Consider the following 57,671-nt stretch of genomic DNA (forward strand, 5'->3'; position numbering starts at 1 on the left):
GTCATGATGAGCTGGTCCTTTCTCCGGTGAGATTGGGGCTTCCGGCGGACGGCCGCACCGAAAGCAGGCCGTGCTGGGCGATGTCGAGGCCGTGCTGAGCGGCTTCCCACAGCTCTTCCTGTGACCGGTCCAGCTGGACGCTCGCCAGGCCTGCCTGCTGGATGGCGCCGATCACGGCGCCGGTCATCGCCGCCGCGGTGACCGGGTCGAGCTGGCCGGGGAACACCTTCAGCAGCTCACCGGCGATCCGCTGCTGCAGGTCCAGCAGCAGGTACAGCCCCTTGGCCTGGAGCGCCGGCGTGGTCAGCGCCAGCCGGGCCGCCGCCGAAAGCTCTACGGGCTCTCTGGCTGGAACCTTGGGCCGGCGGTGAGCGGCGTACGTCTGGATCGCCCTCACCAATACCTCGCCCGGGCTCTCCTCCGGCCGGCGTTCCGCGATCGCCCCGAACAGCACGTCGAAGTCGGGCTCGACGTCGTTGAACAGCACCTCGTCCTTGCTGCGGAAGTAGTTGAAGAACGTCTTGGGATCGACATCCGCCGCGGCCGCGATCTGCGCCACCGTGGTCTGCTCATACCCCTGCTCTTCGAACAACCTGACAGCCGCCATGACGATCCGCTGTCTGGTCAGCTGCTTCTTCCGTTCGCGCCGTGACTCTTGCACGGCCCCAACTTACATCTCATAGAAACTTCCAGCAACTGGAAAAATCTATGAACTGGAGTCAAAACAGGGAGCGCTAGGGGATCATCGAAGGAAGCGACATGTCGAAGTGAGCACGAGCCGCGCTCAGCGGCGTCCGCGACGACCGGGACCAGCTACGGCGGTGCTATGGCGGGGATGCAGTGGTACTCGTGCCTGTCACGCAAGCTGCGGCGGGTAGCCAAGGCATCGCGAACGCCCGTCCCCTGCGCCCCTTGCCCACGTCAGTCGCCGATCCGAAGCAACTCGAACCCCTCGACATACGTCGACACGACCGGCTCGGTGGCATCCTCCACGAATACCACCGCGCAGCATGACCTCTACGGATGGGATTTTCGGCAAGGGCAGGGGTTCAGAGCACCTATCGGTGATCACTGCGGATAGGGGCTCTGTGCATTCGAGGTCGTGCGACCGGTAATCGGGAAGTGAGAGGTTGTCTGACCGCCAACGTGCGCGACCATCTACCGTGAACTGGCGTAGTTGATCGACCGACCCGGGTTCCCGGACTGGTCTCTGGGGCCGCGTCGACGGTCGTGCTCGGTGGCGGCGTTGTGGCCTGTCGGGCCGGGTCAGGCCCGCTCGCTGGCTCTCTGCTGATCGGCGGCGTAGACCGTTGCGGCCGCCTGCGCCAGTTGCGCCCACACCGCGGCCTCGGTCAGATGAGCCTCTCGGATCTCCTCTGTGGAGTGTTCCTTCGCCTGCTGCAGGCTCTCTTCAGCTGACTTTGCGTACTCCTCGGGGTGCTTCATCGCGCACTCCTCATCCGATCCGCACTGACGTGGTCCCCAGTGCACGCTCCTGTCCTCTGCTGTTCCCGAGCGTAGTTCGGCACGCTGCTGGTTGCCCTTCGCCGAGCAACGGCGGCACTCGCGTGACGGCTGCGCGCATGGGTACTCGTGTGGGGACGGACTAGGTGCCCGCCAGTGCAGAGGCACGATGCGTCTGCGGCCACTCTGCGCTGAGTTTGGGCTCGCGAGTGCACCCAGGAAGGCGGGTGTCGATCGGTCGTAAGGGGGCGGGCGATCATGACTTCCGATGCGCCGCCCACTGGTGGTGGGAGGTGCTCACGGCGGTGGTCTTCGCGGGAATGTTCACCCAGCTCGCCTTCATCGGGCATGATGCCGGGCACCGCCAGACCTTCCGCACCCGCCGGGCGAACGACCTGGTGGGGCATGTTCACGGGTGTCTCATCGGGATCAGCTACGGCTGGTGGGTCGGCAACCGGCGCCACCATGCCAATCCGAACCACGAGGACGCTGATCCCGATATCGAGATCCGGGCTCTGGCGTTCACCGCCGAGCAGGCCCGCGCCAAGCGCGGCATCGTCCGGTGGATGGCGAAGTACCAGGCGTTCCTGTTCTTCCCGCTGGTAACCACGTTCTGCTCGTACGTCCGCGCGCATCCGACGACACGGGAGGGTTTCTGGTGAAGGCCGCCACCGTGGTTCCAGGCAGGCCGGAGTTGTCGGCGGTCACCGAACTGCCCGATCCCGTGCCGCAGCCGGGGGAGCTGCTGGTGCGTGGCCTGCTGGTGGGGTTCTGCGACATTGATCGTGATGTCACCGAGCGAGCGCACGGTCTCTTGCCGCCGGGGCAAGACCGGATGGTTCTCTTTCACGAATCTGTGGGTCGGGTGGTCCACGCGCCCTCGATCAGCGGCTTCCAGGAGGGCGACTACGTGGTGGGAGTCGTCCGGCGTCCAGACCCGCAGCCGTGCGAGGCGTGTACCGCCGGGCAATGGGACTTCTGCCTCAACGGCGAGTACACCGAGCGCGGCATCAAGGAACTGGACGGATTCGGTGCTCAGCAGTGGACGGTCGAGCCCCAGTTCGCGATCAAGGTCGCTCCGGCGCTCGGTGATCTGGGAGTGCTGACCGAGCCTGCATCGGTGGTGGCCAAGGCGTGGGAGCAGGCTGACATGATCGGCAGACGAGCCTATTTCGCTCCCCGTCACGCGTTGGTGACCAGCGCGGGAGCGATCGGCCTGCTCGGTGCTCTGCTCGGCGCGCAGCGCGGCCTGGACATGCACGTTCTCGACCACGCCACCGAGGGGCCGAAACCGGATCTGGTGCGCGCGCTGGGCGCTACCTACCACACCTCGCTGGACGATCTGGGCTGCGAACCGGATGTCGTGATCGAGGCGACCGGATCCGGACAGGTCGTATTCGAGCTGCTGCAACACACCGCGCGCAACTCCATCACCGTGCTGACCGGCAGCACTGGCCACCACCGCACCGTGCCCTTCCCAGCGGCGGCGATCGACAACGAGTTGATGTTGGACAACGACGTCGTCCTGGGCAGTGTGAACGCCAACCTGCGCCACTACAACCAGGCCGTGCAGGCGTTGACCGGTGCGGATCGGAACTGGCTGGGCTCCCTGATCAGCCGCCGGATCCCGCTGGGCGACTGGACCGAAGTCTTCGAGGCGGGCCCCGACGAGGTGAAGGTCGTCGTCGACCTCCAGGCCTGAGCTCGATGAGCCGACCCGGGGTGCTGCTCGACGGCAAGCTGTAGTCGTAGTCCGGCTGCGTCGGTGTGAAAATCAGAGCGAGGATCGAACATATCGGGGTCCGATGGTCGAGGAACGTGATACCGAGTTCGTGACCCGAGGTGGGCACGGCGGGATTGCGCGGCTGCAGTCGAAGGCCGAGGCGCGCCTCGGCCTGCTGGCCGCGGGCTTGCAGGAGTACGCGATCTTCGTGCTCGATGCGGCCGGTCGGGTGGATGGCTGGGATGACGGGTCAGAACGCATCATGGGCTATCGCAGCGAGGAGATCATCGGGAAGCACTTCTCGGTGTTCTCCCCGGCGGAACCGGGCGTCGCCGACCACGCGGAATGGCAGCTGGCTCAGGCCGCCGAGCTCGGCAGTCATGTGGACGAAGGCTGGCTCCTGCGCCGGGACGGCACCCGCTTCTGGGCCCACGTGGTGATCATCGCGCAGCGGTCGGCGGAGGGCGGCGTGCGGGGTTTCATCCAGGTCACCCGTGATGAGACCGAAGCCGGTGCCCGGCAGCAGCGGTCGAGCCGGCGGTTCACCGACCTGTTCGACCTGGCCCCGGCCGGTATCGCCTTGTTCGATGCATCCGAGCGCGTGCTGGATGCCAACGAGGCGCTGTGCGGCCTGTTGGGCTACCGGCTGCACGACCTGAACAACATGCCCGCCGCGGGCCTGCTGCACCCGGACGACCGGGGCGCAAGCCTCCTCGTGGACGCCGCGGCAATGGATGCACCGTTGAACCGGTCACGGGTGCACCAGCGGGTGCTGGTGCGTTCGGATGGCCAGGCTGTGCACTGCGATGTGCACAGCGCGGCGTCGGTGGCAGACGACGGAAGCCGGTTCTGGCTGGTGGTGTTCCAGGACATCACCGAGCGGCTGCGCCAGACTGAGGCGTTGCGCTACCAGGCCACCCACGACGATCTGACCGGATTGCTCAACCGCACGGGCCTCAACGAGCTGCTCGACAGCTTGCTGCACCGGGGCGCTGAACAGGTCGCGGTGCTGTTCTGCGACATCGACAACTTCAAGCGCGTCAACGACGCGCTGGGCCACGAGGCTGGCGACGAACTGCTCACGGCGTTGGCGCGGCGTCTCGTGGACGGGCTGCCGCCCGGATGCACGCCGGCCCGGCTTTCCAGCGACAAGTATCTGATCATCTGCTCGGACGTCGACGCCGTGGGGGGCCTGGAAGCCTTCACAATGTGGGTGGCGGAGCTGCTGCGCACGAGCGTGCCCGTGCGCGGGCACCCCGTCGCCGTGTCGGCCTCGATCGGGGCCGCGATGCTCGACCGGGACACCGTCGGCGCGGATCTGCTGCGCTATGCCAACGCGGCGATGTTCCACGCGAAGAGCCGGGGGCCAGGGCGGGTGTCGCTGGCCACTTCCACCATGATCGCCACGGTGGAGGAGCAACTGGGCCTCGAAGAACAACTGCGCGCAGCAATGGAGACCGACTCCCTCATCCTGCACTACCAGCCGATCATGGCCGGTGACCGTTCCGTCGTGATGGCCGAGGCGCTGGTGCGCTGGCCGCATCCCGACCGCGGCCTGCTCTCACCGGAGGTGATCCTGCGCGTGGCCGAGCAAGGCAACCTGCTGCGCGGACTGGACCGGTGGGTGCTGCGCACCGCCTTGCGCGAGGCGACCAGCTGGCCCGTCCGGAATGGACACCCGGTGGCCATCGCGGTCAACCTGGTCGATCTGCTGCCCCACGACCCGGAATTCGTCGACGAGATCACCGCGATCATCACCGAAAGCGGCATCGACCCGCACCGCGTGGTTCTGGAAATCGTGGAAACGTCCTTGATCGACCTGCCCGCGCGCCCCCGCGAAGCGATGGTCGAGCTCGCCGAACGCGGAGTGCGCTTCGCCCTGGACGACTTCGGCACCGGCTACTCCTCGCTGGCCCGCCTCAAAGACCTTCCCGCGCAGATCATCAAACTGGACCGCCAGTTCGTCTCCGGTGTGGAAACCGACGTGGCCGACGTCGCCATCGCCCAAGCGATGATCGGCATGGGGCACGCGATGGGACGCAGCTGCGTCGCCGAAGGCGTCGAAAAAATCGGCCAGTTCCGTGTCCTCAGCGACCTCGGAATCGACTTCTACCAAGGCTGGCTGTTCTCCCACCCGCTCCCGGCCGACCAGCTCCGCGCCTTCCTCGAAAATCCACCCACCCGGGAACCGGAGTAGGAATGCGCCAGCCCTCCGGGCTGCATGAACCGGCGGGCTGGAAGAGGCCGCCTGTCTAATCGGGGTCCGTGGTGGTCCCGGAGATCATGCGGGATTCGTCGCTTCGGGCGACGTTGATGCGGCGGGGTTTGGCCTGCTCGGCTGCTGGGGTGCGCAGGGGCAGGTGGCCGGCCAGTCGGCGATCGGGCACAGGTTCACCACCGGCGGGTAGCGGCCGGTGTCGAGCTGGGACACCCAGGCCGCGCACTGGCGCGTCCGTGACACTCGTTGCAGCACACGGTTTTCCCGCTGTCCGGCCTCGATCAGCTCGCTGATCGTCACGGGCGCAGCCTGCCGCAGATGTTCAGGAAACTCTGTCTGCACCAAGTTTCCGCAGTTCAGACGGATCGATTCACTTGACTTATGCTCTGAACGGGCGTGTACTAAAAGTGCGGTGAATCGATTGAGAGGGTCGGTGAACCGAAGGGGCGATGACGCGACAGCCCCGAAGGAATGCATGGTCCAACTCAAGGACGTTCGTAGTCCTGAGCCCCGCCGGAAGTTCTGGAGCAGGCGGAGTCCAGAAGTGCGAAAGACGCTCGTCAAACTCGAGCTGGCGTTCCGGTAAGGGCCTCCGCAGCTGCGGAGGCCCTTTCATACGCCACCCACGCCCCGTTGCGGCAGTGGAACACCGGCCCCGAGGATTCGTCAACGGACGCCAGGTACGCCTCGAATGCTTCCACGCACTCGATCAGCACACGGTCAGCCTGACGGACCCGAGCGGACACCGCATGGTCCTGTTGCTCGTCCCGCGGAGATGACCGAACTTCGCGGGAACGCGGTCCTGGCCAAAGCGTCCGAACAAGACAGCGTCGCCTCTCCCCACGACCTGCTGGCCGATGATCCGTAGCCAACCGAGGACTCACCGGAAGCCCGTTGGGAAAACGACGGCGGCCACCTGCTCACGGTCCAATAGACCCGCTCGGCGGAGGAACGGATCGGCGGTCTAGCACTGCTGCGGCACCGATGGTGGCGCGCCGACGGCGTGCAGGTGCCGCAGGACCAGTGCGTAGGAATGGAACAGGCCGCACTGGCTGTATGACACTCCGCGGCTGGCGCAGAATTGGCGCACAAGCGGCTGGGCGTGGCGCAGGTTCGGCCGCGGCATGCTGGGGAAAAGGTGATGTTCGATCTGGTAGTTCAGGCCACCGAGCAGGAAGTCCACGAACCGGCCCCCGCGAACGTTGCGGGAGGTGAGCACCTGCTTGCGCAGGAAGTCCAGCTTGTCGGCCGCGGACAGGGTCGGCATGCCCTTGTGGTTGGGCGCGAACGCACAGCCCATGTACACGCCCCACAGCCCCTGATGTACCGCGATGAACGCCACCGCCTTGAGCGGTGACAACACTAGGAACACCATCACCAGGTAGCCCACCACATGAGCGGCGAGCAGAGCGGTTTCCACTCGGTGCGCCTTCACCTCCCGCCGCAGCACGGCCCGGATGCTGCGGACGTGCAGAACGATCCCCTCCAGCATCAGGAGGGGGAAGAACAAGAACGCTTGGTACTTGACCATCCACCGGAGAGCGCCGCGCTTGGTGCGAGACTGCTCGGCGGTGAACGCCAGCGACTGAATGTCGATGTCGGGGTCGGCATCCTCGTGGTTCGGATTGGCGTGGTGACGCCGGTGCTTGCCGACCCACCAGCCGTAGCTGATCCCCGTCAGACAGCCGTGAACACGACCCACCAGATCATTGGCCCGGCGGGAGCGGAAGATCTGGCGGTGCCCGGCATCATGTCCGATGAAGGCCAGCTGAGTGAACACTCCCGCCAAGACCACCGCAGTGATCAGCTGCCACCACGAATCACCGAGCAAGACGAACGCCACCGCGCCGACCGCCAGCACCGCGCCGTTGAAGGCCATCTTCACCGCATAGTAAACGCGGCGAAGATCGAGCAAACCACGCTGCTTGACCATCTGAACCAACTCGGCGAAGTCACTGCCCCGCCCTGTGCCCGCGCCGCCGGGACGTGCGTCGTCCGGTTCGCCCGCGGTCTCCACGGCGTCACCCGAGCTACACCGCCGGGCCCGCCGTTGTCCGCCGGCATCGGGCGCTGCATCGGAAGTCATGATCGCCCCCACCAGTCCTATGGCCATCTCGCCTAGCGACTCCCACGCCCCCATGGGTGTGCTCAGCAGCCTAATCCCGGCCCAGAACCACCGCAGGCGACTGCTTGTTCCGCAAAGACCGAGGACACCCCGAAACCATCAGCACACCGGCACCTCTGCCACGTATCACCACAGGAGTGTCAGTGTTGGCCAACAGACCCAGTTCTTCAGCGTCCACGGGACCTGTTGAAACGGACCGAGACCGCAGCCATCGTGCCCAGCCGGCTCTCGAATGCGCATCTGCCACAAGCGTCGCCGTGCATGGAGGGATCTGTCCTTGCCGGACTAGAATTCTGCTCAGCAGTCGACTTGCACCGTGTGTCAGCAGGGACGTCACCCCGCCATCAAGAGCGCACCTGAGGCCACCATCCGGGAACGGCAAATCCCATCCCCAGGGCTTGTGTTCGGAAGGAGGTGTGCGATGCCGGTACTGCAGTTCGACCCGTTCCGCGACATCAACCGGTTGGCCAACGAGGTGCTCAGCGCGGCCCGTGCGCCGCAGCCCATGCCGATGGATGCCTACCGCCGCGGTGAGGAGTACGTCGTCGAGTTCGACCTACCAGGCATTGAGGGCGAGTCTCTGGAAATCATCGCCGAGCACAACACACTGACAGTGCGTGCTCAGCGCAGCCCGACCGAGTCCAGTGGTTCGGAAGTCAGCTGGGTGGTCGCCGAACGCCCCACCGGCACGTTCGCCCGGCAACTGCATCTCGGCGGAGCCCTGGATGTCGACCGCATCCAGGCCGAGTACCGCAACGGGGTGCTGACCCTGCGGATCCCGGTAGCCGAGCAGGCCAAACCCCGCCGCATCAGCGTCGGCCGAAGCGACGAACCCCGCACGATCGCCGGGCCCACCGAAGACTCCGACGGCTAAGCAGGTCGGCTCTCTTCCAGCGGACCACCGTGCCGGCCCGACTCTGGGACTGAGGATGAGACCCAGGCGTGTACTGGGAGGCGCGAGCCCGCGGAACGCTGCCGACCGCGGAGGTCCCAGAAATAAGCCGAGCAGAGAGGGAGGCCCCGGCGGGTGTGGCGCAAACGCGAATAGCCCACAGCGATCCCCCTCGACCGGCAGCCGCACTGAAGCTTGCGGCTACCGGTCGGCTCTGAAGGGCCCTGCTGGAGCTTTGTAGGGCCGTACGCCCCGTGTCATCCACAGCTCGCTGCGTGGAGACTCTGCGACGCACAGTCATGGGAAACGCCCGGGCGCTGCCCGCATCCGATCAGCCGGATGCGAGCCGTGCGTCACGTGCGGTAGCGCGCGCACCGGGCACAGGGAGAACGGGTGGCTGGGAAATCCATGCCTGGCCTTCATTCGACTGCAGCCAACGACATAGCTCCTGGTTGATGATGTCGTCGTACGTCGCGTGTCAGGGCGCGCGCCGTGACCTGATGCCGAGGCGTCGGCGTAGCGTGTCGGCCGAGATCGGACGTTGGTACAGGGCCCAATGCTCGGCGTCGAGCCGACGCGCTTCCTCCTGCAGCGGATCACGGTCATCGCCGTGAGACGCATCGGAGGCTGGTGCCTCGCTATCGGTGCTTTTGACCAGGCATCTCGTTCACAGCCGTGCATGGCGCCAGCACTTTATCCGCCGTGTTCTTCATGTCCGTCGACTCACCAAGCTCGTCGAAGAATACGGAGGCACGGCACCGGCGTCGGCTCTGGTGGGCCTAGGGCAGAAAGGCATTGGTCCGGTTCTGCCGTGTTGCCGCAGTCTGGCGTGGTGAGGACGCCGTGCGATGGCGTGGCCCCGGGGCGTGGCCGATGGGCGGGGCGTGGATCGCTCGCACGGTGACGAACGGCCGCCGGATCCGAGGTAGCAGTTCGGGGGGTTCGATGATCGGGTCGGATCTCGGCAACGGCTCGCGCGTCGTCGTGCCGCGCCGGGAGGGGTATGCGCCGCTGCGGGACTACGCGGCGCTGGGCGATGGCCGGACCGTGGCCCTCCTCGCCCGGGACGGCTCGGTGGACTGGCTGACGGTGCCGGACCTGGATTCGCCGACGGTCTTCGGCGCAGTGCTCGACGCGCGTCGGGGAGGCCGTTTCGCGCTAGAACCGGAGCTGCCCTACCAGGTGAGCCGCCGCTACCTCCCGAGCACGAACGTCGTGGAGACGACGTTCGCCACGGCCGAGGGCGTGGTCCGGGTGACCGATGCCTTGACGCTGCCCGGAACGGCGTTGACGCCCACCCGGGAACTGGTCCGCAAGGTCGAAGGGTTGTCGGGAGCGGTGCCCATGCGCTGGTGCGTGCAGCCCCGTTTCGGCTACGGCACCGCGGGCCTGCGCATCAACCAGCGAGCAGGCGTACCGGTGGCGTCGGCAGGCACGGACGCGGTGGCCGTGTGCACGTGGGGTGCGGGCGAGCCGGTGTGCTCCGGTGCGGAGATCGCAGGTGCCTTCGAGGTCCGGATGGGTTCGCAGGCCGATCTAGCGCTGAGCTTCGCGCATCAGGAGCCGCTGGTGGTGCCCGCACGTTCGGAGTGCGCGGCGCGGCTGGAGCAGACCGGCCACCAGTGGCGGGCCTGGCTGCGGGATCGCCCCGGCGCCGGGCGCTGGCAGGAAGCCGTGACGCGCAGCGCGTTGGCCCTGAAACTGCTGGTGTTCGCCCCGTCGGGGGCAGTGGCCGCCGCTGCGACCTCGTCGCTTCCCGAGGAGATCGGCGGCGGGCGCAACTGGGATTACCGGTTTTCCTGGCTGCGGGATTCCGCCTTCACCCTGGACGCCTTCCTCGCGCTCGGGTGCCCCGACGAGGCGCAGGCCTACTTCTGGTGGCTGATGCACGCCACCCAGTTCACCGAGCCGCGCCTGCGCCCGCTGTACCGGCTCGACGGCGGTGTCCGCGCACCCGAGCACGTGCTCGCATTGGCCGGGTACCGCGGGTCGGCGCCGGTGCGGGTGGGCAATGCCGCAGTCGAGCAGCTGCAGCTGGACACTTACGGCGAACTGCTGCAGACGGCCTGGCTGTACGCGACGGCCGCCGGCCGGCTCGATGCCGACATCGCGCGGCGGTTGGCGAGGGTGGCCGATTTCGTGTGCGCGAGCTGGCGGCAAGCGGACGCGGGGATCTGGGAAGTCCGCAGCGCGCCCCAACATTTCACCCAGTCGAAGATGATGTGCTGGATCGCCCTCGACCGCGCGCTGCGCTTGGCCGAACGAGGGCTGCTTTCCCGCCGGCACGCACGCGCGTGGCGGCGCGAGCAGGATGCGATCGAGGATTTCATCGAAACGCGGTGCCTGAGCGAGGACCGGAGCAGCTACGTGCGCAGCGCCGGCGCCGAGGAAGTGGACGTCAGCGTCTTGCTCGGCCTGCTGCGCGGTTATGCGGGTCCGCAGCATCCCCGGCTGCACGGCACGATCGAGGCCATCCGCCGCGACCTGGCACGCGGACCGTTCGTTTACCGCTACGGCGGCGACGACGGTCTGGAGGGGGCCGAGGGGGCGTTCGTGGCCTGCTCGTTCTGGCTGGCCGAGGCCGTCGCCCGCTGCGGCCACGTCGAAGAGGCCGCGGAGTTGATGGACCAACTGGTCGGGCTGGCCAACGACGTGGGCCTCTACAGCGAGGAGATCGACCCGGCCACGGAGGAGTTCCTGGGGAACATGCCGCAGGGCCTGACCCATCTGGCGTTGATCAGCGCGGCTTGTGCGATCACGGAACAGGCGGTGGCGCGGTGACGATCTGGGGAGCGCTCGCCGGCGGGTTCATCGGCACCCTGGTGCTGACCACGGCATTGCGCGCGGCGAACGAGTTCAAGCTGACCCGCATCGACATCCCCTTCCTGCTCGGCACCTGCCTCACGGTCAACCGCTCGCGCGCGAAAGCCCTCGGCTACCTGGCGCACTTCCTCTTCGGGGAGCTGTTCGCCCTGGGCTACTACGGGCTGTTCGTCGCGCTGGGAACGAGCAGCTGGTGGTTGGGAGCGTTGTTCGGTCTGGTCCACGGCCTGTTCGCAGGCACCGCGCTGGTGAACCTCCTGCTGCCGGCGGTGCACCCGCGGATGGGAACCAGCCTGACCAGCGCTCCCCGCACCGCGCTGCTCGAACCGCCGGGGTTCCTCCTGCTCAACTACGGGGTGGTGACACCGGTGGTCAGCCTCCTGGGGCATGTCCTCTACGGCGCCCTCGTCGGCGGATTCATCTCCTACTCCGGCTGATCTGCTCGCCGCCTCGACGAGACAGCGGTGAGGTCTGGTTCCCGGCGGCCCGGCGGGTTAGGGTTCGGCCACGGTACTTAGGACGGCTAACGGGAGTGGCATTGGCGGAGATCACCAGCACCCAGCACGCGGTCGCGGAACTGACCGCGGACGGCATCGCCACGGTCACCATCCGGAACGCGAAGGTGCTCAACATCGTCGGCACACCCGTCATCGAGGACGTGACGGCCGCGATCAACGGGCTCGCCGACCGCACCGAGGTCCGGGTGCTGGTGCTGCGGGGGACCGGCGAGCAGGCCTTCATCGGCGGCGCCGACATCAACGAGATGTCCACACTGGACCGGGCCGGCGCCGAGAAGTTCATCGACGGGCTGAGCGGCCTGTGCGAGTCGGTGCGCCGGTTCCCGGCCCCGGTGATCGCCCGGATGCCCGGCTGGTGCCTCGGCGGCGGCCTCGAGGTGGCGGCCGCCTGCGACCTGCGGATCAGCAGCAGCGACGCCCGCTTCGGGATGCCCGAGGTCGCGGTCGGCATCCCGTCGGTGATCCACGCCGCGCTGCTGCCGCGGCTGATCGGCACCGGTCGCACCGCCTGGCTGACCCTCACCGGCGATCACATCGACGCCGCCACCGCGCTGTCCTGGGGCCTGGTGCACGAGGTGTGCGAGCCGGACGCCCTCGACGCCGCGGTCGAACGCATGGCGCGGAAGTTCGTCGAGTTCGGTCCGGCCGCGGTGCGCCGGCAGAAGGAACTCCTGCGGTCCTGGGAAGACCTGCCGATCGACCAGGCCGTCGCGAACAGCGTCGCCGAGTTCGGCGCGGCCTTCGACACCGGCGAACCGCAGCGGTACATGTCGGAGTTCCTGAACCGCAAGCGGTCCTGACCCGGTCACGAGCCTTCGGCGAGCGTCCACGCGCGGTTGCGGGCGTGCTGGCCGGCGGACACGAGCTGCTGCCAGCTTTCCCTGTCGATGCCCCGGATCTCGCCGAGCAGCCGCAGCGCCTCCGGCACCCGGCCGTCCGGCCGGTGCGGGTGGACCGCGATCGCTGCCAGGTCGCCGCGCGCGGTGAACAACGCTTCCGGGTCGAGCCGGTCGATCGCCGGGCGCTCCGGTTCGGCCGAGCCGGAGCGCACCGCGCGCAATGCGGCCAGCAGCGGTTCCCGGTCGCGGCCGCGCAGCCTGGTGAGCAGGAACGGGTCGGCGTCCAGTACCGAGGCCAGCACGTAGTGCACCGCCGCGGCGTGCGCGCACGGCTCGATCTTGCTGGTGCAGCTGCACGTCGAGCCGAGTTCGCCGGTTCGCGGGAACAGCGACAGATCGACTTCGCGCAGCGTGTCGTCGACGTCCTCCGGCAGCTCGCCCTGCAGCAGGGCGGCGGCGTGCCGGAGCTGACCGGCGAGCGCCTCGACGGCCGTTTCCCAATCTGCGTCGGAGAAAACCGGCAGCATCAGGACGATGTCGTGCGCCTTGCCGCGCCCGTGCACCTGGGCCCGGATCCGGCCCGGCTCGACGACCAGGTCCTGCACCGCGCCTTTGCGCGCCAGCGATCTTCCGTGCGGCAGGCGCGGATTGGGGTAGGTGGCGCCGAGCGACTCCAGCGCGCGTCGCCAGCGCCGACCCCACCACGTCGCACCGAAGGATTCCGTCCGCTGCTTGCCGCTCATGACTGGTCCGCCTCTCCGCGATTCACAGTGGTGGTTGCGTTCAGCCCGATCTCCCGTTGCGTGGTTTCTCGTGGCTGGTTTGCGTCACGGTCCCCTGGGGTGCGGTTGAGGAGGACTGAGGTTGACACAGGGCTACTCATGAGTCCTCCGTGGACAGTTCGACGATTTCGCGCAGCGCGTCGTCGGTCAGTTCGGCCAGCCACGTCTCGCCGCTGCCGATCACCGCGTCGGCCAGGGCGCGCTTCTGCTCCAGCAGGTCGGCGATCCGCTCTTCGAGCGTCCCGTGCGCGACCAGCTTGTGGACGTGCACGCGGCGGGACTGGCCGATCCGGTGTGCGCGGTCGGTCGCCTGGTCCTCCACCGCCGGGTTCCACCACCGGTCGTAGTGCACGACGTGCGTCGCGCGGGTCAGGTTCAGGCCGGTACCGCCCGCCTTCAGGCTGATGATCAGCAGCGGTGGGGCGGTGTCGTCGTGCTGGAAGGCGTCCACCATCGCCTGCCGCCGCGCCGTCGGGACGCCGCCGTGCAGGAACGGCACCGCGGGCAGGCCCAGCTCGGCGGCCAGGTGCTCGGCGAGCAGCTCGCCCATCGCCCGGTACTGGGTGAACACCAGCGCCCGGTCGTCGGCCGCCACCACCTCGGCCAGCATCTCGGTGGCGCGGGTGAGCTTCCCGGAGCGGCCCGGGAGCGGCCCGGTCTCGCCGAGGAAGTGCGCGGGGTGGTTGCAGATCTGCTTGAGCGCCGTCAGCAGCTTGAGGATGCGCCCGCGCCGCCCGATGCCGGCGCCCAGGCCGTCGTCGAAGGTCTCCCGCACCGTCTTCCGGTACAGCGCGGCCTGCTCCTCGGTCAGCGTGCAGGTGACCACCGACTCGACCTTCGGCGGCAGGTCGGTCGCGACCTCGGTCTTGAGGCGGCGCAGCAGGAACGGCGCGACGACCGAACGCAGCCGTCGCGCGGCGTCGGCGTCCTGCCAGCGCTCGACCGGCACCGCGAACCGCTCCTTGAAGCGGGAAGAACCGCCCAGCAGGCCGGGATTCGCGAAGTGCATGATCGACCACAACTCGGTGAGCCGGTTCTCGACCGGCGTGCCGGTCAGCGCCACCCGGGCGCCCGCGCGCAGCCGGCGGGCCGCTTGCGCGGTCTGCCCGGCGTGGTTCTTGATCTGCTGCGCCTCGTCCAGCACCACGACCTCCCAGTCCACTTCGGACAGCAGCGCGGCGTCGGTGCGCAGCAGGGGATAGGTGGTGATCACGACGGAGCCGGGGGCGAAGTCCTCGGGCGTGGTGGGTCGCCGCGGGCCGTGGTGGCGCACGACCGGCAGCTTCGGGGCGAAGCGGTTGAGTTCGCGCTGCCAGTTGTCCACCACCGACGTCGGGCACACCACCAGCTGCGGCCGCGCACCGGCGCGGGCGGCCAGCAGCGTGATGGTCTGCAGCGTCTTGCCGAGCCCCATGTCGTCGGCGAGCACCGCGCCGAATCCCAGCTCGGCCATGCTCTGCAGCCAGGCCGCGCCGCGCTGCTGGTAGCCGCGCAGCGTCGCGTCGATGCCGACCAGCCGTGGTTCTCGAGACGGTTCGCCGAGCCGCTCGACCAGCGCCCGCAGCCGCCCACCGGCGGACACCTCGACCTCGCCGAGCTCGGTCGCCCGGCGCCCCTCGAGAACCGCCGCCAGCGCTTCGGACTCCGACAGCGTGTGCGTTTTTCCAAGCACGGCACGGACGTTCTTCGCCTCGTGCACGTCGACGCGCACCCAGCGGCCGCGCCAGCGCACCAGCGGGCGGCCCGCCGCGATCAGCTCGTCGAGCTCGTCGGCGGTCAACGCCTGGTCGCCGATGGCGGCCTCCCAGCGGAACCGGGCCGAATCCGGGGAGTGGAGGCGGGCCCGCAGGCGGCGCACCCCGGTGAGATCGGTCGGCACGTCGACGGCGATGCCCGCGGCGGTCAGCTCGGCCTCGCCGGTGGCCAGGAACGCCGCCGCCTGCGCGACGTCCAGCAGGGCTTCGGTCGGGCGCTGCTCGGACAGCGCCGCGTCCAGTGGCGGGAAGATGCGGGCGGCCTCGGCCAGCCCGCGCACCAGCGAATCCTGTGGTGCGCCGATGGAACCGCCCGGCAACCGGAGTGTCGCGGAGCCCGCCGACCAGGCCCGCGCGGCCGGCACCGACACCGTCCGGTCGCCGGTGGCCTGGAGGTGGAAGCTCAGCGCCCAGGGCGTGCCGTCGTCGGCGGGCACCTCCAGGCGCAGGCGGAGCCGGCCACCGAGCGGACCGGCCGGACCCGCCGGAAGCGGCCGGGCCCAGGCCAGGACCTCGGACCTGGCCGGCTCGTCGAGCCGCACTGCAGGATCCGGGCCGGTCAGCGCGGTGACCCAGCTGCCTCCCCAGGAGCCGTTCCCGGCGATCGCGGTGCTCCGCGCGCACGCGTCCGCGACGGCGTCGCCGAAGGCGGCGAGGAGTTCCGCAGCGGTCCAGAGCGCGTCGCCGCGGCGCAGCGCGTGCGCGGCCGGGGGCAGGGACTCGGCGAGCGTGGCGAGCCGGTCGTCGTGCGGGTTCGCCAGGCGCCAGCAGGCGACGTCGTCGCGAACCTCGGGCACGAGGTGTCCGGCGGCGACGTGCTCCAGGGCCAGTTTCGCGGCGACGCTCCAGGCGATCAGCGAGTCGCCGGGGCGGCGCCAGCCCGGCCACCGGTCCGGGCTCGGCAGCGCCGCCAGCGGCGCGAGCGCGTCGCCGACCGGGATCAGCACGGCGGGTACGTCGGCTGCCCCGACTCCGCGTCCGGACGGCAGGACGGTCGGCAGTTCCCCTTGTGCACCAAGGGAAAAGCCGAGTTCGGCCGCCGCCTCGGACGGGTCGTCGGTGCCCCACAGGGCGAGCTGCCCGGCGGATGGTAGCGGTCCGTGCGGCCGGAAGGTCGCCTGCAGTCGCGCCGGGATGCCGGTTCTTCTGGTGCTTGCCGGAGCGGTAATGGGTGTCCTCCATTCAGGCCGGTCGGCGGGCACAGTTCTCCCCCGACCGCGATGCCACGATTTCCCCGCTGCCGAACAACGGTACCCAAGAATCGTTGCGCTGCCCAGAAATCCAGCTCAGCGGGCTATTTGACAATTGCCGCGGATTCTGGCCACGAAGCGATTTGACAAATCGCCGCGAATGCCTTCCACGGCGTAGCTGACCTGCTGTTCCGTCGCCGATGTGGTGTTGGAGAAAGCGAGATACCGGTCGTTTTCTCCAACGCGGTCGCGGGTCTTTCGGGGTGCTGTGCCGATGCGGAAGCCGAAACCGGGCTATCCGAAGAAGTCGAGCAGTGCCGCCGCGGTTTTCCGCGGCTCGTCCTCCGCGATGAAGTGCCCGGCATCGGGCGCCGCCGTTCATCGCGAAGAACAAGCTCGGCATGGCCCTGGCGAACCTCCACCACCGCCGGAAGCAACGAGCCTGGCCCGCGCTGGGTTCAGGCGGCGATGCGTTGTGGCGTCGGCGTCGTGGGCTCGGGAGTGCGGCGGGGCAGGGCGCGGTCCACCGCCACCATCGCCAGGCCGAGGAGCCAGAAGGCTCCGCCGTAGATCACCACGTTGAGCGCCATCCCTCCGTAGCCGAGCGCGTTGACGTCCAGGAACGGGTACGGGTACCGGTCCAGCAGCGCGCCCCGGATCAGGGCGAACGCCAGGTAGCCGAACGGGTAGGCGAGCCAGTGCAGCGCGCTGGCCCAGCGGAACCGGCGGTGCTCGTCGAACAGCAGCCAGTCGACCGCCGCCGCGATCGGGGTGACCAGGTGCACCAGCTGGTTGCCCAGTTCCCAGGTGTCGGACAGCGCCGCGGTCATCTGGAACGGCTGCCCGGCCAGCACCAGGTTGTAGACCAGCCCGGTGATCGCGATGTAGAGCGTCGTGCCGCCCTTGAGCCACGTCGGCGGGTGTCCCGCGCCGCACGCCGTCGCCACTGCGGCCCAGGCGAACACGACGGCGACGACGACGTTGCTCTGGATCGTGAAGTACACCAGGGAGCCGGTGAAGCTGCCGTCCTTCGTGCTCAGGTAGATCCCGACGGCGGCCGCGAGCGCCACGGCGATCCGGAAGAGCGTTGCGGCCGGCCTGCGCATGTCGTCCCCACCCAGAAACGCGAAGAATCTTTCAAGATTCAGATTAACCACGTGATCCGGGTGCGCGGACGTGATCTGCGGCGCATGGGAAACGGCCCGGCCCGCAGAAAAGCGGGCCGGGCCGTTCGGGGGGCGCCGGATCAGTTCTGGGAGATCAGCGAACGCAGGAAGAAGACCAGGTTTGCCGGGCGCTCGGCCAGGCGGCGCATGAAGTAGCCGTACCACTCGTCGCCGTAGGCCACGTACACCCGCAGCTTGTTGCCCTCCGCGGCGATCCGCTTCTGCTCCTCGGCCCGGATGCCGTACAGCATCTGGAACTCGTAGCTGTCCGCGCTGCGCCCGGACCGCGCGGCCAGGTCGGCGGCGATCGCGACCATCCGCGGGTCGTGGCTGGCCACCATCGGGTAGCCCTCGCCCGCCATCAGGATCTTCAGGCAGCGGACGTACGAGCGGTCCACCTCGGACTTGTCCTGGTACGCCACCGAGGCGGGCTCGGAGTAGGCGCCCTTGCACAGCCGGACCCGGGAGCCCTCGCCGGCCAGGTCGCGGCAGTCCTGCTCGGTGCGGTGCAGGTACGCCTGCAGCACCGCGCCGACCCACGGGAAGTCCACCCGCAGGTCGCGGAGGATGCCCAGCGTCGAGTCGGTGGTGGTGTGGTCCTCCATGTCGAGGGTCACCGTGGTGCCGGCGGAGGCCGCGGCCTCGCAGATCAGCCGCGCGTTGTCCAGGGCGATCTTCTCGCCGTCGCTGGGCAGGAACTGCCCGACCGCGGAGAGCTTCACCGAGACCTCGGCGCGGTCGGCCAGGTCCTCGGCCGCGAGCACCTTCAGCATCTGCTGGTAGGCGCGGACGGTGTCGGTGGCCTGCTGCGCATCGAGGGTGTCTTCGCCGAGGTGGTCGAGCGTGACGTACATGCCCTGGTCGCGCAGGGCCCGGGTCGCCCGGACCGCGTCCTCCGGCGTGGTGCCGGCCACGAACCGCTCGACGACCGGCTTGGTCAGCGGGTTGGCCTCCACGAGTCGGCGCACGCCCTGGGAACGGGCGGCGGCCAGCAGGGTGCTGCGCAGCATCGTGGTCTCCTTCTTTGAAGCTGTGCGCGGGGTTTCGGGGATCTCCTGCCTTCCGCGTTGCCTGCAGTCGAAAGTGCGTGCCGCGGTTCGCCGAACGGGGCGAAGGGTTCGGAGTGGGAACTGCTCGGGGCGGGTTCGGGGCGCCCTCGGCCGAGGGCGCCCCGAACGCTCAGCCCATGTGCGGGTAGGCGATACCGGTGGGGGCGTCCCAGGTTTCCTTGATCGCCCGCGGGCTGGTCCAGCGCTGGATGTTCAGCAGCGAACCGGCCTTGTCGTTGGTGCCGGACGCGCGGCTGCCACCGAAGGGCTGGCGGGAGACGATCGACCCGGTGGGCTTGTCGTTGACGTAGAAGTTGCCGGCCGCGCCGCGCAGCTTCTGGTGCGCCAGCTCGATGGCGCTGCGGTCGGTGGCGAACACCGCGCCGGTCAGCGCGTACGGGCTGGAGGAGTCGACGACGTCGAGGATCTCGGAGAACTTGGCATCGTCGTAGACGTGCACCGCGATGATCGGCCCGAAGTACTCGGTGGTGAACACCTCGTCGGTCGGGTCGTCGCAGACCAGCACGGTGGGCTCGACGAAGTAGCCGACCGAGTCGTCGTAGCCGCCGCCGGCGAGGACCTCGATGGAGTCGGTCTTGGCCGCGCGGTCCAGGGCCGCCTTGTGCTTGGCGAAGGCGCGGGCGTCGATGACGGCGCCGCCGAAGTAGGAGAAGTCGGTGACGTCGCCGTAGCGGACGGTGCGGGTCAGGTCGGCCAGCTCGTCGCGCAGGCCGCCTTCCCAGATCGAGCGCGGCACGTAGGCGCGGGACGCCGCCGAGCACTTCTGGCCCTGGTACTCGAACGCGCCGCGGGTGAACGCGGTCGCCAGGGGAGTCGGGTTGGCCGAGGGGTGCACGACGATGAAGTCCTTGCCGCCGGTCTCGCCGACGATGCGCGGGTAGCTGCCGTAGCCGTCGAGGTTGTCGCCGATGGTGCGCCACAGCTTCTTGAAGGTGGCGGTGGAGCCGGTGAAGTGCAGGCCGGCGAAGCCCGGGTCGGTCAGCGCGACCTCGCTGACGGCCTGGCCGTCACCGGTGACGAGGTTGATCACGCCCGCCGGGAGCCCGGCGGCCTCGAACAGCCGCATGGTGAAGTGCGCGGCGAACTGCTGCGAGGGGGTCGGCTTCCACACCACGGTGTTGCCCATCAGCGCGGGGGCGGTGGGCAGGTTGCCGGCGATGGCGGTGAAGTTGAACGGCGTGATCGCGGTGACGAAGCCGTCCAGCGGGCGGTAGTCCATGCGGTTCCACTCGCCGGGAACCGACCGCGGCTGCTCGGCGATGATCTGCCGCGCGTAGTGCACGTTGAACCGCAGGAAGTCGATGAACTCGCAGGCGGCGTCGATCTCGGCCTGCTGCACCGACTTGGACTGGCCCAGGATGGTGGCGGCGTTGATGGTGTCGCGCCACGGGCCGGCGAGCAGGTCGGCGGCGCGCAGCAGCACGGCGGCGCGCTCGTCGAACGACGTCGCGGCCCACGCGGGGGCGGCGTCCTTGGCGGCCTGCACGGCGTCGGCGACGTCCTGGGCGGTCGCCTGCGCGGCGGTGCCCAGCACGTGCTGGTGGTCGTGCGGCTGGACCACGTCGAACTTGTCACCGCCGCCGAGGCGCTGCACGCCGCCGATGGTCTGGGTGAGTTCGATGCGCTCGGACTCCAGCTCTGCGACCCGCTTCTGCAACGACTCCCGCTCCGGCGAGCCGGGCGCGTAGCCCTTGACCGGCTCGTTGTAGGGCACCGGGACCGAAGTGATGGCGTCCATGGCCAATTTCGCCTCCTTGCGAGAGTCGCTGTCTGGGACAAGGGTCCTGTTACTTGGGAGATTAAGGTTTCGTTAGCGCCCCGGGCTTGTCCATTCGGCTATCGTTGGCAATATCGGATTGTCCGGTTGAACAAGTGGGGTTCCTGCGTTGCACGAGGTCGAAAACTCCCCGGCGGTGGACGCGGTGGGCGTCGCCGTGGTGGGGGTGCCATTGCGCCAGCTCCTGATCGCGGTGGGCGAGCCGCTGGTCGACGTGCTCGCGGCGCCGAGCGGCTTCGAGGTGGAGGTGCGCGACGTCGTCATTGTCGACCCGGAGGAGGAGTCCGGCAGCGGGCGAAACGGCGACTTCGTGCTGGTCATCGGCGCGCGGGGCCGGGCCGCCGCCCGGCTGGTGCGCGCGGCGGCGCGCGACGGCGCGGCGGCCGTGGCGGTGAAGGTCGACTCGGAATCCGACGCGCGAGCCTTGCGGGACACCGCGATCGACTGCCGGATCGCGCTGCTCGGCGTGCGGCCCGAGGTCCGCTGGGAGCGGCTGGAGTCCTTCGCGCGCTCGGCCGTCGACAACGCCCGCCTGACCACCGACGCGGACCTGGGCGAGGCGCTGGGCGACCTGTTCTCGCTGGCCCAGACGGTGGCGGCGATGACCGACGGCATCGTCGCGATCGAGGACACCGCGAGCCGGGTGCTCGCCTACTCGCGCTCGGACGACGAGGTCGACGAGCTGCGCAGGCTGTCGATCCTGGGCAGGCAGGGGCCGGAGTCGTACCTGGCGATGCTCCGGGAGTGGGGCGTCTACCAGCGGCTGCGCGCCGGCGAGGACGTCGTGCGGATCGACGAGCGGCCCGACCTGGGCATCCGCCGCCGGATGGCGGTCGGCATCCACGCGGGCACCCAGCCGCTGGGCACGATCTGGGTGCAGGAGGGCAAGCGGCCGCTGTCGGAGCACTCCGAGCGGGCGCTGCTGGGCGCGGCGCGGGTGGCGGCGCTGCAGCTGATCAGGCAGCGCACCGAGGCCACCGCCGGGCCGCGGTTCCGGGAGAATCTGCTGACCGGGCTGCTCGACGGCCTCATCGACGCCCAGTCGGTGGCCGACAACATCGGCGCGGACCCGGCGAAGCCCGCGGTGGTCGTGGTGTTCACGCTGCGCCCGTCGGACACCAGCGCGGACCGCTCCGAGCTGGAGCTGCAGCGCGCCGAGATGACCAGCCTGATCTCGGTGCACGCCTCGGCGTACCGGCGCAGCGCGCTGGTCACCACCATCGGCTCGCGGGTGTACGTGCTGCTGCCGGACCTGCCGGAACGCTCGGCGGTGGCGTCGGCGCTGAGCCTGACGCGGGAGATCGTGGCGGCGGCCAAGCAGCACCTGCGGGCGCGGGTGCAGGTGGGCGTGGGCTCGGCGGCGCGGACGCTGGACGAGGTGGCGGAGTCGCGCACCGAGGCGGACCGCATCCTCGACGCGATGACCCACGACCTGCGCGCGGAGATCGCGACGATCTCGGACGTCCGGGCGCAGGTGGTGATCAGCGAGATCTTGACGGTGCTGCAGGGCAACGAGCGCTTCCGCGACTCCCGCCTGGCGGCGCTGCACGAGCACGACGCGGAGCACGGCACCGATCTGGCCCGCTCGCTGCTGGCGTACCTGGAGGCGTTCGGCGACGTCCGGGGGGCCAGCGACGGCCTGCACGTGCACCCGAACACCCTGCGCTACCGGGTCCGCCGGGCGGGCGAGATCACGGGCATCGACCTGACCAACCCGACGGAACGCCTGAGCGCCCACCTGCAGCTGCTGCTGTCCCGCCGGCCCGCCCGCCGCTGAGCGCTATTTGACGGCGTCCTCACGAACGTCAGAGCCAGCCGCGACCCGCCCGCGTTCAGAGCTTGCGGAGGCGGACCCGGTTGATCGAGTGGTCGATGTCCTTGCGCAGCACCAAGGTTGCGCGGGGGCGGGTCGGGAGGATGTTCTCCACGAGGTTCGGCTCGTTGATCGTGCGCCACAGGTGCTCGGCCTCGGTGCGGGCCTCCTCGTCGGAGAGCTCCGAGAAGTGGTGGAAGTGCGAGTCCGGGTTCGCGAACGCCGTGCTGCGCAGTGCCAGGAAGCGGTCGGTGTACCAGCGGGCGATGTGGTCGGTGTGCGCGTCGACGTAGATCGAGAAGTCGAACAGGTCCGACACCGCCAGGCTCGGGCCCGGCTGCAGCACGTTCAGGCCCTCGATGATCAGGATGTCCGGCTTGCGGACCACGTTCCGCTCGCCGGGCAGGATGTCGTAGGCGACGTGCGAGTAGACCGGCGCGGTGACCTCCGGCGCGCCGGACTTCACCTCGGTGACGAAGCGCAGCAGCGCCCGCCGGTCGTAGCTCTCCGGGAAGCCCTTGCGGTGCATCAGGCCGCGGCGCACCAGCTCGGCCTTCGGGTGCAGGAAGCCGTCGGTGGTGACCAGGTCGACCCGCGGGTGGTCGGGCCAGCGCGCCAGCAGCGTGCGCAGGATCCGCGCGGTGGTCGACTTGCCGACCGCGACGCTGCCCGCGATGCCGATCACGAAGGGCACCTTCGTGCCGTTCGTCTCCTCGCCCAGGAAGGTCGTGGTGGTCTCGTGCAGCCGCTGGCGGGCCGCCACCTGGAGGCTGATCAGCCGCGACAGCGGCAGGTAGACGTCGGCGACCTCGGCGAGGTCGACCGGCTCGCCGAGCCCGCGCAAGGCGACGAGCTCGTCCTCGGACAGCGGTAGGGGCAGGGAATCGCGCAGCTCCCGCCACTGCGCGCGGTGCAGCTCGACATACGGGCTCAGTTCGCGAACGCGCGTCACAAGCACCCCTCGGCATTGAGGCCCGGCAGGAACTCCAACGCCCCCGGGAACTTCCGGCGACGCCCGGGAAAACCCTAGGGCGCCGAAGCCCCGCCGCGCTGTGATCCAGTGCACGCTGAGATGCAGAGAACACCCTTGATCGATCGCGACTCATTCCGCTTCGCGGACATCAACTTCCATTCCCGCCTTTTCAGGAAATCGGACCTTCGATTTCCGTTGAAACTGTGGCAGAACGCCGGAACGCCGGACGACGCAGGGGGAAGGCGTCATCCGGCGTTCCGGGTTCCGGTCGTGGACCGGGGTCAGCAGGTCACTTCGGCGGCTCGGTCGTGGTGACCTCGTTCAGCTTCGACTTGCGGTAGCCGTAGGCGAAGTAGATCGCCAGGCCGATGGCGAACCAGACGGCGAAGCGCAGCCAGGTCACCGGGTCGAGGAACGTGACCAGCCAGATCGAGAACACGATGCCGATGATCGGCACGATCGGCATACCCGGGCACTTGAAGCCGCGCTGCAGGTCCGGACGCTTGTAGCGGAGCACGATCACGGCGGCGCACACGATCACGAACGCCAGCAGGATGCCGATGTTGGTCAGCTCCGCGGCCTCGCCGATCGGCAGCAGGCCGGCGATCGCGGCCGAGGCGATGCCGATGAGCCAGGTGAAGCGGCTCGGCACCTGCTTCACCGGGTGGGTCTTGGAGAACCACTTCGGCAGCAGGCCGTCCCGGCTCATCGCGTAGCCCACGCGGGTCACGCCGAGCATGAAGGTGAACAGCACGGTGAGGATGCCCAGGATGGCGCCGACCGCGATGATCGCGCCGAGCACCGGCAGGCCGACGTCGGCGAAGGCGGTGGCGAACGCGCTCTCGCTGCTGATCTGCTGGTACGGGACCATGCCGGTGAGCACCAGGCAGGCCAGCACGTAGAGCACCATCGAGATGGCCAGCGAGTACATGATCGCCTTCGGCATGTGCCGCTGCGCGTCCTTGGACTCCTCGGCCGCCGTGCTCATCGCGTCATAGCCGAACACCGCGAAGAACACTGTTGCCGCACCGGCGAACGCGCCGCTGATGCCGAACGGGAAGAACGGGTTGTAGTTGCCGGCGTTGATGTGGAAGGCGCCGACGACGATCACGACCAGCACCACGGCGACCTTCAGGTACACCAGCATCGTCTCGAAGCGCGCCGCGCTCTTCATGCCCTGGTTGAGGATGAAGGCGATCAGCAGGCACAGCAGCGCCGCGAACAGGTTGATCTTGTAGCTGCCCGCCGGTGCCTCACCGGCCTCGGTGCCCGGCGCGCCCATCATCCACAGCGGTAGATCGATGTGCAGGAATCCGAGCAGCTCGTTGAAGTACCCGGAGATGCCGATGGCGACCACCGCGACGATCGCGGTGTACTCCAGCAGCAGGTCCCAGCCGATCAGCCACCCGACGACCTCGCCGAGCACCGCGTAGCCGTAGGTGTAGGCCGAACCGGCCTTGGGGATCATGCCCGCGAACTCGGCGTAGGAGAACGCCGCGGCCGCGCTGGCGATGCCCGCGATCAGGAACGAGATCAGCACCGCCGGTCCGGCCTTCTCGTTGGCCACGGCACCGGCCAGGGAGAAGATGCCGGCGCCGATGATGCCGCCGACACCGATCGCGGTGAGCTGCCACAGGCCCAGCGTTCGCTTGAGCCCGGTGTCGCCGCCGTCCTCGACGATCGAGTCGATCGGCTTGCGGCGGAATATCCCCCGCCCGGGTTGGAGACTTGGTGTGGTCACGGATTCTCCCGATGCATTTGTTCTCGCGAAACGGTACGTACATGGCGTGATCCGGCTCGGTGGACGTCCCGCGCAACGTCGTCCGTGTCCTGCATCACCAAAGGGTTTGCACGTTGCGGCGAAACCTACGCGTCGATGATGCGCAATCTGATTGTGGGGTCGGATGAGAGTTTCCGGGCCGGCTTGGCCGACCGGACAAATCGGCCGGTGAGGGGCCGAAGCCTGCCTCACAACCGGGCTCGATCGGTAGCGACCCGTGACCTGCGGGCATCGCGATCGTTAGTGTTCACGCCGGATCCACCCGAGGCCAGCCCCGCGGCGGAAGTGAGAGTTGTGATGTCCAGTTACCGAACCGTCGTCGTCGGTACCGACGGCTCGGCGCCCTCGTTGCGCGCGGTGGCCCGCGCCGCCGGGGTCGCCGGCGAATCGACGGCCCGGCTGGTGATCGTCTGCGCCTACTACCCGAGCAGCGCGCGGGAGGTGGAGGAGGCGAAGGACGCGCTCGGCGACGAGGCGTTCCAGGTGATCGGTTCGGCGCCGGCCGAGGACACCTTGCGCGAGGCCGCGGACGTCGCCCGCTCGGCGGGTGCCGCGGCGGTCGAGACGTTCGCCTCGGTCGGGGCGCCGGTGTCGGTGCTGCTGGCCGCCGCCGAGAAGGAGGCCGCCGACCTGCTGGTGGTGGGCAGCCGCGGGCTGAACACGTTGAAGGGGCGCATCCTCGGCTCGGTGCCGTCCGAGGTGTGCCGCCGGGCCGATTGCGATGTGCTCGTTGTCCGAACCGCGCGGTAAGCCGTCGATGCGCGGCCACGAGGTCGAGGAGACCATCCTCGGCGGGCCGACGCGCTACACCAAGGACGAGGTCGCCGCGGCGGCCGGGGTGCCCGTCGCCCGCGCCGAGCAGCTGTGGCAGGCGATGGGCTTCGCGCACGTCGAAGACGACGCCGTGGTGTTCACCGACGCCGACATCGCCGCGCTGCGCTCGCTGGTCGAGCTCGTCTCGGCGGAGGTGATCCCGCCGGAGCTGGAGTCGGCGGTGGCGCGGACGCTGGCCCAGACCATGTCCCGGCTGGCGGAGTGGCAGGTCGGGATCTTCAAGTCGCTGCTGGGCGAGCAGTTCGCGGTGGACGTGGCGACCACCGCGCAGGTCGCCGACGTGATCCTGCCGGTGATGGAGCGGATGCAGGACTACGTGTGGCGGCGGCACCTGGCGGCCACCGCGGCGCGGGAGCTCGCCGAACGCGATCCCGGCGCCGACGAGCGGGTGCAGGTGATCGGCTTCGCCGACATCGTCGGCTACACCCGGCTGATCCGGGACTTCACCGAGCTGGAGCTGGCCCGGCTGATCGACGGCTTCGAGTCGCTGGCCGGCGGCGTCGTCGCCGAGAACTACGGCCGGGTGGTCAAGACGGTCGGCGACGAGGTGCTGTTCGTGACCGACAACGCGGCGGAGGCCGCCGAGATCGCGCTGACGCTGAACGAGGAGATCGCCAAGACCGACCTGCTGCCGCCGCTGCGGATCGGGCTCGCGATGGGCCCGGTGCTCGCGCGCTTCGGCGACGTCTACGGGTCGACGGTGAACATCGCGAGCAGGCTCACCTCGGTCGCCCGCCCCGCTTCGGTGCTGGTGGACCGAGAGGTGGCGGCCGCCCTGCGCGGGCGTGCCGAATACCGGCTGATCTCGGTGGGGCCGACGAAGGTGCAGAGCTTCCGCGGCCTGCGGGCCTGGGCGCTGCGCCGATCGGAGTGACGGCCACTCGAACGGGCGCATTCGATGTGATCTAAATCCCGTTTTGCTTGCATGTGACAAGCAAGTATGCCCTGTATAAGGCCGCTCGGCGTTGATCACCTGGTCTTTTGCGATCCCCGCTGGTCGACGGCCTCGTTCCGGCTGGGTCGATTTGCCTTCTTTGTCCGCGTTGTGGTCGTGTTCGCGCGACGTAAAGCGGGATGCCTGCGGGCTTGACCGGCAATAGAGTCGGGACATGGCCGATCGGGGAACAGTCGCGGCAGGAAGCCATTCCGACGAAGTATCCGCTCTGGTGGCGAAGTACGGCCGGTTGCCGGCCGGCGCGCCGGTGCGCCTGGCCAAACCGACCTCGAACCTGTTCCGCTTCCGCGCGCCGTCGCAGGGGCCGGGACTGGACGTCGGGCGGTTCAACCGGGTGCTGGAAGTGGATTCCGCCGCGCGCACCGCGCAGGTGCAGGGCATGGCGACCTACGAGAGCATCGTCGACGCGCTGCTGCCGTCCGGGTACAGCCCGTTCGTCGTGCCCCAGCTCAAGACGATCACGCTGGGCGGCGCGGTCGCCGGGCTGGGCATCGAGTCCACCTCCTTCCGCAACGGCCTGCCGCACGAATCCGTGCGGGAGATGGAGATCCTCACGGGTTCCGGTGAGGTCGTCCGGGCCCGCCCGGACAACGAGCACGCCGAGCTGTTCCGCGGATTCCCCAATTCCTACGGCACGCTCGGCTACGCGCTGCGGCTGGAGATCGAGCTGGAGCAGGTCAAGCCGTACGTGCGGCTGCGGCACGTGCGCTTCGGCTCCGCGCAGGAGTGCGCCACCGCGATCGCCGAGATCTGCCGCGACCGCAGCTACGACGGGGAGCCCGTCGACTTCCTCGACGGAACCGTGTTCGGCGCCCGCGAGCAGTACCTGACGCTCGGGTCCTATGTGGACAAGGCGCCGTTCGCCAGCGACTACACCGGCCAGCAGATCTACTACCGGTCCATCCAGCAGCGGCAGGTCGACTACCTGGGCATCCGCGACTACCTGTGGCGCTGGGACACCGACTGGTTCTGGTGCTCCCGCGCGCTCGGCGCGCAGCATCCGCTCGTCCGCCGGTTCTGGCCGCAGCAGTACCGCCGCTCCGACGTGTACCGCCGGATCGTGGCCTGGGACCGCCGCCACGCGGTCACCGACCGGATCGCGACGCTGCGCGGCAAGGGGCTCAACGAGCCGGTGATCCAGGACGTGGAGATCCCGGTCGACCGGCTGCCGGAGTTCCTGGAGTTCTTCCACCGCGACATCGGGATCGCCCCCGTCTGGCTGTGCCCGGTGCAGCTGCGCGATGCCGAGGGCTGGCCGCTGTACCCGATGGATCCCGACGCGTTGTACGTCAACGTCGGGTTCTGGGCCACGGTGCCGCTGCGGCGCGGCGAGGCCCCGGGCCGGTTCAACCGGGCCATCGAGCGCGCGGTGACCGAGCTCGGCGGGCACAAGTCGCTGTACTCCGACTCCTACTTCGAGGAAGCGGAGTTCTGGCAGCTCTACAACCGCTCCGCTTACCAGCAGCTGAAGGAGCACTACGACCCGAAGGGCCGGCTTCCCGGCCTATACGAGAAATGCGTGGGGGAAAGATGATTTCTACGCAGCTTGAGTCGTGGTCACCTACCGCCGTCCCAGCCCGCCGCTCGCTGTGTTGGGGCCCCGGCCAAGTACGCCCGGTACGTGGCCAGGGCCCCGCCTTCCGAGCGGCGACCTGGAACGCCGGAGGTGGTCGTTTTGGGCAGGCTGGGCACGTCGCTCGGATGCCCTTCGGGCATAAAAGCAAATCCCACGCGGCCCTCGAACTGAGCGGCAGGAAGGAGATCCGCTGATGGGCTGGGCAGAGGTGTTCATGCGCATCCTCGGAAGCGACCTCTCGGTGGAGATCCGCGCGTTCGACGGCAGCCGCGCCGGACGACCCGGAGCGGCGGTGTGCGTGGAAATCCGTTCGCCGCTCGCGCTTTCGCATCTCGCCGCCGCGCCGGGCGAGCTCGGCCTGGCGCGCGCCTACGTCAGCGGGGCGATCGAGGTGCACGGCGACATGTACACCGCGCTGGCCGCGTTCCCGTCGGTCGCGCTCAACGACATCCCGCCGAGCCTGCGCCGCGAGCTGGCGGTGAAGCTCGTCGGACACCGGCTGTGGTGGCCGGTGCGTCCGCCGGCGGTCGAGCACCGCCCGCGCGGCTGGCGGCACTCGAAGCGCCGCGACAGCAGTTCGATCTCGTACCACTACGACGTGTCCAACCGGTTCTACGAATGGGTGCTGGGCCCGTCGATGGCCTACACCTGCGCCGTCTACCCCGAGCAGACGTCCACTTTGGAGGAGGCGCAGTTCACCAAGCACGACCTGGTGGCGCGCAAGCTCGGCCTGCAGGAAGGCATGCGGCTGCTGGACGTCGGCTGCGGCTGGGGCGGCATGGTGATGCACGCGGCCGAGCACTACGGCGTGCGCGCGCTCGGCGTGACGCTGTCGCGGCAGCAGGCGCAGTGGGCGCAGAAGGCCATCGCCGAACGCGGCCTGGCGGACCTCGCCGAGGTGCGCTACCTGGACTACCGCGACGTCGCCGAGACCGGCTTCGACGCGGTCAGCTCGATCGGGCTCACCGAGCACATCGGCCTGGCGCAGCTGCCGGGCTACTTCTCGCTGCTGGCGAGCAAGCTGCGCCCCGGCGGTCGGCTGCTCAACCACTGCATCACCCGGCCGGACGGCAGCCACGGCTCGCGGCCGGGCAAGTTCATCGGCCGCTACGTGTTCCCCGATGGCGAACTGGAGCCGGTGGGCACGCTGGTGTCGGCGATGAACGACAACGGCTTCGAGGTGCGCCACGAGGAGAACCTCCGGGAGCACTACGCGCTGACGCTGGCCGGTTGGTGCGAGAACCTGGAGGAGCACTGGGACGAGGCGGTCGCGGAGGCCGGTCTCGACCGGGCGCGCGTGTGGCGGCTCTACATGGCAGCCTGCCGGCTGGGCTTCGAGCGCAACATCGTCCAGCTGCACCAGGTCCTCGGCGTCCGCCTGGACGACACCGACGCGCACTACCCGCTCCGCCCGGCCTGGTAAGCATCGTTTCCGCTGGTCAGGGCCCGTGCGTGTTTTGTGTCGCCATAGCAGCACAAAGTACGCACGGGCCCTGACCGGCGTCCCGGGCGATGAGTTCTGCCGCGGTCGCCGGTCTACCCGTCTGCAGCCAGCATGGTGGCGACGGGACGGGAGACGGGCATGTACGAGATCAAGCAGAAGATCATCACCAACCTCTGGTTCGACACCCAGGCGGAGGAAGCCGCGCAGCACTACGCCGGCATCTTCGACGGCTCGCGCATCGTGCACGTGCAGCGCTACGGGGACGCGGGGCCGGGCGAGCCGGGAACGGTCATGACCGTGCTGTTCGAGCTGGCCGGGCAGCAGTTCGTGGGCATCAACGGCGGCCCAGAGTTCAAGTTCACCGAGGCGATCTCGCTGGAGGTCCTGTGCGACTCGCAGGACGAGGTGGACCGGCTGTGGCAGCGGCTCGGCGAGGGCGGCGAGCCCGGCCCCTGCGGCTGGCTGACGGACAAGTACGGCCTGTCCTGGCAGATCGTCCCGCGCCGCCTGTACGAACTGATCACCGACCGGGACGAGACCAAGGCCCAGCGCGCGATGAAGGCGATGCTGAGCATGGGAAAGCTCGACATCGCGGCCCTGGAAGCCGCCGCCGAGGGCTGACGCCGCCGATCCGCGCATTCCTCCCCCGAAATGGTGTTCGCTGCTGGCAAACTGCCGGTGGCCGACACGAGGTGAGGGATGAGCGAGATTTCCGGGGAAGTGCGCGACTTCGGCGACATCGACCTGCTCCGGCGCCGCTGCGAGTTCGACGCGGCGCAGCAGGCCGCCGACGCGGCTCTCGTCTTGGCGGACAGCGCCGAGCTGCGCATCCTGCGGGGCCGGGTGGCGCTGGACCGGATCGCCGTCGGAACCGCGTTGATCGAGTTCGAGCGGGCGGTCGAACTCGAGCCGGATTCCGAACGCGCGCACGCCTGGCGCGTCGCCGCGCTGGCACGCGACTACCGCTACGACGAGGCGCTGGAATTCGCCGAATCCGGGATCGAGCGCTTCCCGGACGGCGTGGTCGTCCGCGTGGCGCTCGGGCGCCTGCTCGTGGCGATGGAGCGCCCGGACGACGCGATGCGGCACCTGGAGAAGGCACTCGCGATAGCCCCGGATGACGTCAACGCCATCGAATGGCGATGCCTGGCATTGCACGCGGCCGGCGAGCTCGACGCCGCCGTGGCGGCTATGCGCGAAGCGCTGCGACGGCTCCCCGACGAGGCGGATCTCCTGGATTCGCTGGCTTACCTGCAGATCGAGCAGCTCAGCTACGAGTCGGGGTTGCGCACCCTGGAACGCGCGCTCGAAGCGGACCCGTGGCACGCGCTCGCGCACGAGCGCAAGATCTCGATCCTGAGGCGGCTGACCAGGTTCGATGCGGCCGAACAAGCGGCCGCCGAAGCGCTGGCCCGGCTTCCGCGCTCGCCGGACCTGCTGATCGAGCACGCCCTGATCGCAAGCCAGCGAGGCCAGGACGAGCTGGCCGTCGAGCGCATCGAGCGGGCCGCCGCGCTCGCCGTGGGCAACCCGCTCGTCGCGGACTGGCATGCGACGTTCCTCCGGGACGCGAAGCGGACCGAAGACGCCGAAGCCGTGCTCGACGCGGCCCTGGCCGTGAGCCCGGAATCGCCCCGGCTGCTCCTGGAACTCGCGTGGCTGCGCACCTCCCAGGACCGGCACGATGAGGCGGTCGAGTTGGCGCGGACCGCGGTGCGGATCGATCCGTACCGGACGTACGCCCGCACCGTGGAGATCGGCGTGCTGCGCGGCGCGGGCCGGTTGGAGGATGCGGAGGAGGCGGCCCGGTCCGCACTGCGGCAGTTCCGTTCCGGCGAAGGCATCCGGCTCGATCTGGTCAACGTGCTCAGTTCGCAGGGCCGAAACGAGGAGGCGTTGCAGGAGTGCCTCCGCTTCCTGGACGACTGCCCGTACGACCTCGATCTGATCTTCGCCAGGTGCAACCTGCTCGACCGGCTGCGCCGCCACGACGAAGAGCTGGCCGCGGCGCAGGACGCGCAGCGCCGGTTCCCGGATGTACCGGCACTGAGCTACCTGGTCGGCCGGATCCACCGGTCCCGGGCGGACTACGACACCGCGCTCCAGTGGGTGGAGCGCACTCTCGACGTGGCGCCGGCCCATGTCGACGCACTGGAATCAAGGGCGTTGATCCTCCGCGTGACCAGGCGGTTCGACCAAGCCGAAGAGGCCGCCCGGGCGGGCTTGCGCAAGGTACCGACCGCCCCCGAACTGCACGAGGAACTGTCCCTGGCCTTGTCTTGCCAGGGCCGGTACGACGACGCGGTCGTTGCGCTGGAAGACGGCCTCAAGGCATGTGGTGAGACGTGGTACCTGTGCGAGGCGCTGATCGCGGAGCACACCCGGCAGGGTCGTCACGAGGAGGCCCTCCAGACAGCCGATCGCGCCTTGCGACTGGATCCCGGGAACGTGTCGGCCCTGTTGGAGCGCTTCGACGCACTGGTGGAGCTGCGCCGGTTCGACGAGGTCAACGCCCTCGCAGCCCGGTTGGCCGCGGAGTTCGGCGAGGACGAGGACGTCATCCGGAAGCTCGGTTGGCGGGAGTTGCTCCTCGGCCGTGTCGATGCGGCGATCGAGTACTTTCGCCGCAATCAGCGCGATGGTGGCGATCCGATGGTCGCCGTGCAGGACCAGGTCAAGGCGCTGCGCATCGCCGATCGTTACGACGAGGCCGCTGCGTTGCTGCGCGAGGAGTTGGCGCTGGATCCGGATTCCCGGTTCCTCCTGCTGGAACTGAGCCGGACGTTCCGCCAGGCCGGTCGCTTCGAGGACGCCCTTCAGCTGGCACGCCGGGCGCAGCGGGTGGAGCCGCACTCCCGGGTCGCGGTGTGGGACGAGATCATCGCCCTGCAGCGGATGCGGCTGGCCGCGGAGGCCGAAGCGGCCACGCTGGCCGCGATCGAGCGATTCCCCCACGACCTGGACTTCCCGCGGCTGCTGAGCGAGATCTACGCCGACACCAACCGTCCGGAGCAGGCACTGTCCTGTTTGGACAAGATCCTGGCGGTCAGCCCGTACAGCTCGGACGTCGTCGTGCTGAAGGCCGGTGTGCTGCGCAAGCAGCGCAGGTATCACGAAGCGGAGCGCGTCGTCCTCGGCTACCTGCGGCGATATCCCCGTGACCGGTCGTTGCTGGTCGAGCTGGGCTGGATCCAGCTCGCGCAACGACGGTTCACCGAGGCGGAGAAGCATTTCTCCGGGCTGTTCGACGACGTGTTCAGGCCAGGCGAGCGGATCAACCCACTCCTGGGCTTGGGCTGGGTGTCGTTGCACGGCAACGACACCCAGAAGGCGCAACGGCATTTCCGGGCGGCGCTGGAGATCGACCCGCGCGACGACGAAATCAGGCTTTCGCTGGCCGCCGCCCTGCTGCGCGATGTGGGAACAGCACAGCACGACGAGGTGGAGCGGTTGTGCCTCGGTGTTCTGGACGACGACCCGTGCGACGACGAGGCGCATGCGCTGCTGGGCGTGCTGAACTTCCGGCGCGGCAACCACGCCGCCGCCGAACACCACCTGCGCACCGCCATCGAGCTCGTCCCCGGTGGCGGCCCGATCGTCGACCTGGCCGCGCTGTACAGCCAGCTCGGGCGTTTCGACGAGGCGGAGAAGCTGCTGGACCAGGCCGTCGAGCGGGACTGGTACGACGTGCAGGCGCACGTCGAGCTGGGCAACGTCTACCTCCAGCGAGACGTCGACGGCGGAGAGCCGGGCGAGTGGGCAGGGCGGGCGGCGCAGCAGTTCCGCCAGGCGACGGTCCTGGCTCCGGGCAACGGGACGGCCGCGATCGGGCTGACCCGCTCGGTGGTGCGGTCCTCCGGCGACCTGGTGAGCGCGGAGGAGCCGCTGCGCTACGCGCTCGACCGGTCGGACTGCGACCTGCCGAAGTGGCGGCTGCAGGTCGAGCTTGCCAGGTTGCTGGTGCAGCGCGGCGACGCCACCGGCAGCGAGGACCTCTACCTGGAGGCGCTGGCGGTCGCCCGAGAGGCGATCGGTTCGGCCTCGGACCAGGCCGAACCGTACTTCGTGGCTGGCGTCGCGGCGTACAAGATCGGGGAGAGCGGCGACGTGCAGCTCTCGTCGCTGCACTTCCGCCGGGCGATGCGCTACCTGCGCCGGGTGGAGAAGTTCGACAGCCGGAACTCCGAGGCACACCGGGTCCGGGTGCTCGCGCAGCAGCGCATCCGGCGGGCCCGCTCCAGCGTGGTCGGCAGCACCGCGCTGATCACGGTGTCGCTGGTCATGCTGGCCATGCTCTGGAGCGCGTTCTTCCTGCGGTACAACGTGCCGACCGTGCTGCTCGGCACGCTGACGCCGGTGCTCGTCGCGATGGTGGCGATCGGTTTCCTGTTGCCGCTGCTGGTCCGGCTGAAGCTGCCCGGCGGCCTGGAGGCCGATCTTTCCGCGAGCCTGCACCAGGTCTCCTCCGGCCCGACCGGCGAGGTCACGCTCGGTTCCGGGCGCTACGGGAGCCGGCCCAACGAGCAGGCGCGGTCCCGTCCGGCATCGCTGAGCGAAGGCCCGCGCGGCGAGCTCTCCGGCCGCAGCTGACTACTCCAGGTCCTCCAGGGTCAGGGGCGGGACGAAGTCGCCGATGCGGCTGCGGATCCAGTACGCGCCCGTTTCGCGGTGCTCGGCGCGGGTCGCGAAGCGGTAGCGGTAGAACTGCGCCCGGACCAGCCGCGGCGGCGACTCCGGGAACGGGTTGTGCCGCAGCAGCCGAAGCACGTGCTCTTCGTTGCGCAGCAACGCTTCCACCAGGTTCGGCAGCCAGGACCGGCCGTAGCTGGGGGAGATCGCCAGGAACCACATCAGCCAGTCCAGGCGGAGGTGGTACGGCGCCACCTGCGGCGGCCGCCGGTGCGGGTCGCCGGGCTTGCCCTTGAACTCGTACGCCAGCCATTCGCCGTTCGGGGCGGCCGCGCCCTCGATGATCACTTCGTAGCGGGTGCGCGTGACGCTGCCGAAGGCGCCGTAGGTGTTGCCCAGGTGCAGCCTGTTGAAGCTGCGGTTCATCACCTGCCGTCGCCCGAGCATGTTCCGCACCGGCCAGTAGCTGAGCACCACGAACACCACCGCCACGACGAGCACCGCGGCGACGAACCACGGCGGCGGCGCGGCCGGCGGCGGCGGTTCCGGCGTCACCCAGCGCAGCAGCCACGAGCCCATCGCCGAGAAGGCCAGCGTGATGGTCAGCCAGTTCAGCCACGCGAAGTTGCCGCTGAGCATCAGCCAGCCCTGCGTGGCCACGACGACCAGCGCGGCAACCGTGGCGGCCGGCTGCGGAGCGAACAGCACGAACGGCACCACCAGCTGCGTGCCGTGGTTGGCCGCGACCTCGACCTTGTGCAGCGGCCGCGGCAGCAGGTGGAACGAGCGGCTGAGCGGGCCGGGCATCGGCTGCGTCTCGTGGTGGTAGTACAGCGCGGTGAAGTCGCGCCAGCAGGAGTCGCCGCGCAGCTTGATCAGCCCGGCGCCGAACTCCACGCGGAACAGCAGCCAGGTGAGCAGCCACAGCACCGGCGCGGGCGGCGCGAGGGAACCGGGCCCGAGGAAGATCGCCAGGAATCCGGCCTCCAGCAGCAGCGACTCCCAGCCGAAGGAGTACCAGACCTGCCCGACGTTGACGATCGACAGGTACAGCAGCCACAACAGCAGCCACAGCACGATCCACGCCCACAGCGGCGCGAAGTCGACGACCAGCGCCAGCACGCTCCCGGCGATGCCGACCCAGCAGACGCCCGCGAAGAGCCGGTCGGAGTAGTGCAGGTGGAACAGGCTCGGCGCGCCGCGGAACGGGACGCGCGCCAGGTACCGGGGGATCGGCGTGAGGCCGCGTTCGCCCAGCAGGCCGCGGAACTGGCGCAGCGCGCTGGCGAAGGCCACCAGGTATGCGACCGCGAGGAGGTGCTGCACCGCGAACCGCGCGGCCCAGTAGCCGGGAGCCGAGAACCAGTCCCACATCCTCCCCACCATCCCTGCCGGTGGACGGCTCCTAGAATCTCGTACCGAAGGTGTGGAGGCGAGCTTGCTGGACGATGTGGTGGCGGTGCTGGCCTGTCCGCACTGCGGTGCGGACCTGGACCGAGCCGGGAACAGCCTGCGTTGCGCGGCGAACCACGTGTTCGACATCGCGCGCCAGGGCTACGTGAGCCTGCTGCCGGGCGGCACGAAGGTCGTCGGTGACACGGCGGCGATGGTCGCGGCGCGAGCGGAGTTCCTCGATTCGGGCCACTACGCCCCGATCGCCGACGCGGTGGCATCGGCGGTGGCCCCGCTCGAAGGCTGCGTCGTGGACATCGGCGCGGGTACGGGCTACTACCTCGCCCGGGCCCTGGCGGATTCAGACCGCGTCGGGGTCGCGCTGGACGTCTCCAAGTACGCCTGCCGCCGCGCGGCGAAGGCCCACCCGCGCATGGGCGCTGCGGTGGCCGATGCGTGGCAGATGCTGCCGCTGCGCACCGGCGCGGCGTCGGCGGTGCTGAACGTCTTCGCGCCGCGCAACGCGGCGGAGATGCACCGCGTGCTGCGCCCCGGCGGCCAGCTGGTCGTGGTCGTACCGAACCCGGGCCACCTCGGCGACCTGGTGTCGGAGCTCGGCCTGCTCAACGTGGACGAGCGCAAGCAAGAACGGCTCACTGAACAACTGGCCGACCACTTCGACCTGGTCTCGCAGGAGACCCGCGAGTTCCGCCTGTCCCTGAGCCCGGAAGAAGCGGAGTCGGTGGTGGCGATGGGCCCGAGCGCCTGGCACGCCGACCCCGAAGACCTCCGCGCTCGCATCGCCGACTTGCCGACGCCGCTCGCCCCGGCCGCATCCGTCACGGTCGCCCGCTACGCGCGCCGAGGCTGAGCCCCGGCGCCGTTCAGCGGTCGAATCGGTTTGACTTGACGCCGCTGAGAAACCCGTCCCCGACTTTCAACGGACGGCGGGAATCGTCCGATCGGGGTAACTGATCGGAAGCAGCCGTGGAGGGTTGATCAATACGACATTCTCGGATCATGGTTGATGTTCCGAGTGCTCCTGATCCGTTGCCGGTAGCCGATGCGGCGATTGTGAATCCGGATGATGCTGCCGCGACCGAGCGAAGTTCGAGGCGTCGCTGGATGCTGGGCATAGTCCTGACGACCGTCCTGAACCTCGCGGCTACGGCGACCACCATCGGTGGGTTGTGGCTGCAAGGGCGCAGCGTCGATCTGGAATACTCCAAAGCAGTCCAAGAACAGATGGCCGCTGCGCAAGAGAAAATAAGCAGTCCGGAGGTCGGCGATCAGGTAGCCGGTTTCGGGTTGTTGAGCGATGTCATGCGAAGCTCGCCGGAAAGACAAGGTTATGTCCTCGCGAGCGCTGAAACATACCTCCTGGGCCAGAAGGCCGTTGCCGAGAAGATTCCGGGCCTCACGGGCAGGCTCGACTTGTACGTGGCGAACCCGGGCGCACAGGCCGCGGTGGACTTGATCAGGTCCCGCAACATCGCACAGGACCCGGGTGGGCCTGGTCAACGCGCCTTCAACCTCACCGGCATGAAAGTTGGCGCGGTGCGGTTCAACGACGTGGTAATGCGAAGGACCAGGGGCTCGGGTTGTCATGGTAGCTGGACCCTTTGGGACAAGGCTGACCTTAAGGACAGCGAATTCCGGGAGTGCGATTTCGAAGCGGCGCGGTTTGTCGGCGCCAAGCTGCAAGACGTCAATTTTACGGGGGCATTTCTAAACGACGCAGATTTCACCGATGCTGACCTGACCAAAGCCGATTTCAGCCGCGCGGTGTTCAATTCCAGGACGAAATTTCAGAGGGCGGATCTCAGTGGAGCCATGTTCACAGGTAAACTGGGGACGACGAATTTCGCCGGAGTGAAGTCCATTGCTGGTGCGGACTTCTCGCAGGCGAAAGAGGTTGAGCGGGCCCAAAACCTGCGAAATGCACCAGGGCATGAATACGCGCGCTGGCCCGAGTCGCCGTGATCAAGCCTGCCCGCATGCACTCTGGTCGGAGCTGCCCTTCGCCCACCGTCGAACGCGCAGTGGGCGAAGGGCACGAATCCGTCCGGTGTGGACTCCGAGTCTTACTTGGGTTCGTGGGTGGTTTGGGGGATGCCCCACGGGTTTTCGTCGCGCAGGGCTTCCGGGAGGAGGTCCTGCGGGACGTTCTGGTACGTCACCGGGCGCAGGAAGCGGTCGATCGACGCCGTTCCCACCGAGGTGAAGCGGGCGTCCGTCGTCGCCGGGTACGGGCCGCCGTGCTGCATCGCCGGCGACACCGCCACACCCGTCGGCCAGCCGTTGAACAGCACCCGGCCCGCGCGCTCGCGCAGGCGGCTCACCAGGGTCGCCGCGAACTCCGTGTCGCCGGACTCGGCGTGCAGCGTCGCCGTGAGGTTGCCCTCGAACGCCTCGGCCGCGCGCCGCGCGTCGTCTTCCGAGGCGTAGGTGACCACAATGGACAGCGGTCCGAAAACTTCTTCGAGCAGAGCCTCGCGATTCGTCAGCAGCGTCTCGACGTCGGTGGCCAGCAGCGTCGGCACCGCGCCGTCGTCCACGCCGCCTTCCGCCAGCACCTGCACGCCCGGAACCTCGGTGACGGCGGCCCGCCGCCCGCAGTAGCCCTCGTGCAGCCGCTCGTTGAGCAGCTTGTGCGCCGCGACGGCCTTCGACTCCGCCGCCAGCACCTCGTCCAGGCCGTGGTCGGCGGGCAGGAACAGCAGTCCCGGCTTGGTGCACAGCTGCCCGGCGTTGCCCGAGTACGACGTCACGTAGCCCTTGGCGATCTCCTCGCCGCGGGCGCGCACCGCGCCGGGCGTGACGAATACCGGGTTCAGGCTGCCGAGCTCGCCGAAGAACGGGATCGGCGTGGGCCGCGAGTTGGCGATGTCGAACAGCGCCCGCCCCGCCGGGACCGAGCCGGTGAACGCGGCGGCCTTGATCCGCGGGTCCTGCAGCGCCGCGGTGCCGACCTCGAAGCCCAGCACGACGGCGAACGCACCATCCGGCGCCCCGGCGGACTGCAAGGCCTCGACGATGATCTCGCCGGTGCGCACGGACAACTGCGGATGCCCGGGGTGGCCCTTGAGCACCACCGGGCAGCCCGCCGCGAGCGCCGACGCCGTGTCGCCGCCTGCGACGGAGAACGCGAACGGGAAGTTGCTCGCCGCGAACACCAGGACCGGGCCGACGGGCTGCAGGATCCGGCGCAGATCCGGCTTGGCGCCCAACGGGAATCCGGCGTCCGCGCGGTCCAGGGTGGCCTGCAGGTAGCGGCCTTCGTCCAGGACCTCGGCGAACAGCCGCAGCTGGAACGTGGTGCGCTTGAGCTCTCCCGTCAACCGTCCCTCGGACAGGTTGGACTCGGTCATCGCCAGCGGCACCAGCTCGCCGGCTGCGGCGTCGAGCGCGTCCGCGACGGCGCGGAGCTGCCGGGCGCGGGTAGCGGGCGGCAGCGCGCCGAAGGCCTCAGCGGCGTCAGCGGCTCGCTGCAGGACGGTGTCGAGTTCGGCTCGGGTGGTGTCCGGGATCTCGGTCGCGGTCAACGTGCCCATCCTTTGCGCGTTGCGGGTGCGGTCCCCCACACCGTAATACGCCTGGCTAACGACCCGCCGCACGCTGTTCGAAATCACGCACCGGGTGGAATGCGTGGGGGCACCTTGGCTGGTACGCAGGTGGATACGAAGCGGGTTTCGTGGCTCCGATTCAGGGCCCGATCGGCAACGGGGACACCCCGTTGGTTCGCGTGACCACGCCGTAGCGTAGGGAGGCTGCGATCATGGAGGTCGGCCCCGTCGATGAGCGGGACGTGACGATCGAGGATGACCGCCCTGTTTTCCGGGTGTACATGTGGTCGCAGCCCTTTCCCAACGTCCACGTTCCCGCGGAACGGGTTGGGTGGTGGAACTACGCCTACGAGCTTAAAGAGTGCGACGTGCACCAAGCGATTGCGTGGGCACAGGACAACCTTGTCGAAGGCGGCCGGTACACGTTGTACGTGTGTTACCGGCGGGAGGACGGCCGCCTGGCGGCAGTCCGGATCGCAGGCACGGAGCCGACACGGATCGACTCGTAGCGTCCTGTCAGCCGGGAATCCGTTGCAGATCTGCGGAGCACGCTGGTGTTGGCCGAGGAGACCGTACGCCGATACGAGTTGTCATGAGCACAGCGCACGGGCGAACCTGGCCCAGGAACAGGCCCGGTGATGATCTTGTGTAGCGCTACGGGCAGCAGACGCCCGATCAAGATCGCCTACACCGGGCCTGAACTGGGAGAACACTTGCTGTCCGACTTATCGGCCAGCAAGTGCCCTTCACCGGCAAAGATCACTCGGCGCGGGAGATCTGCACCATCTCCTCGCGCGGCACGACCTTGACGCGCTCGCGGCCCTGGGCCTCGCCCAGCGCCTTCTCGTGCGCGTCCAGGCGGCCCCAGCCCTCCCACGTCGTGTACTCCACGCCGCGCTCTTCGAGCAGCCGCAGGATGCTGTCGTTCGCCGGCTCCTCCGCCTGCGGCATCGTCGGCAGGTCGGCGAGCAGGTTGTTGATCGTCTCCAGCGCGTCGCCCTTGGTGTGGCCGATCAGGCCCACCGGTCCGCGCTTGATCCAGCCGGTCGCGTAGACGCCCGGGATGTGCTCGCCGTCCAGGTCCAGCACCCGGCCGCCGTCGTTGGGCACCGTGCCGGTGCCGTGGTCGAACGGGATGTCCGGCAGCGGCGAGCTCAGGTAGCCGACCGCGCGGTAGACCTGCTGCACCGGGTAGGTCTCGTACTCGCCGGTGCCGCGCACGTTGCCGTCGCCGGTGAGCTCCATGACCTCGACCTTGAAGCCCTCGACCCGGTCGGTGCCCTGCACCTCGACCGGCGACCGCAGGAAGTGCAGGTGCAGCCGCCGCGCGGTGTCGTGCTTCGGGTCCCGCAGCGCCCAGTCCTGCAGCGTCTTGACGATCGTCTTCACCTGGTTGTTGGTGCGGATCGCCGCCTCGCTGGCCTCGTCGAGCTCGAAGCCCTCCGGGTGCACGATGACCTCCACGTCGGCCTGGTGGTCGAGCTCGCGCAGTTCCAGCGGGGTGAACTTGGCCTGCGCCGGGCCGCGCCGGGCGAACAGGTGCACGTCGGTGACCCGGGAGTCCTTCAGGCCCGCGTGCACGTTGGCCGGGATCTCGGTGCTCAGCAGGTCGTCGGCCTGCTTCGCCAGCACCCGGGCCACGTCCAGCGCGACGTTGCCGGCGCCGATCACGGCGACCTTCTCGCCGTCCAGCGTCCAGTCGCGCGGGGCCTCCGGGTAGCCGTCGTACCAGTAGACGAAGTCGGCCGCGCCGTAGCTGTGCGGCAGGTCGATGCCCGGGATGCCCAGCGCCCGGTCCTTGTCCGCGCCGGTGGCGAAGATGATCGCGTCGTAGTGGTGACGCAGGTCGTCCAGCTTGACGTCCACGCCGTAGTCGACGTGCCCGACGAACCGGATCTCCGGCTTCTCCAGCACCCGGTGCAGGGCGCTGACGATGCCCTTGATGCGCGGGTGGTCGGGGGCCACGCCGTAGCGGATCAGCCCGTAGGGCGCGGGCATCCGGTCCAGCAGGTCGATCTCGACCGGCGTCTCGGACTTGGTCAGGATGTCGGCGGCGTACACGCCGGCCGGCCCGGCCCCGACGATCGCTACCCGCAGTGGGCGAGTCATTCAATCTCCTCCTACGCCCGATCCGGGCCGAACGGGGATCGGCCCGGATGGCGGCGCTTGCTTGCTGGCCCACGACGGGGCCCGGTGGCCGTCCACCAAGACCCCACTAGCTTAGGTATCCCTTACCCCAGATCCCGCGATGCGGACGGTGACAATGGTCATACCGCTTCCACGGGCCCGGCGGTGGCGACTCTGAGTGCGTGACTAGACGCCCTGGGTGACAGTAAGATCGCCGCGTTGATCAACGCTCCGGTCGCGGCGACGTCGAACTCGAACGTTCCAGATGGTCCCGATCACGGCCGTGCCTCGGGGCGCCGGAAGGCCGAGCTCTGGAGGTCCCGCGGATGCGGCCGGACTGGATACCCGAAGGCGTCGACCTGGAGAGGCCCAGCGCAGCCAGGTGCTACGACTTCTACTTAGGCGGGGCGCACAACTTCGCCGTCGACCGCGAGCTCGGCCGCAAGGTGATGGAGGTCGTGCCGAACGTGCAGGAGGTCGCGGTGAACAACCGCGCGTTCCTGCGCCGCGCGGTCCGGTACTGCCTGGACCAGGGCGTGCGGCAGTTCCTGGACATCGGCTCCGGCATCCCCACCGCGGGCAACGTGCACGAGATCGCCCAGGCCGTCGACCCCGGCACCCGCGTGGTCTACGTCGACAACGAGCCGGTCGCCGTCGCGCACAGCCGGTCGATCCTCGGCGACAACGAGCACGCCACGATCGTGCAAGCCGACCTGGTCGACGTCGAGGACGTCCTGGACGCGCCGGAAACCCGGCGGCTGCTCGACTTCTCGCAGCCCATCGCGGTGATGATGGTCGCGCTAGTGCACTTCGTCCCGGACGACAGCAAGCCCCGGGAGGTCATCCGCCACTACTACGACCGGTTGCCGGCCGGCAGCTACCTCGGCTTCTCCCACGTCACCGGCGATCACTACCCGGAAGGCGTCCAGGGTCTGGTCGAGCTGTACAAGAGCAGCACCAATCCCGTCACCCTGCGCACCCGCGACGAGGTGGCCGGGATGCTCGACGACTTCGAGATCGTCGAGCCGGGCGTGGTCTACGTGCCCGACTGGCGCCCCGACACCGAGGACGACGTGTGGGAGAACCCGGAGCGGTCGATCGTCTACGGCGCCGTGGGGCGCAAGGTGTGACCCGGATGCCAGGTATGGGGGGACCGGCGGACGGGCAGCCACGAGCGGACGAGGTGGTGCGGCAGTGGGCCAGCCAGGTCATCAACACCAGCTACGTGCCGATGGGCCGTCGCGATCTCGAAGCGTTCCTGGGCAAGTGCTTCGACGAACTGCTGAGCGCGCTCGACGGTGGCGGGGTGGAGGCCGCGCGGGACGTCGGCGAGCGGCTCGTCAGCGCGCACCTCACCAACTCGATGGCCCTGGCGCGCACGCTGCGGCATCTCGCCGCGGAGCTCCCGCAGTTCCGCGAGGCCGAACCGGGGAGGCTGACCGCCGTGCTCGGTGAGCTGGCCGCCGGGTACGCCGGCGCGCTGCGGAAGCAGACGCTGTGCGAGCAGGAGGTGATCCAGCGCGCCGTCTCCGAAGCCCGCGACGCGGCGGAGGAGGCGCTGCGCGCCAGCGAGGCGCGCTCGCGGGCGGTGTTCACGGCGTCGGCGCTGGGCATCGCGATCGTCACGCTGGACGGGGTGATCGAGGAGACCAACCCCGCGCTGACGCGGATCTTCCGGCGGCAGGCGAGCGAGCTCGTCGGCGGCTCGGTGTACGAGCTGGCCGACGAGGGCTGGCTGGTCAAGCTCGCCGACACCGTCGCCGCGCTGGCCACGGGCGACACCGACCAGGGCTTCCTGGACATCCGCTTCACCGAGCCCAACGGCTCGCACGTGTGGACCCAGCTGTCCGGGTCGCTGGTCCGCGACGCCCGCGGCGAACCGGACTACCTCGTGCTGCTCTACGAGGACATCACCGACCGGCACATGCTCCAGGAGCACTTCCGCCAGCAGGCCGTCCGGGACCCGCTGACCGGGCTGGGCAACCGCACCAAGCTGGAGTCGAGCCTCGCCGCCGCGCTGGAACCGAACCGCCCCGGCCGGCGGGTCGGGCTGTGCTACTTCGACCTCGACGGGTTCAAGGCGGTCAACGACAGCCTCGGCCACCCGATCGGCGACCGGCTGCTGCGGCAGGTCGCGCAGCGCCTCGAAGCGCCGGCCGCGGAGGCCGGTGCCGAAGCGGTGCGGATGGGCGGCGACGAGTTCGTGGTGCTGGTGCCCGACTCGTCCGGCGCCGGGCCGGTGGTCGACCTGGTGGAACGACTGCTGCGGGAGATCACCCGGCCGGTGCTGATCGGCGCGCACGAGCTCCGGGCTTCGGCCAGCGTCGGCGTCGTGGAGCGCGAGGTGGCCGGCACCGACGCCGAGGCGCTGCTGCGGGACGCCGACATCACGCTCTACCGGGCCAAGAGCGACGGCCGCGCGCAGTGGGTGCTGTTCGACCCCGAGCGCAACGCCGAGGCGCGCGACCGGTTCAGGCTCTCGGCGGAGCTGCCCGCGGCCGTGGACCAGAACGAGCTGTTCGTCGAGTACGAGCCGATCGCGGACCTGGCCACCGGCGCGCTGGCGGGCGCCGCCGCGGCCGTGCGCTGGGACCACGTGGAGTTCGGCGAGCTGGGCGACGAGCAGTTCCTCGGGCTGGCCGAGGAGACCGGGCTGATCGTCCGGCTCGGCAGCTGGGTGCTGGAGCAGGTGTGCGAGCACGCGGCGCGCTGGGTGCGGCAGCTCGGCGCGGACGCGCCGGTGCCCACCGTGAACCTGTCGCTGCGGCACTGCCGCGACCCCGAGCTCGTCGCCGGCGTGCAGAACATCCTGCGGAGCACCGGGCTGCCGCCGGGCGCCCTGGCGCTGGGGCTGCCGGAGTCGGCCCTGTTCGACCACCAGGACGACCCGGTCGACACCCTGGAGATCTTCGCCGACATGGGCATCAAGCTGGTGGTCTACAAGTTCGGCGACGACTACGCGCGGCTGGGCCGGCTGCGCGGCCTGCCGCTGGCCGGGGTGCGCATCGACGGGCCGCACCTGGCGAGCCTGGCCGATCCGGACGGCCCGGACCCGCTGGACCGGCACCTGGTCCACGCCGCGGTCGGCGGCGCGCAGCTGCTGGGGTTGCCCGCGCTCGCCGCCGGCGTGCGCACCGAGCTGCAGGCCGACCGGCTGCGGGAACTCGGCGTCAGCACGGTCCAGGGCCCCTTCGCGGGGGAACGCGCCTCGGCCCTGGAGATCGAGCAGTTCATCGCGGCGAGGGGCTGAACCTCGCAGACGTGCTCGGCCGCTGCTCCTTCCGCCACGCGCGCCACTCGCGCCGCCGCGGGTTCTCAGAAGTTCTCTCGCGGGCAGGCGCGTGTCGGGGATCCCGCCGCTGCGGGGAGCGGCCGAAAACGGGTCGCGACTGGCCGATAACATCGGTATCCGAAGAGTATCCGCGCCGGTCCGCGGCCGGCCCAGCCTAGGAGTGATCGTGTCCGTACAGCCTTCCCAAGCTCAACAAGCTCTCCGGGTGAAGGTTCCGGCGGGCACTACTGCGGGCGCGGCGGTCGCCGAGGCAGGGCTGCCGTCGAAGGGGCCGGACGCGATCGTGGTGGTCCGCGACGCCGAGGGCGACCTTCGCGACCTCGCGTGGGCGCCGGACGCCGACGTCGAGGTGGAGGCGGTCGCCGCCGACACCGAGGACGGCCGCAGCGTCATCCGGCACTCCGCGGCGCACGTGCTGGCCCAGGCGGTGCAGAACCTCTTCCCCGACGCGAAGCTGGGCATCGGCCCGCCGGTCCGGGACGGCTTCTACTACGACTTCGACGTCGACCGCCCCTTCACCCCGGAAGACCTGCAGGCGCTGGAGAAGCGCATGAAGCAGATCATCAAGTCCGGGCAGAAGTTCTCCCGCCGCCGCCTGGAGTCGGTCGAGGCCGCCAAGGAGGAGCTGGCGAGCGAGCCGTACAAGCTGGAGCTGGTGGACATCAAGTCCGATGTGGACACCAGCGAGGTGATGGAGGTCGGCGGCGGCGAGCTGACCGTCTACGACAACATCGACCGGCACGGCGAGGTCATCTGGGGTGACCTGTGCCGCGGCCCGCACGTGCCGCACACCCGGTTCATCCCGGCGGTCAAGCTGATGCGGGTCGCCGCCGCGTACTGGCGGGGCAACCAGAACAACCAGCAGCTGCAGCGGGTCTACGGCACGGCCTGGGAGTCCAAGGAGAAACTCGACGAGCACCTGGAGTGGCTGGCCGAGGCCGAGCGCCGCGACCACCGGCGGCTCGGCGCGGAGCTGGACCTGTTCTCCTTCCCGGACGAGATCGGCTCCGGGCTGCCGGTGTTCCACCCCAAGGGCGGCATCATCCGGCGCGAGATGGAGGACTACTCCCGCAAGCGGCACGAGCAGGCGGGCTACGAGTTCGTCAACACTCCGCACATCACCAAGGACACGCTGTTCAAGACCTCCGGGCACCTGGACTGGTACAAGGACGGCATGTTCCCGGCGATGCACCTCGACGAGGAGCGCGACGCCAACGGTGAGCTGCGCAAGCCGGGCGTCGACTACTACCTCAAGCCGATGAACTGCCCGTTCCACAACCTGATCTTCCGCTCGCGCGGGCGCTCCTACCGGGAGCTGCCGCTGCGGCTGTTCGAGTTCGGGTCGGTGTACCGGTACGAGAAGTCGGGCGTGGTGCACGGCCTGACCCGGGTGCGCGGCATGACGCAGGACGACGCGCACATCTACTGTACCCCGGACCAGCTGCAGGAAGAGCTGAAGTCGCTGCTGGGCTTCGTGCTGGACCTGCTGCGCGACTACGGCCTGGACGACTTCTACCTGGAGCTGTCCACCCGCAACGACGAGAAGTACGTCGGCAGCGACGAGAGCTGGGCGGTGGCCACCGAGGCGCTGCGCACCGCCGCCGAGGAGTCCGGCCTGGAGCTGGTGCCGGACCCGGGCGGGGCCGCGTTCTACGGCCCGAAGATCTCCGTGCAGGTCAAGGACGCGCTGGGCCGCAGCTGGCAGATGTCGACCATCCAGGTCGACTACCACCTGCCGGACCTGTTCAACCTGGAGTACACCGCGCCCGACGGCAGCAAGCAGCGCCCAATCAAGATCCACCGCGCGCTGTTCGGCACGATCGAGCGGTTCTTCGGCGTGCTGACCGAGCACTACGCGGGCGCCTTCCCGGCCTGGCTGGCGCCGCAGCAGGTGGTCGGCATCCCGATCGCCGACGAGCACGTCGAGCACCTGCAGCGGGTGGCGAAGGCGTTGCGCGCCAAGGGAATCCGCATCGACGTCGACACCAGCGACGACCGCATGCAGAAGAAGATCCGCACCCACACCACGCAGAAGGTGCCGTTCCTGCTGCTGGCCGGCGGCAAGGACGTGGAGGCCGACGCGGTGTCGTTCCGGTTCCGCGATGGCAGCCAGATCAACGGCGTGCCGGTGGACGCCGCGGTGGCCGCGCTGGAGGACTGGATCGGGCGCCGCGAGAACGCCTCGCCGACCGCGGAGAACTTCCTGGCGGAGCGGGCGTGAGCGGAGTTCGCGGCCCGGAGGGCGTGGAGCTGACCGAGCAGCAGGGTGTCGGGGTGCCGGACGCGTTGCAGCGGCTGTGGACCCCGCACCGGATGGCCTACATCCAGGGCGAGAACAAGCCGGAAGGCGACGACAGCGACGGCTGCCCGTTCTGCCGGCTGCTCGACTCGGGACGGCCGGACGACGAGACGCTGATCGTCGCGCGCGACGATCTGGTCTTCGCGATCCTCAACCTGTACCCGTACAACCCGGGGCACCTGATGGTGCTGCCGTACCGGCACGTGGCCGACTACACCGAGCTCAGCACGGCGGAGACGGTGGCGGTCGCGGAGTACACGCAGCGGGCGATGCGGGTGATCCGGCGGGTTTCCGCGCCGCACGGGTTCAACATCGGGCTCAACCAGGGGCCGGTGGCGGGTGCGGGCATCGCGGCGCACCTGCACCAGCACGTGGTGCCCCGCTGGGGCGGCGACTCGAACTTCATGCCGGTCATCGGCCACACGAAGGTGCTGCCGCAGCTGCTCGGCGAGACCCGCCGGCTGCTGGCCACCGCCTGGTCCGAAGTGGACTGACCGGGTGGTCCGCAGTTTCAATTGAAACTGCTCCCGGACGGCAACGGGCCGAGGACGTGATCGTCCTCGGCCCGTTGTGCCGTCGTCGCTCAGCCGCGGAGCTTGGCCTCGATGTCGAGCGTGATGGTGATCTTCTCGCCGACCAGCGCGCCGCCGGCCGGGCCGACGCCGAAGTCGGTGCGGTTGAGGACCACCTTGCCGGACAGGCCCAGCAGGCCGTCCTCGGTGAAGCCGCCCAGCTCGGTCTCCAGCGACACCGGCTTGGTGACGCCGTGCAGGGTGAACTCGCCGTCGATCACGAAGTCCTCGCCGTCCTGGCGGACGCCGGTGGAGCGGAAGGTCGCGGTGGGGAACTGCTCCGCGTCGAGGAAGTCGGCGTTGCGCACGTGCGCGTCGCGGTCGGCGTTGCCGGTGTCGATCGACGCGGTGTCGATGGTGGCGGTGACGGTCGACTCCAGCGGGTCCGCCGAGGTGACGATCTCGCCCTGGAACGCGCCGAACCGGCCACGGGACTTGCCGACGCCCATGTGTCGCACGGTGAACTGGATGTCCGAGTGCACGGTGTCGATGTCCCAGGTGCCCGCGACGTAGCCGGGGATCTGCGCGGTTGCGGTCATGCTTCCTCCAGGGGAGAACGAAGTGGAAGTTCGCCCGGAAGAACAAGATTGAAACTTCAATTATTCCGCCTGTGTTCGCAGTCACTGCGCCCAGCTGTTCCCGCACACATGCCGTGCGATTGATCAGCGGCGACTAATCTGCAGGAAACGACACTCGGTGCACAGGCGGCTGACACTTCACGCAATGCTCAACATCTTCGCGCGGGCTTCCATTTCGCGACTGACCGACCCGATCGGCGCGGGGTTGGTCCGCCTCGGGCTGTCGCCGAACGCGGTCACGGTGACCGGCACGGTGGCCAGCGCCGGTGCGGCGATGTGGTTCTTCCCGCGCGGCCAGCTGTTCGTGGGCACCGTGGTGGTCGCGGTGTTCCTGCTCTTCGACATCCTCGACGGCGCGATGGCGCGGGCCGGCGGCAAGGCGACGCGGTTCGGCGGCGTGCTGGATGCGAGCTGCGACCGGCTGGTCGACGGCGCGCTGTTCGGCGCGCTGGTGTGGTGGGCGCTGGTCGTCGACGTGAACCACCTGCGCGGCCTGGCACTGCTGATCTGCCTGGTGAGCGCCCAGGTGATCTCCTACGTGAAGGCGCGCGCCGAGGCCAACGGCCTCAGCGCCGACGGCGGCCTCGCGGAGCGCGCCGAGCGGTTCCTCGTGGTCCTGGTCGGCACCGGCCTGCACGGCCTGGGCGTGCCGTACGTGCTGGACGTCGCGGTCTGGCTGCTGGTGGTGCTGTCGCTGGTCACGATCGCCCAGCGGCTGATCGCGGTGCACGCCTCCTACCGCGACCGCTGACGCGGCCCCGCCGGCCGGTTCGCCGCGATTCCAATGGGAAGACCCGATTCCCATTGAAATCGCGGAACCGCGCGACCGGGGCGGTGGTCACTTCTGCGGGATGAGGGACTCCGGCATCGGCTCGTAGTTCTCGAACTGCCGCGTGAAGGTCGCGCTGCCGGAGCTCAGCGACCGCACGTTCACCGCGTAGCGCACGAGCTCGCTCGCGGGCACGTGCGCGCGCACCACGGTCCACCCGCTGTCCTCCGGCTCCGTGCCGACGACCTTGCCGCGCCTGCTGGACAGGTCGCCCAGCACGGCCCCGAGGTGCTCGTCGGGAATGCGCACCGCGACCTCGTCGACCGGTTCCAGCGTGACCAGCCCCGCCTGCTCGGCGGCGGCCTTGAGCGCCAGCGCGCCCGCCGCCTGGAACGCCGCGTCGGAGGAGTCGACGCTGTGCGCCTTGCCGTCCACCAGCGTGACCCGCACGTCCACCAGCGGCGCGCCCTCGTTGATGCCCTTCTCGATCTGCGCCCGCACGCCCTTCTCCACGCTCGGGATGAACTGCCGCGGCACCGCGCCGCCGACCACGCGCTCGGTGAACTCGACGCCGGAACCGCGCGGCAGCGGCTCCACCTCGACGTCGCACACCGCGTACTGGCCGTGCCCGCCGGACTGCTTGACGTGCCGCCCGTGGCCCTTGGCGGGCTGGGCGAAGGTCTGCCGCAGGGGCACCCGCACCGGCACCGTGTCGACCTCGGCGCCGCCCTCGCGCAGCCGTTGCAGCACCACCTCCGCGTGCGCCTCGCCCATGCACCACAGCACGAGCTGGTGCGTCTCGCTGTCGCGCTCCAGCCGCAGGCTCGGGTCGGCGGCGATCAGCCGGTTGAGGTTGCGCGCCAGCGCGTCCTCGTCGCTGCGGGTGTGCGCGGTGACCGCGATCGGCAGCAGCGGTTCCGGCATCGGCCACGGCTTGAGCAGCAGCGGATCGGACGGGTCGGACAGCGTGTCGCCGGTCTCGGCCGAGCCGATCTTGGTCAGCGCGCACAGGTCACCCGCGATGCAGTGCGACACCTCGCGCAGGTTCACGCCCAGCGGCGAGTAGAGGTGCGCGATCCGCTCGTCCTCGTCGTGGTCCGGGTGCCCGCGCTCCGCCATCCCGTGCCCGGAGACGTGCACCGGGCGCTCCGGGCGCATCGTGCCGGAGAACACCCGGGCCAGCGACACGCGCCCCACGTACGAGTCGACCGAGGTGTGCACGACCTCGGCCGCCAGCGGCCCCGCCGGATCCGGGGTGAGCGGGTGCGGATCGCGGCCCTGCGGGTCGGTGAACTCCGGTAGCGGGTGCTCCAGCGGCGACGGGAAGCCGCGCCGGATGCCTTCGAGCACCTCGCGGATGCCGACCCCGGTCAGCGCGCACACCGGCAGCACCGGGTGCAGGCCGCCCTTGGCCACGGCCTTCTCCAGGTCGGCGATCAGCGTGTCCTCGTCGATCTGCTCGCCGTTGAGGTACCGGTCCATCAGCGACTCGTCCTCGCTCTCGGCGATGATCGCCTCGATGAGCTCGCCGCGCGGCCGGTCGATCTGCTCGCGCACCCGCGCATCGGCGGAGACGGTGCCGCCGAGCTCGTAGATCTGCTCGGTGAGCAGGCCGATCAGGCCGAAGAACTCGCCGCCGGAGTCGAAGTGCGGCAGGTACAGCGGCAGCACGCCGGAGCCGAACGCGTCCTGGCAGCTCAGCAGCGCGGTGTCGAAGTCGGCGCGCGGCTGGTCCAGCCGGGCGATGAGCACGGCGCGCGGCATGCCGACCGCGGCGCACTCCTGCCAGATCGCGCGGGTCGCGGCGTCGACACCTTCGGTCGCCGAGACGACGAACAGGGCGGCGTCCGCCGCGCGCAGCCCGGCGCGCAGTTCGCCGACGAAGTCCGCGTAGCCGGGCGTGTCGATGAGGTTGATCTTGACGTCGCCGTGGTTCATCGGCGCGATGGCCAGGCCGATGGACCGCTGCTGCTCGATCGAGGCGGGCTCGTGGTCGCACACCGTGGTGCCCTCGGTGACCTTGCCCGATCTGGGAATCGTCGAGGTGGCGGCCAGCATCGCCTCGGCGATCGTTGTCTTGCCGGCGGCCGACGGGCCGACCAGCACTACGTTGCGGATCTTCGCGGGATCTGAGGGGGCCGGAATCGCCGGCCCTCCTACTGTGCCGCTTTGCTTCGTGCCCATGAGTCCCCCTGCGAGCTCCCGGCGACCGACTGTGTCTCCGATCACACACCTCGTGTTCGGGTCGTGCAAGGGCGGTGGTCACCCGGCATGGGAGTGACGTGGCCACTGGAGAAGTGGACTACCGGAAATCGCGGTTAGTGGACCGTGGAAATGGTCCAGTTCGGGAATAGCCTGGTCGCGGCAGAGCAGGACGACAGGAAGGCCGAAGGTGACTACCGTCGACGCCAAGGACACCGCCAACAACGCCCGGACCGGCACTGACGGGGTCAAGCGCGGAATGGCAGAAATGCTCAAGGGTGGCGTGATCATGGACGTGGTGACGCCCGAGCAGGCCAAGATCGCCGAGGCCGCCGGTGCGGTCGCGGTGATGGCGCTGGAGCGGGTGCCCGCCGACATCCGCGTCCAGGGCGGCGTGGCCCGGATGTCCGACCCGGACATGATCGAGGGCATCATCGACGCCGTCTCCATCCCGGTGATGGCCAAGGCGCGCATCGGCCACTTCGTCGAGGCGCAGGTCCTCCAGGCGCTGGGCGTGGACTACATCGACGAATCCGAGGTGCTCACCCCGGCCGACGAGGTCAACCACATCGACAAGTGGGCCTACACCGTGCCGTTCGTGTGCGGCGCGACCAACCTCGGCGAGGCGCTGCGGCGGATCTCCGAGGGCGCGGCGATGATCCGTTCCAAGGGCGAGGCCGGCACCGGCAACGTCGTGGAAGCGACCCGGCACATGCGGCAGATCCGGGCCGACATCCGGCGGCTGTCGGTGCTCGGCGAGGACGAGCTCTACGTCGCGGCGAAGGAGCTGCGCGCCCCGGTGCAGCTGGTCCAGGAGATCGCCAGGACCGGGCAGCTGCCGGTCGTGCTGTTCACCGCGGGCGGCATCGCGACCCCGGCGGACGCGGCGATGATGCGCCAGCTGGGCGCGGAGGGCGTCTTCGTCGGCTCGGGCATCTTCAAGTCCGGCGACCCGGCGAAGCGCGCCGAGGCGATCGTCAAGGCGACGACGTTCTACGACGACCCGGACGTGATCGCGAAGGTCTCCCGGGGCCTCGGCGAAGCGATGGTCGGCATCAACCTCGACGACCTCACCGAGCAGCAGCGTTACGCCCAGCGCGGCTGGTGACCCCGGTGCGGCCGGGGCGTCTCCGGCCGCAGGTCAGGCGTGCTCCATGACGAGGACCGCCCGGGTGCCCGGTTCGAGGGCTTCGTAGACGTGGGGCACGTCGCCGGAGAAGGAGACGTAGTCGCCGACCTCGAGCTCCACCGGGTTCTCCGCCGGGCCTGCCAGCAAGCGTCCGGAGGTGAGGACGACGTGCTCGACGGAGCCCGGGATGTGGGCGTCCGCGTGGCGGACCCCGCCCGGCTCCAGTTCGAGGACGTAGAGGTCTCGGCGGGCTCCGGAGCGGCCGGAGGACAGCAGCGCCGCGGCGTAGGTCGACTGCTCCGAGCGCACGAGCGGGACTTGTCCGGCCCGCACGACCCGCACCTGCGGCGTCGGCGGGTCGACGAGCCTGCTGAACGGCACGCCCAGGGCCACGCCCAGCGCCCAGAGCGTTTCCACGCTGGGGTTGCCGGTGCCGGATTCGAGCTGCGACAGGGTGGATTTCGCGATTCCGGCGCGCCGGGCGAGCTCGGTGAGGGTCAGCCCGGCGCGGTCGCGTTCGCGGCGCAGGGAGGCGGCGATGGTCTCCAGCGGCGGCGCGGCCGCCGTGTTCTCGGTCTCACTCATGCCTGTTCGCTCTGTCGGTCCTTGAATTCGGTTTGACGAACAACGCCCTTGGTGTTCAGGATAACGAACGTGAGTACGTTAGAGCGAACGCGAGCGGGATTCTGGCGGGACGCGCTGGTGCGCGACGTGCTGTCGATGGCCCTGGCGATGGCCATCGTCGGCGCGTCGCTCGGCGCCATCGCGGTGAGCAAGGGCGTGCCGCTGTGGATGATCACGCTGATGGGCGCGGTCGTGTTCGCCGGTGGCTCGGAGTTCATGGCGGTCGGCCTGGTCGCCGCGGGCGCCGCCCCGGTCACGGCGGTCCTCGGCGGCCTGATGCTCAACGCCCGCCACCTCCCGTTCGGCATGGCGGTCGGCGGCCTGCTGGACCGCGGCTGGCCGAGCCGGCTGATCGGCAGCCACCTGATGGTCGACGAATCCGTGGCGTTCGCGCTGGCGCAGGAGACCACGGCGGAAAAGAAGCGCGCGTACTGGCTGACCGGCATCGCCCTGTACTGCGCCTGGGCGCCCTCGGTGTTCCTCGGTGGGCTGCTCGGTCAGAGCGTCGGCGATCCGGGGGCGTTCGGCCTGGATGCGGCGATGCCCGCCGCCCTGCTGGCCCTGATCATGCCGTCGCTGCGGGAGTTCCGGACCCTGCGGGCGGTCGCGGTGGGCGTGTTCGTGGCCTTGGTGACCACCCCGGTGCTGCCCGAGGGTCTGCCGGTGATGGCCGCGCTGGTCGGCCTCGCCGCCGCGCTGCCGCTGCCGAAGCGACTGGTGGGGGAGGAGACCCGATGACACTCGGCGTGATCTTCGCGCTGGCCGCCGGCACCTACGCCATGCGGCTGGCCGGCCCGCTGCTGCGCGGCCGGATCCAGATCTCCGAGCGGGTGGAGCAGCTGCTGTCGATCGCCGCGATCGTGCTGCTCGGCGCGTTCGTCGCCACCAGCACCGCGTTCGAGTCCGGCGGCTTCGCCGGCTGGGCCCGCTTCGCGGGCGTCGCGGTCGGCGGCGTGCTGGCCTGGCGGCGGGCGCCGTTCGTGCTGGTGGTGGCCGCCGCGGCGGCCACCACGGCCCTGCTGCGCCTCACCGGCCTGGCGGGGTAGGTCGGAACTGCCGGGCGCTCGCGGGCGGCGCATCCCGGCTTCGGTTGTGGACGGAAGTGCAGGAGAATCGGAACCGTGACGAAACCCGTGATCGGAGTCCTCGCTCTGCAAGGCGGCGTCGCCGAGCACCTGGCCGCGCTGGAGCGCAGCGGGGCCGACGCCCGGCCGGTCCGCCGAGCGGAGGAGCTGGCGGCGGTGCAGGGCATCGTGCTGCCGGGCGGCGAGTCGACCACCATGACCCGCCTGCTCGACACCTTCGAGCTCTACGAGCCGCTGCGCGAACGCCTCGCGGCGGGCCTGCCCGCGTACGGCTCGTGCGCCGGGATGATCATGTTGTCCCGCGAGGTGGTCGGCGAGGACCGGGAACTGCCGGCGGTCCGCCCGCTGGGTGCGCTGGACGTCGTCGTGCGGCGCAACGCCTTCGGCAGGCAGGTCGATTCCTTCGAAACCGACCTGGAATTCGCCGGCATTCCGGACGGCCCGGTACACGCGGTGTTCATCCGCGCACCGTGGGTCGAGAAGGTCGGTGCGGACGTCCAAGTGCTGGCCGAGGTGCCCGGCACGGCCCCCGATGACCCGGACGCCACCGGGCGGGATGCGGCCGCCGGTAGGATCGTCGCGGTTCAGCAGGGACCGGTGCTCGCCACCGCTTTCCATCCGGAGCTGGTCGGCGGCGACGAGCGCGTGCACCGCTATTTCGTACAGATCGTCCGCGCGCGGCTCGGTTCCGCGGCGCAGGCGTAGAAAGACGGAGGAGAGATGAGCGGCCACTCCAAGTGGGCCACCACCAAGCACAAGAAGGCCGCCGTCGACGCCAAGCGCGGCAAGCTCTTCGCGAAGCTGATCAAGAACATCGAGGTTGCCGCCCGTACCGGCGGGGGCGATCCCGAGGGCAACCCGACCCTGTACGACGCCATCCAGAAGGCGCGCAAGAACTCGGTCCCGATGGACAACATCGAGCGCGCCCGCAAGCGCGGCGCCGGGGAAGAGGCCGGCGGCGCCGACTGGCAGACGATCATGTACGAGGGCTACGGCCCCAACGGCGTCGCAGTGCTGGTGGAGTGCCTGACCGACAACCGCAACCGCGCCGCGGGCGAGGTGCGCACCGCGATGACCCGCAACGGCGGCTCGATGGCCGACGCGGGCTCGGTGTCCTACATGTTCAACCGCAAGGGCGTCGTGCTGCTGCCGAAGAACGGGCTCAGCGAGGACGACGTGCTCTCTGCGGTGCTGGAAGCAGGTGCCGAGGAGATCAACGACCTCGGTGACAGCTACGAGATCCTGGCCGACCCGACCGACCTGGTCGAGGTGCGCAAGGCGCTGCAGGCGGCGGGCATCGAGTACGACTCGGCGGAGGCGAACTTCCTGGCCTCGGTCAACGTCGAGCTCGACGCCGACGCGGCCCGCAAGATCTTCAAGCTGATCGACGCCCTCGAGGACTGCGACGACGTGCAGAACGTCTTCGCCAACTTCGACGTGTCGGACGCGGTGCTCGAAGAGGTCAACGCGTAACCCGTGCGAGCGGCGGCATCGCCACCGCCCGTGATCGATGGAGCGACCGGCCCCCAAGTTGGGGGCCGGTCGCTTTCGTCGGCCAGGGGAGCCGGCCGACACGCGGCGTGCTCGGGTCACTCCTGCGGGTGTCCACAGTGGCCGCGACCCGGGTGGCGGCGGGAGCCGATCTGTGCCGCAGGCAGAATGGCGCCGTGGTCGACACGGATGAGGCTCTGCGCAAGTGGATGGTGAACACCGCGGACAAGCACGGGGCCGCGGTGATGCACGTGGCGGGCGACGACATCGGCGCGGCGTACGCGTTCTCGGTCGGCGCGTGGCGACGCTTCGGCAAACCCGAGGTCGTCGTGATCGGTCTGCCCAAGGAGGTCGCGCACGCGGTGGTCAACACCTACGTGCAGCGGGTCGGCGACGGCGAGCGGTTCCAGCCGGGGCAGCTCTACGACGGCTTCCTGCAGGGCTGCCCGGTGACCTTCGAGAAGGTCGCGCTGCAGCACTACCCGGAGTACCTGGGCAGCGCGTTCCTGGTCTACAACGGGCCGGACTTCCCGGCGGTGCAGCTGATCGCCTCCAGCCCGGACGGCGGCAAGTTCCCGTGGCAGCCCGACGCGCCGGGCGGCTTCCGCGAGTACCAGCCGGTCCTGACCGACAGCGGCCTCCCGGAATCCTGGACGCCCGGGACCGACGGCCCCTGACCGGCGACGGCGCCTCGGGGCGGCGACGTCCACCCGATGGCTGATTTCTCGCGATCTGACCCGGTCGGGTGAGGCGCGTGCGTGTCGGTGTGGTCGCGGGCGGCGGCGGTTCGATAGGGTTCGAACGAATGTTCATCAGGCGGGAGCAGGTGGCGTCGTGCGCGTGCTGGGAGTCGACCCCGGGCTGACCCGCTGCGGCCTCGGCGTGGTCGACGGCGGTCGCGGCCGCGAGGTCGCCTGCGTCGCGGTCGGCGTGGCGCGCACCCCGCCGGAGGACGAGCTGTCCAGCCGGCTGCTGGCGGTGTCCGAAGTGGTGGAGCAGTGGCTGGACGCGCACCGCCCCGAGGTGGTGGCGATCGAGCGGGTCTTCAGCCAGCACAACGTGCGCACCGTGATGGGCACCGCGCAGGTCTCGGGCGTCGTGGCGCTGGCGGCCGCCCGCCGCAAGCTGCCGGTCGCCTTCCACACGCCCAGCGAGGTCAAGGCCGCCGTCAGCGGTTCCGGCCGCGCCGACAAGCGCCAGGTCACCATGATGATCACCAAGATCCTCGGGCTGGCCGAAGCGCCCAAGCCGGCCGACGCCGCCGACGCGCTGGCGCTCGCGGTCTGCCACATCTGGCGCGCCCCGATGGCCGCCCGGCTCGCCGAGGCGGAGGCCAGGGCGGCCGAGCTCGCCCGGAACCACCGCGCCAGGCTGAAGGCCGCCGCGCAAGCCACTCGGAGATCGTGATGTTCGTCCTGACGCGACGAAGCCGCTTGGCCCCCGTGGGCAAGGTGGACCACCGGCGGGTTCTCAGACGTCATCTGAGGTTCCGCTACGCAAATTGAGCCCGTGAACAGGCTTTGACCCGAACAGGAAGGGTTTCCCGATGATCTCCACGGTCCGGGGTCCGGTGCTGTCCATCGGGCTGGACCACGCCGTGATCGAAGTCGGCGGCGTGGGCATGGCGGTGCACGCCACCCCGGTGACGCTGGCCGTCCTGCGCCGCGGCGAGGAAGCGCGGCTGTGGACGTCGCTGATCGTGCGCGAGGACTCGCTGACGCTCTACGGCTTCACCGACGCCGAGGCCCGCGACCTCTTCGTGCTGCTGCAGACGGCCTCCGGGGTCGGCCCGCGGCTCGCGCTGGCCACCCTCGCGGTGCTCGCGCCAGACCAGCTCTGCCACGCGCTGGCCGACGGCAACCTGACGGTGCTCACCCAGGTGCCCGGCATCGGCAAGAAGAGCGCGGAGCGGCTGATCCTGGAGCTGCGCGACAAGGTCGGCGTGGTGGCCGGGGCCACGGCCGGACCGGCTGCCACGGCGGATCGCGGCCGGGTGCGCTCCGAGGTCTCCGAGGCGCTGGTGGGGCTGGGCTTCTCGGCGAAGCAGGCCGAGCAGAGCGTCGAGGCGGTGCTGGCCGCCGGCAACGGCGACCTGGAAACCTCGGCGGTGCTGCGCAAGGCGCTGGCCACGCTGGGCCCGAAGTGAGGCCGGCCTGATGCACGAGGACAACGACGACTGGCCGCCGTCCGGTGACGGCGT

Annotated in this window: 48 protein-coding genes (1 of these 48 running past the window's edge); 31 read left to right on the forward strand and 17 right to left on the reverse strand. The window is 69.7% G+C overall.

Annotated elements, in window-relative coordinates; all coding sequences use genetic code 11:
* Position 1: 1 nt before the first annotated feature.
* Both BLW84_RS37750 and BLW84_RS37760 read right to left on the reverse strand, forming a co-directional pair.
* The gene (locus BLW84_RS37750) at positions 2-661 is read right to left on the reverse strand and encodes a TetR/AcrR family transcriptional regulator (RefSeq protein WP_093275831.1); all 660 of its coding nucleotides are present in this window, start codon (positions 659-661) and stop codon (positions 2-4) included.
* Between the two features lie 605 nt (positions 662-1,266).
* Entirely contained in the window at positions 1,267-1,446 is a 180-nt protein-coding gene (locus BLW84_RS37760; protein WP_093275833.1) for a hypothetical protein, read from the reverse strand.
* A gap of 245 nt (positions 1,447-1,691) precedes the next feature.
* Here BLW84_RS37760 and BLW84_RS37765 point away from each other — a divergent pair, with 245 nt between their 5' ends.
* From BLW84_RS37765 to BLW84_RS37775, 3 genes are all read left to right on the forward strand, one after another.
* Complete coding sequence (locus BLW84_RS37765) at positions 1,692-2,126, forward strand: fatty acid desaturase (protein ID WP_425441813.1); 435 nt, start codon at positions 1,692-1,694, stop codon at positions 2,124-2,126.
* A complete protein-coding gene (locus BLW84_RS37770) occupies positions 2,123-3,166 on the forward strand; it encodes a glucose 1-dehydrogenase (RefSeq protein ID WP_093275836.1) in 1,044 nt (347 codons plus the stop codon). Before BLW84_RS37765 ends, BLW84_RS37770 begins: the two co-directional genes overlap by 4 nt.
* A 103-nt stretch (positions 3,167-3,269) precedes the next feature.
* Positions 3,270-5,384, forward strand: a complete 2,115-nt coding sequence (locus tag BLW84_RS37775) for a putative bifunctional diguanylate cyclase/phosphodiesterase (protein ID WP_093275838.1) — start codon at positions 3,270-3,272, stop codon at positions 5,382-5,384.
* Between the two features lie 84 nt (positions 5,385-5,468).
* Here BLW84_RS37775 and BLW84_RS46795 read toward each other — a convergent pair whose 3' ends face one another.
* Positions 5,469-5,705, reverse strand: a complete 237-nt coding sequence (locus BLW84_RS46795; protein WP_143061245.1) for a hypothetical protein — start codon at positions 5,703-5,705, stop codon at positions 5,469-5,471.
* 664 nt (positions 5,706-6,369) lie between these two features.
* The gene (locus tag BLW84_RS37780) at positions 6,370-7,338 is read right to left on the reverse strand and encodes a fatty acid desaturase family protein (protein WP_245761666.1); all 969 of its coding nucleotides are present in this window, start codon (positions 7,336-7,338) and stop codon (positions 6,370-6,372) included.
* Between the two features lie 613 nt (positions 7,339-7,951).
* Between BLW84_RS37780 and BLW84_RS37785 the strand changes: the two genes are divergently transcribed.
* From BLW84_RS37785 to BLW84_RS37800, 4 genes are all read left to right on the forward strand, one after another.
* Positions 7,952-8,404: an Hsp20/alpha crystallin family protein gene (locus BLW84_RS37785; RefSeq protein WP_093275841.1), complete on the forward strand. Its 453-nt coding sequence runs from the start codon at positions 7,952-7,954 to the stop codon at positions 8,402-8,404.
* A 963-nt stretch (positions 8,405-9,367) separates the two neighbouring features.
* Entirely contained in the window at positions 9,368-11,203 is a 1,836-nt protein-coding gene (locus BLW84_RS37790) for a glycoside hydrolase family 15 protein (RefSeq protein WP_093275843.1), read from the forward strand.
* Positions 11,200-11,682 (forward strand): hypothetical protein, encoded by a 483-nt coding sequence (locus tag BLW84_RS37795; protein ID WP_093275845.1) that lies wholly within the window; start codon positions 11,200-11,202, stop codon positions 11,680-11,682. Before BLW84_RS37790 ends, BLW84_RS37795 begins: the two co-directional genes overlap by 4 nt.
* A 95-nt stretch (positions 11,683-11,777) precedes the next feature.
* A complete protein-coding gene (locus tag BLW84_RS37800; protein WP_245761662.1) occupies positions 11,778-12,563 on the forward strand; it encodes an enoyl-CoA hydratase in 786 nt (261 codons plus the stop codon).
* A 5-nt stretch (positions 12,564-12,568) separates the two neighbouring features.
* Here the strand turns inward: BLW84_RS37800 and BLW84_RS37805 are convergent, their stop codons facing one another.
* From BLW84_RS37805 to pruA, 5 genes are all read right to left on the reverse strand, one after another.
* Entirely contained in the window at positions 12,569-13,345 is a 777-nt protein-coding gene (locus BLW84_RS37805) for an SWIM zinc finger family protein (protein WP_093275851.1), read from the reverse strand.
* Between the two features lie 136 nt (positions 13,346-13,481).
* Positions 13,482-16,340 carry a DEAD/DEAH box helicase gene (locus tag BLW84_RS37810; protein ID WP_245761663.1) on the reverse strand — a complete coding sequence of 953 codons (2,859 nt, stop codon included), beginning with the start codon at positions 16,338-16,340 and terminating at the stop codon, positions 13,482-13,484.
* 446 nt (positions 16,341-16,786) lie between these two features.
* Entirely contained in the window at positions 16,787-17,434 is a 648-nt protein-coding gene (locus BLW84_RS37815) for a Pr6Pr family membrane protein (RefSeq protein ID WP_093275852.1), read from the reverse strand.
* Between the two features lie 140 nt (positions 17,435-17,574).
* Positions 17,575-18,504 (reverse strand): proline dehydrogenase family protein, encoded by a 930-nt coding sequence (locus BLW84_RS37820; protein WP_093275854.1) that lies wholly within the window; start codon positions 18,502-18,504, stop codon positions 17,575-17,577.
* 169 nt (positions 18,505-18,673) lie between these two features.
* Positions 18,674-20,302: an L-glutamate gamma-semialdehyde dehydrogenase gene (pruA, locus tag BLW84_RS37825; RefSeq protein WP_093275856.1), complete on the reverse strand. Its 1,629-nt coding sequence runs from the start codon at positions 20,300-20,302 to the stop codon at positions 18,674-18,676.
* 148 nt (positions 20,303-20,450) lie between these two features.
* On the opposite strand from pruA, the gene BLW84_RS37830 reads away from it, so the two are divergent.
* On the forward strand, positions 20,451-22,118 hold the full coding sequence (locus BLW84_RS37830; protein ID WP_425441814.1) for a PucR family transcriptional regulator: 1,668 nt from the start codon (positions 20,451-20,453) through the stop codon (positions 22,116-22,118).
* A gap of 55 nt (positions 22,119-22,173) precedes the next feature.
* Here BLW84_RS37830 and coaA read toward each other — a convergent pair whose 3' ends face one another.
* On the reverse strand, positions 22,174-23,106 hold the full coding sequence (gene coaA, locus BLW84_RS37835; protein WP_093275858.1) for a type I pantothenate kinase: 933 nt from the start codon (positions 23,104-23,106) through the stop codon (positions 22,174-22,176).
* Between the two features lie 310 nt (positions 23,107-23,416).
* The gene (locus tag BLW84_RS37840; RefSeq protein ID WP_093275859.1) at positions 23,417-24,868 is read right to left on the reverse strand and encodes an amino acid permease; all 1,452 of its coding nucleotides are present in this window, start codon (positions 24,866-24,868) and stop codon (positions 23,417-23,419) included.
* Positions 24,869-25,204: 336 nt separating this feature from the next.
* Here BLW84_RS37840 and BLW84_RS37845 point away from each other — a divergent pair, with 336 nt between their 5' ends.
* From BLW84_RS37845 to BLW84_RS37870, 6 genes are all read left to right on the forward strand, one after another.
* On the forward strand, positions 25,205-25,657 hold the full coding sequence (locus tag BLW84_RS37845) for a universal stress protein (RefSeq protein ID WP_093275862.1): 453 nt from the start codon (positions 25,205-25,207) through the stop codon (positions 25,655-25,657).
* Positions 25,638-26,615, forward strand: a complete 978-nt coding sequence (locus BLW84_RS37850) for an adenylate/guanylate cyclase domain-containing protein (protein ID WP_245761664.1) — start codon at positions 25,638-25,640, stop codon at positions 26,613-26,615. The genes BLW84_RS37845 and BLW84_RS37850 overlap by 20 nt, the downstream gene beginning before the upstream one ends.
* Positions 26,616-26,850: 235 nt before the next feature.
* Positions 26,851-28,230 carry an FAD-binding oxidoreductase gene (locus BLW84_RS37855; RefSeq protein ID WP_093275863.1) on the forward strand — a complete coding sequence of 460 codons (1,380 nt, stop codon included), beginning with the start codon at positions 26,851-26,853 and terminating at the stop codon, positions 28,228-28,230.
* A gap of 235 nt (positions 28,231-28,465) precedes the next feature.
* Entirely contained in the window at positions 28,466-29,695 is a 1,230-nt protein-coding gene (locus tag BLW84_RS37860; RefSeq protein ID WP_093275865.1) for an SAM-dependent methyltransferase, read from the forward strand.
* A 159-nt stretch (positions 29,696-29,854) separates the two neighbouring features.
* The gene (locus tag BLW84_RS37865) at positions 29,855-30,337 is read left to right on the forward strand and encodes a VOC family protein (protein ID WP_093275867.1); all 483 of its coding nucleotides are present in this window, start codon (positions 29,855-29,857) and stop codon (positions 30,335-30,337) included.
* A 78-nt stretch (positions 30,338-30,415) separates the two neighbouring features.
* Positions 30,416-34,306, forward strand: coding sequence for a tetratricopeptide repeat protein (locus BLW84_RS37870; RefSeq protein ID WP_093275869.1), 3,891 nt, complete (start codon positions 30,416-30,418; stop codon positions 34,304-34,306).
* Here the strand turns inward: BLW84_RS37870 and BLW84_RS37875 are convergent, their stop codons facing one another.
* Entirely contained in the window at positions 34,307-35,719 is a 1,413-nt protein-coding gene (locus BLW84_RS37875) for a lipase maturation factor family protein (RefSeq protein ID WP_093275871.1), read from the reverse strand. It lies immediately after the preceding gene.
* A gap of 64 nt (positions 35,720-35,783) precedes the next feature.
* On the opposite strand from BLW84_RS37875, the gene BLW84_RS37880 reads away from it, so the two are divergent.
* Both BLW84_RS37880 and BLW84_RS37885 read left to right on the forward strand, forming a co-directional pair.
* Positions 35,784-36,608, forward strand: a complete 825-nt coding sequence (locus tag BLW84_RS37880; protein WP_093275953.1) for a putative RNA methyltransferase — start codon at positions 35,784-35,786, stop codon at positions 36,606-36,608.
* Between the two features lie 149 nt (positions 36,609-36,757).
* Positions 36,758-37,720, forward strand: coding sequence for a pentapeptide repeat-containing protein (locus BLW84_RS37885; protein ID WP_245761665.1), 963 nt, complete (start codon positions 36,758-36,760; stop codon positions 37,718-37,720).
* Between the two features lie 101 nt (positions 37,721-37,821).
* On the opposite strand, the gene BLW84_RS37890 is transcribed toward BLW84_RS37885, so the two are convergent.
* Positions 37,822-39,282: an aldehyde dehydrogenase (NADP(+)) gene (locus BLW84_RS37890; protein ID WP_093275874.1), complete on the reverse strand. Its 1,461-nt coding sequence runs from the start codon at positions 39,280-39,282 to the stop codon at positions 37,822-37,824.
* 233 nt (positions 39,283-39,515) lie between these two features.
* Between BLW84_RS37890 and BLW84_RS37895 the strand changes: the two genes are divergently transcribed.
* Positions 39,516-39,812, forward strand: coding sequence for a hypothetical protein (locus tag BLW84_RS37895; protein ID WP_093275876.1), 297 nt, complete (start codon positions 39,516-39,518; stop codon positions 39,810-39,812).
* Positions 39,813-40,062: 250 nt separating this feature from the next.
* Here the strand turns inward: BLW84_RS37895 and BLW84_RS37900 are convergent, their stop codons facing one another.
* The gene (locus tag BLW84_RS37900) at positions 40,063-41,412 is read right to left on the reverse strand and encodes an FAD-dependent oxidoreductase (protein ID WP_093275879.1); all 1,350 of its coding nucleotides are present in this window, start codon (positions 41,410-41,412) and stop codon (positions 40,063-40,065) included.
* A gap of 344 nt (positions 41,413-41,756) precedes the next feature.
* Between BLW84_RS37900 and BLW84_RS37905 the strand changes: the two genes are divergently transcribed.
* From BLW84_RS37905 to BLW84_RS37920, 4 genes are all read left to right on the forward strand, one after another.
* On the forward strand, positions 41,757-42,560 hold the full coding sequence (locus BLW84_RS37905; protein ID WP_093275881.1) for an SAM-dependent methyltransferase: 804 nt from the start codon (positions 41,757-41,759) through the stop codon (positions 42,558-42,560).
* Positions 42,561-42,565: 5 nt separating this feature from the next.
* Positions 42,566-44,680 (forward strand): putative bifunctional diguanylate cyclase/phosphodiesterase, encoded by a 2,115-nt coding sequence (locus tag BLW84_RS37910; protein ID WP_093275954.1) that lies wholly within the window; start codon positions 42,566-42,568, stop codon positions 44,678-44,680.
* 247 nt (positions 44,681-44,927) lie between these two features.
* Complete coding sequence (gene thrS / locus BLW84_RS37915; protein WP_093275885.1) at positions 44,928-46,943, forward strand: threonine--tRNA ligase; 2,016 nt, start codon at positions 44,928-44,930, stop codon at positions 46,941-46,943.
* A complete protein-coding gene (locus BLW84_RS37920) occupies positions 46,940-47,515 on the forward strand; it encodes an HIT family protein (RefSeq protein ID WP_093275888.1) in 576 nt (191 codons plus the stop codon). The genes thrS and BLW84_RS37920 overlap by 4 nt, the downstream gene beginning before the upstream one ends.
* An 89-nt stretch (positions 47,516-47,604) precedes the next feature.
* Here the strand turns inward: BLW84_RS37920 and BLW84_RS37925 are convergent, their stop codons facing one another.
* Entirely contained in the window at positions 47,605-48,132 is a 528-nt protein-coding gene (locus tag BLW84_RS37925) for a YceI family protein (RefSeq protein WP_093275890.1), read from the reverse strand.
* A 184-nt stretch (positions 48,133-48,316) separates the two neighbouring features.
* Here BLW84_RS37925 and pgsA point away from each other — a divergent pair, with 184 nt between their 5' ends.
* Positions 48,317-48,922 carry a phosphatidylinositol phosphate synthase gene (gene pgsA / locus BLW84_RS37930; RefSeq protein ID WP_093275893.1) on the forward strand — a complete coding sequence of 202 codons (606 nt, stop codon included), beginning with the start codon at positions 48,317-48,319 and terminating at the stop codon, positions 48,920-48,922.
* Positions 48,923-49,009: 87 nt separating this feature from the next.
* On the opposite strand, the gene BLW84_RS37935 is transcribed toward pgsA, so the two are convergent.
* Positions 49,010-51,124: an elongation factor G-like protein EF-G2 gene (locus tag BLW84_RS37935; protein ID WP_093275895.1), complete on the reverse strand. Its 2,115-nt coding sequence runs from the start codon at positions 51,122-51,124 to the stop codon at positions 49,010-49,012.
* A gap of 208 nt (positions 51,125-51,332) precedes the next feature.
* On the opposite strand from BLW84_RS37935, the gene pdxS reads away from it, so the two are divergent.
* Positions 51,333-52,250 carry a pyridoxal 5'-phosphate synthase lyase subunit PdxS gene (pdxS, locus tag BLW84_RS37940; RefSeq protein ID WP_093275897.1) on the forward strand — a complete coding sequence of 306 codons (918 nt, stop codon included), beginning with the start codon at positions 51,333-51,335 and terminating at the stop codon, positions 52,248-52,250.
* Between the two features lie 33 nt (positions 52,251-52,283).
* Here pdxS and BLW84_RS37945 read toward each other — a convergent pair whose 3' ends face one another.
* Positions 52,284-52,856 (reverse strand): helix-turn-helix domain-containing protein, encoded by a 573-nt coding sequence (locus BLW84_RS37945; protein WP_093275899.1) that lies wholly within the window; start codon positions 52,854-52,856, stop codon positions 52,284-52,286.
* Between the two features lie 69 nt (positions 52,857-52,925).
* On the opposite strand from BLW84_RS37945, the gene BLW84_RS37950 reads away from it, so the two are divergent.
* From BLW84_RS37950 to ruvB, 8 genes are all read left to right on the forward strand, one after another.
* Positions 52,926-53,633 (forward strand): AzlC family ABC transporter permease, encoded by a 708-nt coding sequence (locus tag BLW84_RS37950; RefSeq protein ID WP_143061246.1) that lies wholly within the window; start codon positions 52,926-52,928, stop codon positions 53,631-53,633.
* Positions 53,630-53,941, forward strand: coding sequence for an AzlD domain-containing protein (locus BLW84_RS37955; RefSeq protein ID WP_093275902.1), 312 nt, complete (start codon positions 53,630-53,632; stop codon positions 53,939-53,941). The genes BLW84_RS37950 and BLW84_RS37955 overlap by 4 nt, the downstream gene beginning before the upstream one ends.
* Before the next feature lie 75 nt (positions 53,942-54,016).
* On the forward strand, positions 54,017-54,685 hold the full coding sequence (pdxT, locus tag BLW84_RS37960) for a pyridoxal 5'-phosphate synthase glutaminase subunit PdxT (RefSeq protein ID WP_093275906.1): 669 nt from the start codon (positions 54,017-54,019) through the stop codon (positions 54,683-54,685).
* Positions 54,686-54,700: 15 nt separating this feature from the next.
* Positions 54,701-55,453 (forward strand): YebC/PmpR family DNA-binding transcriptional regulator, encoded by a 753-nt coding sequence (locus BLW84_RS37965; protein WP_093275908.1) that lies wholly within the window; start codon positions 54,701-54,703, stop codon positions 55,451-55,453.
* Positions 55,454-55,680: 227 nt separating this feature from the next.
* Positions 55,681-56,148 carry a DUF4262 domain-containing protein gene (locus BLW84_RS37970; protein WP_177226916.1) on the forward strand — a complete coding sequence of 156 codons (468 nt, stop codon included), beginning with the start codon at positions 55,681-55,683 and terminating at the stop codon, positions 56,146-56,148.
* A 157-nt stretch (positions 56,149-56,305) separates the two neighbouring features.
* On the forward strand, positions 56,306-56,878 hold the full coding sequence (ruvC, locus tag BLW84_RS37975; protein WP_093275911.1) for a crossover junction endodeoxyribonuclease RuvC: 573 nt from the start codon (positions 56,306-56,308) through the stop codon (positions 56,876-56,878).
* A gap of 139 nt (positions 56,879-57,017) precedes the next feature.
* Positions 57,018-57,617: a Holliday junction branch migration protein RuvA gene (gene ruvA, locus BLW84_RS37980; RefSeq protein WP_093275913.1), complete on the forward strand. Its 600-nt coding sequence runs from the start codon at positions 57,018-57,020 to the stop codon at positions 57,615-57,617.
* 10 nt (positions 57,618-57,627) lie between these two features.
* A protein-coding gene (ruvB, locus tag BLW84_RS37985; protein WP_093275916.1) for a Holliday junction branch migration DNA helicase RuvB crosses the window boundary here: on the forward strand, positions 57,628-57,671 show its start. The gene runs 1,027 nt beyond the window's last position; only the first 44 of its 1,071 coding nucleotides appear in the window; its start codon is at positions 57,628-57,630; its stop codon lies off the right edge, out of view.

The sequence above is a fragment of the Saccharopolyspora shandongensis genome, from assembly GCF_900106995.1.
In the GTDB taxonomy this organism is placed as follows: domain Bacteria; phylum Actinomycetota; class Actinomycetes; order Mycobacteriales; family Pseudonocardiaceae; genus Saccharopolyspora; species Saccharopolyspora shandongensis.

Excerpts from the sequence above, each read along its gene's own strand:
- BLW84_RS37870 (WP_093275869.1), top strand. The coding sequence starts at position 30,416 with ATGAGCGAGATTTCCGGGGAAGTGCGCGACTTCGGCGACATCGACCTG.
- BLW84_RS37760 (WP_093275833.1), bottom strand. The coding sequence starts at position 1,446 with ATGAAGCACCCCGAGGAGTACGCAAAGTCAGCTGAAGAGAGCCTGCAG.
- BLW84_RS37865 (WP_093275867.1), top strand. The coding sequence starts at position 29,855 with ATGTACGAGATCAAGCAGAAGATCATCACCAACCTCTGGTTCGACACC.
- BLW84_RS37845 (WP_093275862.1), top strand. The coding sequence starts at position 25,205 with ATGTCCAGTTACCGAACCGTCGTCGTCGGTACCGACGGCTCGGCGCCC.
- BLW84_RS37910 (WP_093275954.1), top strand. The coding sequence starts at position 42,566 with ATGCCAGGTATGGGGGGACCGGCGGACGGGCAGCCACGAGCGGACGAG.
- BLW84_RS37775 (WP_093275838.1), top strand. The coding sequence starts at position 3,270 with ATGGTCGAGGAACGTGATACCGAGTTCGTGACCCGAGGTGGGCACGGC.
- BLW84_RS37860 (WP_093275865.1), top strand. The coding sequence starts at position 28,466 with ATGGGCTGGGCAGAGGTGTTCATGCGCATCCTCGGAAGCGACCTCTCG.
- ruvA (WP_093275913.1), top strand. The coding sequence starts at position 57,018 with ATGATCTCCACGGTCCGGGGTCCGGTGCTGTCCATCGGGCTGGACCAC.
- BLW84_RS37820 (WP_093275854.1), bottom strand. The coding sequence starts at position 18,504 with ATGCTGCGCAGCACCCTGCTGGCCGCCGCCCGTTCCCAGGGCGTGCGC.
- BLW84_RS37970 (WP_177226916.1), top strand. The coding sequence starts at position 55,681 with ATGGTGAACACCGCGGACAAGCACGGGGCCGCGGTGATGCACGTGGCG.
- BLW84_RS37965 (WP_093275908.1), top strand. The coding sequence starts at position 54,701 with ATGAGCGGCCACTCCAAGTGGGCCACCACCAAGCACAAGAAGGCCGCC.
- BLW84_RS37895 (WP_093275876.1), top strand. The coding sequence starts at position 39,516 with ATGGAGGTCGGCCCCGTCGATGAGCGGGACGTGACGATCGAGGATGAC.
- BLW84_RS37900 (WP_093275879.1), bottom strand. The coding sequence starts at position 41,412 with ATGACTCGCCCACTGCGGGTAGCGATCGTCGGGGCCGGGCCGGCCGGC.
- BLW84_RS37805 (WP_093275851.1), bottom strand. The coding sequence starts at position 13,345 with ATGAGCGGCAAGCAGCGGACGGAATCCTTCGGTGCGACGTGGTGGGGT.
- pruA (WP_093275856.1), bottom strand. The coding sequence starts at position 20,302 with ATGGACGCCATCACTTCGGTCCCGGTGCCCTACAACGAGCCGGTCAAG.
- BLW84_RS37905 (WP_093275881.1), top strand. The coding sequence starts at position 41,757 with ATGCGGCCGGACTGGATACCCGAAGGCGTCGACCTGGAGAGGCCCAGC.
- BLW84_RS37885 (WP_245761665.1), top strand. The coding sequence starts at position 36,758 with ATGGTTGATGTTCCGAGTGCTCCTGATCCGTTGCCGGTAGCCGATGCG.
- BLW84_RS37925 (WP_093275890.1), bottom strand. The coding sequence starts at position 48,132 with ATGACCGCAACCGCGCAGATCCCCGGCTACGTCGCGGGCACCTGGGAC.
- BLW84_RS37935 (WP_093275895.1), bottom strand. The coding sequence starts at position 51,124 with ATGGGCACGAAGCAAAGCGGCACAGTAGGAGGGCCGGCGATTCCGGCC.
- BLW84_RS37790 (WP_093275843.1), top strand. The coding sequence starts at position 9,368 with ATGATCGGGTCGGATCTCGGCAACGGCTCGCGCGTCGTCGTGCCGCGC.
- BLW84_RS37955 (WP_093275902.1), top strand. The coding sequence starts at position 53,630 with ATGACACTCGGCGTGATCTTCGCGCTGGCCGCCGGCACCTACGCCATG.
- pgsA (WP_093275893.1), top strand. The coding sequence starts at position 48,317 with ATGCTCAACATCTTCGCGCGGGCTTCCATTTCGCGACTGACCGACCCG.
- BLW84_RS37785 (WP_093275841.1), top strand. The coding sequence starts at position 7,952 with ATGCCGGTACTGCAGTTCGACCCGTTCCGCGACATCAACCGGTTGGCC.
- BLW84_RS37815 (WP_093275852.1), bottom strand. The coding sequence starts at position 17,434 with ATGCGCAGGCCGGCCGCAACGCTCTTCCGGATCGCCGTGGCGCTCGCG.
- BLW84_RS37875 (WP_093275871.1), bottom strand. The coding sequence starts at position 35,719 with ATGTGGGACTGGTTCTCGGCTCCCGGCTACTGGGCCGCGCGGTTCGCG.
- BLW84_RS37780 (WP_245761666.1), bottom strand. The coding sequence starts at position 7,338 with ATGGTCAAGCAGCGTGGTTTGCTCGATCTTCGCCGCGTTTACTATGCG.
- BLW84_RS37855 (WP_093275863.1), top strand. The coding sequence starts at position 26,851 with ATGGCCGATCGGGGAACAGTCGCGGCAGGAAGCCATTCCGACGAAGTA.
- BLW84_RS37945 (WP_093275899.1), bottom strand. The coding sequence starts at position 52,856 with ATGAGTGAGACCGAGAACACGGCGGCCGCGCCGCCGCTGGAGACCATC.